The organism is Nostoc sp. CmiVER01 (genome assembly GCF_034531135.2).
GTDB lineage: Bacteria > Cyanobacteriota > Cyanobacteriia > Cyanobacteriales > Nostocaceae > Nostoc.
The window spans coordinates 57,672-115,342 of the sequence record NZ_JAVRBU020000019.1 but is presented as its reverse complement, the minus strand read 5'-3'; the positions used below and the strand labels follow the sequence as shown (position 1 = coordinate 115,342).

At 42.2% G+C, this 57,671-nt stretch carries 50 protein-coding genes and 1 tRNA gene (2 of these 51 cut by a window edge); 26 read left to right on the top strand and 25 right to left on the bottom strand.

Features of this window, described 5'->3' with window-relative positions; translation table 11 throughout:
* Together RMZ43_RS29070 and RMZ43_RS29065 are read left to right on the top strand one after the other, a co-directional pair.
* Positions 1 to 806 carry the 3' portion of an Rne/Rng family ribonuclease gene (locus tag RMZ43_RS29070; protein ID WP_322653686.1) on the top strand. Its footprint begins 1,339 nt before the window's first position, so only the last 806 of its 2,145 coding nucleotides appear in the window; the start codon falls outside the window, past its left edge; its stop codon occupies positions 804 to 806.
* Between the two features lie 8 nt (positions 807 to 814).
* The gene (locus tag RMZ43_RS29065; protein WP_322653687.1) at positions 815 to 1,471 is read left to right on the top strand and encodes a ribonuclease HII; all 657 of its coding nucleotides are present in this window, start codon (positions 815 to 817) and stop codon (positions 1,469 to 1,471) included.
* Positions 1,472 to 1,479: 8 nt separating this feature from the next.
* On the opposite strand, the gene RMZ43_RS29060 is transcribed toward RMZ43_RS29065, so the two are convergent.
* On the bottom strand, positions 1,480 to 2,067 hold the full coding sequence (locus RMZ43_RS29060; RefSeq protein WP_322648587.1) for a DUF1997 domain-containing protein: 588 nt from the start codon (positions 2,065 to 2,067) through the stop codon (positions 1,480 to 1,482).
* A 569-nt stretch (positions 2,068 to 2,636) separates the two neighbouring features.
* Here RMZ43_RS29060 and pheA point away from each other — a divergent pair.
* Positions 2,637 to 3,515: a prephenate dehydratase gene (gene pheA, locus RMZ43_RS29055; RefSeq protein WP_322648586.1), complete on the top strand. Its 879-nt coding sequence runs from the start codon at positions 2,637 to 2,639 to the stop codon at positions 3,513 to 3,515.
* A 176-nt stretch (positions 3,516 to 3,691) separates the two neighbouring features.
* Here pheA and RMZ43_RS29050 read toward each other — a convergent pair whose 3' ends face one another.
* The 9 genes from RMZ43_RS29050 to RMZ43_RS29010 all read right to left on the bottom strand — a co-directional run bounded on the left by RMZ43_RS29050 (position 3,692) and on the right by RMZ43_RS29010 (position 13,394).
* Entirely contained in the window at positions 3,692 to 4,339 is a 648-nt protein-coding gene (locus tag RMZ43_RS29050) for an LON peptidase substrate-binding domain-containing protein (protein WP_322648585.1), read from the bottom strand.
* Between the two features lie 206 nt (positions 4,340 to 4,545).
* Entirely contained in the window at positions 4,546 to 4,863 is a 318-nt protein-coding gene (rpsJ, locus tag RMZ43_RS29045; RefSeq protein WP_017320518.1) for a 30S ribosomal protein S10, read from the bottom strand.
* 215 nt (positions 4,864 to 5,078) lie between these two features.
* On the bottom strand, positions 5,079 to 6,308 hold the full coding sequence (tuf, locus tag RMZ43_RS29040) for an elongation factor Tu (RefSeq protein WP_109011175.1): 1,230 nt from the start codon (positions 6,306 to 6,308) through the stop codon (positions 5,079 to 5,081).
* 23 nt (positions 6,309 to 6,331) lie between these two features.
* On the bottom strand, positions 6,332 to 8,410 hold the full coding sequence (gene fusA, locus RMZ43_RS29035; protein WP_322648584.1) for an elongation factor G: 2,079 nt from the start codon (positions 8,408 to 8,410) through the stop codon (positions 6,332 to 6,334).
* Positions 8,411 to 8,549: 139 nt separating this feature from the next.
* Complete coding sequence (gene rpsG, locus RMZ43_RS29030) at positions 8,550 to 9,020, bottom strand: 30S ribosomal protein S7 (protein WP_069070112.1); 471 nt, start codon at positions 9,018 to 9,020, stop codon at positions 8,550 to 8,552.
* Positions 9,021 to 9,550: 530 nt separating this feature from the next.
* Entirely contained in the window at positions 9,551 to 9,934 is a 384-nt protein-coding gene (gene rpsL, locus RMZ43_RS29025) for a 30S ribosomal protein S12 (protein ID WP_012410236.1), read from the bottom strand.
* Positions 9,935 to 10,082: 148 nt separating this feature from the next.
* On the bottom strand, positions 10,083 to 10,412 hold the full coding sequence (locus RMZ43_RS29020; RefSeq protein ID WP_322653688.1) for a HesB/IscA family protein: 330 nt from the start codon (positions 10,410 to 10,412) through the stop codon (positions 10,083 to 10,085).
* Between the two features lie 228 nt (positions 10,413 to 10,640).
* The gene (locus tag RMZ43_RS29015) at positions 10,641 to 11,060 is read right to left on the bottom strand and encodes a cupin domain-containing protein (protein WP_322648582.1); all 420 of its coding nucleotides are present in this window, start codon (positions 11,058 to 11,060) and stop codon (positions 10,641 to 10,643) included.
* 285 nt (positions 11,061 to 11,345) lie between these two features.
* Entirely contained in the window at positions 11,346 to 13,394 is a 2,049-nt protein-coding gene (locus RMZ43_RS29010) for a phosphodiester glycosidase family protein (protein ID WP_322653689.1), read from the bottom strand.
* 1,012 nt (positions 13,395 to 14,406) lie between these two features.
* Here RMZ43_RS29010 and RMZ43_RS29005 point away from each other — a divergent pair.
* The gene (locus RMZ43_RS29005; RefSeq protein WP_322648580.1) at positions 14,407 to 19,071 is read left to right on the top strand and encodes a glutamate synthase-related protein; all 4,665 of its coding nucleotides are present in this window, start codon (positions 14,407 to 14,409) and stop codon (positions 19,069 to 19,071) included.
* Positions 19,072 to 19,794: 723 nt separating this feature from the next.
* On the opposite strand, the gene RMZ43_RS29000 is transcribed toward RMZ43_RS29005, so the two are convergent.
* Positions 19,795 to 20,703 carry a polysaccharide deacetylase family protein gene (locus RMZ43_RS29000; RefSeq protein WP_322648579.1) on the bottom strand — a complete coding sequence of 303 codons (909 nt, stop codon included), beginning with the start codon at positions 20,701 to 20,703 and terminating at the stop codon, positions 19,795 to 19,797.
* A gap of 1,762 nt (positions 20,704 to 22,465) precedes the next feature.
* Here RMZ43_RS29000 and lepB point away from each other — a divergent pair.
* Entirely contained in the window at positions 22,466 to 23,038 is a 573-nt protein-coding gene (gene lepB / locus RMZ43_RS28995) for a signal peptidase I (protein ID WP_322648578.1), read from the top strand.
* A 183-nt stretch (positions 23,039 to 23,221) separates the two neighbouring features.
* On the opposite strand, the gene RMZ43_RS28990 is transcribed toward lepB, so the two are convergent.
* Both RMZ43_RS28990 and RMZ43_RS28985 read right to left on the bottom strand, forming a co-directional pair.
* Complete coding sequence (locus RMZ43_RS28990; protein WP_322653690.1) at positions 23,222 to 23,755, bottom strand: ComEA family DNA-binding protein; 534 nt, start codon at positions 23,753 to 23,755, stop codon at positions 23,222 to 23,224.
* Positions 23,756 to 23,769: 14 nt separating this feature from the next.
* Positions 23,770 to 24,147 (bottom strand): SHOCT domain-containing protein, encoded by a 378-nt coding sequence (locus RMZ43_RS28985; RefSeq protein WP_322653691.1) that lies wholly within the window; start codon positions 24,145 to 24,147, stop codon positions 23,770 to 23,772.
* Between the two features lie 188 nt (positions 24,148 to 24,335).
* On the opposite strand from RMZ43_RS28985, the gene RMZ43_RS28980 reads away from it, so the two are divergent.
* Together RMZ43_RS28980 and RMZ43_RS28975 are read left to right on the top strand one after the other, a co-directional pair.
* Positions 24,336 to 25,265, top strand: a complete 930-nt coding sequence (locus tag RMZ43_RS28980) for a J domain-containing protein (protein ID WP_322653692.1) — start codon at positions 24,336 to 24,338, stop codon at positions 25,263 to 25,265.
* A 125-nt stretch (positions 25,266 to 25,390) separates the two neighbouring features.
* On the top strand, positions 25,391 to 25,714 hold the full coding sequence (locus RMZ43_RS28975) for a DUF1825 family protein (RefSeq protein ID WP_109011164.1): 324 nt from the start codon (positions 25,391 to 25,393) through the stop codon (positions 25,712 to 25,714).
* A 68-nt stretch (positions 25,715 to 25,782) separates the two neighbouring features.
* On the opposite strand, the gene RMZ43_RS28970 is transcribed toward RMZ43_RS28975, so the two are convergent.
* Positions 25,783 to 27,708, bottom strand: a complete 1,926-nt coding sequence (locus tag RMZ43_RS28970; protein WP_322648574.1) for a transglycosylase domain-containing protein — start codon at positions 27,706 to 27,708, stop codon at positions 25,783 to 25,785.
* 180 nt (positions 27,709 to 27,888) lie between these two features.
* On the opposite strand from RMZ43_RS28970, the gene tyrS reads away from it, so the two are divergent.
* The 5 genes from tyrS (at position 27,889) to gmk (ending at position 32,176) form a co-directional block, all read left to right on the top strand.
* On the top strand, positions 27,889 to 29,079 hold the full coding sequence (tyrS, locus tag RMZ43_RS28965; protein ID WP_322653730.1) for a tyrosine--tRNA ligase: 1,191 nt from the start codon (positions 27,889 to 27,891) through the stop codon (positions 29,077 to 29,079).
* Between the two features lie 21 nt (positions 29,080 to 29,100).
* Positions 29,101 to 29,832, top strand: coding sequence for an orotidine-5'-phosphate decarboxylase (pyrF, locus tag RMZ43_RS28960; RefSeq protein ID WP_322653693.1), 732 nt, complete (start codon positions 29,101 to 29,103; stop codon positions 29,830 to 29,832).
* Entirely contained in the window at positions 29,829 to 30,515 is a 687-nt protein-coding gene (locus RMZ43_RS28955; protein ID WP_322653694.1) for a hypothetical protein, read from the top strand. Before pyrF ends, RMZ43_RS28955 begins: the two co-directional genes overlap by 4 nt.
* A gap of 553 nt (positions 30,516 to 31,068) precedes the next feature.
* The gene (gene remA / locus RMZ43_RS28950; protein WP_109011161.1) at positions 31,069 to 31,335 is read left to right on the top strand and encodes an extracellular matrix/biofilm regulator RemA; all 267 of its coding nucleotides are present in this window, start codon (positions 31,069 to 31,071) and stop codon (positions 31,333 to 31,335) included.
* A gap of 241 nt (positions 31,336 to 31,576) precedes the next feature.
* Positions 31,577 to 32,176, top strand: a complete 600-nt coding sequence (gmk, locus tag RMZ43_RS28945; RefSeq protein ID WP_322653731.1) for a guanylate kinase — start codon at positions 31,577 to 31,579, stop codon at positions 32,174 to 32,176.
* Positions 32,177 to 32,248: 72 nt separating this feature from the next.
* Here the strand turns inward: gmk and RMZ43_RS28940 are convergent, their stop codons facing one another.
* The 3 genes from RMZ43_RS28940 to RMZ43_RS28930 all read right to left on the bottom strand — a co-directional run bounded on the left by RMZ43_RS28940 (position 32,249) and on the right by RMZ43_RS28930 (position 33,732).
* Positions 32,249 to 32,770 (bottom strand): photosystem I reaction center protein subunit XI, encoded by a 522-nt coding sequence (locus RMZ43_RS28940; protein WP_322648571.1) that lies wholly within the window; start codon positions 32,768 to 32,770, stop codon positions 32,249 to 32,251.
* Between the two features lie 278 nt (positions 32,771 to 33,048).
* Positions 33,049 to 33,198, bottom strand: a complete 150-nt coding sequence (psaJ, locus tag RMZ43_RS28935) for a photosystem I reaction center subunit IX (RefSeq protein WP_322648570.1) — start codon at positions 33,196 to 33,198, stop codon at positions 33,049 to 33,051.
* Positions 33,199 to 33,237: 39 nt separating this feature from the next.
* Positions 33,238 to 33,732, bottom strand: a complete 495-nt coding sequence (locus RMZ43_RS28930; protein ID WP_322648569.1) for a Photosystem I reaction center subunit III — start codon at positions 33,730 to 33,732, stop codon at positions 33,238 to 33,240.
* Between the two features lie 354 nt (positions 33,733 to 34,086).
* Between RMZ43_RS28930 and tsaD the strand changes: the two genes are divergently transcribed.
* Complete coding sequence (tsaD, locus tag RMZ43_RS28925) at positions 34,087 to 35,136, top strand: tRNA (adenosine(37)-N6)-threonylcarbamoyltransferase complex transferase subunit TsaD (RefSeq protein ID WP_322653695.1); 1,050 nt, start codon at positions 34,087 to 34,089, stop codon at positions 35,134 to 35,136.
* A gap of 72 nt (positions 35,137 to 35,208) precedes the next feature.
* Here tsaD and RMZ43_RS28920 read toward each other — a convergent pair whose 3' ends face one another.
* Both RMZ43_RS28920 and RMZ43_RS28915 read right to left on the bottom strand, forming a co-directional pair.
* A complete protein-coding gene (locus RMZ43_RS28920; RefSeq protein WP_322648567.1) occupies positions 35,209 to 36,126 on the bottom strand; it encodes an alpha/beta fold hydrolase in 918 nt (305 codons plus the stop codon).
* A 152-nt stretch (positions 36,127 to 36,278) separates the two neighbouring features.
* The gene (locus RMZ43_RS28915; RefSeq protein WP_100899857.1) at positions 36,279 to 36,998 is read right to left on the bottom strand and encodes a hypothetical protein; all 720 of its coding nucleotides are present in this window, start codon (positions 36,996 to 36,998) and stop codon (positions 36,279 to 36,281) included.
* A gap of 529 nt (positions 36,999 to 37,527) precedes the next feature.
* On the opposite strand from RMZ43_RS28915, the gene RMZ43_RS28910 reads away from it, so the two are divergent.
* The 6 genes from RMZ43_RS28910 (at position 37,528) to RMZ43_RS28885 (ending at position 43,058) form a co-directional block, all read left to right on the top strand.
* Positions 37,528 to 38,079, top strand: coding sequence for a GNAT family N-acetyltransferase (locus RMZ43_RS28910; RefSeq protein WP_322653696.1), 552 nt, complete (start codon positions 37,528 to 37,530; stop codon positions 38,077 to 38,079).
* Positions 38,080 to 38,375: 296 nt separating this feature from the next.
* Positions 38,376 to 38,449, top strand: a tRNA-Pro gene (locus RMZ43_RS28905).
* A gap of 609 nt (positions 38,450 to 39,058) precedes the next feature.
* The gene (locus RMZ43_RS28900) at positions 39,059 to 39,862 is read left to right on the top strand and encodes a Tic22 family protein (RefSeq protein ID WP_322653697.1); all 804 of its coding nucleotides are present in this window, start codon (positions 39,059 to 39,061) and stop codon (positions 39,860 to 39,862) included.
* 25 nt (positions 39,863 to 39,887) lie between these two features.
* A complete protein-coding gene (prmC, locus tag RMZ43_RS28895; RefSeq protein ID WP_322653698.1) occupies positions 39,888 to 40,772 on the top strand; it encodes a peptide chain release factor N(5)-glutamine methyltransferase in 885 nt (294 codons plus the stop codon).
* Positions 40,773 to 41,418: 646 nt separating this feature from the next.
* Positions 41,419 to 42,018 (top strand): L-threonylcarbamoyladenylate synthase, encoded by a 600-nt coding sequence (locus RMZ43_RS28890; protein ID WP_322648564.1) that lies wholly within the window; start codon positions 41,419 to 41,421, stop codon positions 42,016 to 42,018.
* A gap of 98 nt (positions 42,019 to 42,116) precedes the next feature.
* Positions 42,117 to 43,058, top strand: a complete 942-nt coding sequence (locus RMZ43_RS28885) for a sensor histidine kinase (RefSeq protein ID WP_322653699.1) — start codon at positions 42,117 to 42,119, stop codon at positions 43,056 to 43,058.
* Here the strand turns inward: RMZ43_RS28885 and RMZ43_RS28880 are convergent.
* The 6 genes from RMZ43_RS28880 to cimA form a co-directional block, all read right to left on the bottom strand.
* Positions 43,021 to 43,491, bottom strand: a complete 471-nt coding sequence (locus tag RMZ43_RS28880) for a GNAT family N-acetyltransferase (RefSeq protein ID WP_322653700.1) — start codon at positions 43,489 to 43,491, stop codon at positions 43,021 to 43,023. The two genes, RMZ43_RS28885 and RMZ43_RS28880, sit on opposite strands and share 38 nt — an antisense overlap.
* Before the next feature lie 213 nt (positions 43,492 to 43,704).
* Complete coding sequence (locus RMZ43_RS28875; protein ID WP_322653701.1) at positions 43,705 to 44,118, bottom strand: hypothetical protein; 414 nt, start codon at positions 44,116 to 44,118, stop codon at positions 43,705 to 43,707.
* A 71-nt stretch (positions 44,119 to 44,189) separates the two neighbouring features.
* Positions 44,190 to 45,176 (bottom strand): protein translocase subunit SecF, encoded by a 987-nt coding sequence (gene secF, locus RMZ43_RS28870; RefSeq protein ID WP_322648560.1) that lies wholly within the window; start codon positions 45,174 to 45,176, stop codon positions 44,190 to 44,192.
* Positions 45,173 to 46,585: a protein translocase subunit SecD gene (gene secD, locus RMZ43_RS28865; protein WP_322653732.1), complete on the bottom strand. Its 1,413-nt coding sequence runs from the start codon at positions 46,583 to 46,585 to the stop codon at positions 45,173 to 45,175. The genes secF and secD overlap by 4 nt, the downstream gene beginning before the upstream one ends.
* Before the next feature lie 177 nt (positions 46,586 to 46,762).
* Positions 46,763 to 47,746, bottom strand: a complete 984-nt coding sequence (locus RMZ43_RS28860; RefSeq protein ID WP_190892814.1) for an alpha-ketoacid dehydrogenase subunit beta — start codon at positions 47,744 to 47,746, stop codon at positions 46,763 to 46,765.
* Positions 47,747 to 47,968: 222 nt separating this feature from the next.
* Positions 47,969 to 49,630 carry a citramalate synthase gene (gene cimA / locus RMZ43_RS28855; RefSeq protein WP_322648559.1) on the bottom strand — a complete coding sequence of 554 codons (1,662 nt, stop codon included), beginning with the start codon at positions 49,628 to 49,630 and terminating at the stop codon, positions 47,969 to 47,971.
* 75 nt (positions 49,631 to 49,705) lie between these two features.
* Between cimA and RMZ43_RS28850 the strand changes: the two genes are divergently transcribed.
* From RMZ43_RS28850 to RMZ43_RS28820, 7 genes are all read left to right on the top strand, one after another.
* Complete coding sequence (locus RMZ43_RS28850) at positions 49,706 to 50,044, top strand: 2Fe-2S iron-sulfur cluster-binding protein (RefSeq protein ID WP_322648558.1); 339 nt, start codon at positions 49,706 to 49,708, stop codon at positions 50,042 to 50,044.
* Positions 50,045 to 50,060: 16 nt separating this feature from the next.
* Positions 50,061 to 50,459 carry a hypothetical protein gene (locus tag RMZ43_RS28845; RefSeq protein ID WP_322648557.1) on the top strand — a complete coding sequence of 133 codons (399 nt, stop codon included), beginning with the start codon at positions 50,061 to 50,063 and terminating at the stop codon, positions 50,457 to 50,459.
* A 103-nt stretch (positions 50,460 to 50,562) separates the two neighbouring features.
* Positions 50,563 to 52,611: a glycine oxidase ThiO gene (gene thiO, locus RMZ43_RS28840; RefSeq protein ID WP_322653702.1), complete on the top strand. Its 2,049-nt coding sequence runs from the start codon at positions 50,563 to 50,565 to the stop codon at positions 52,609 to 52,611.
* A gap of 266 nt (positions 52,612 to 52,877) precedes the next feature.
* Positions 52,878 to 53,057, top strand: a complete 180-nt coding sequence (gene psb34 / locus RMZ43_RS28835; protein ID WP_109011140.1) for a photosystem II assembly protein Psb34 — start codon at positions 52,878 to 52,880, stop codon at positions 53,055 to 53,057.
* 265 nt (positions 53,058 to 53,322) lie between these two features.
* Positions 53,323 to 55,533, top strand: coding sequence for a tetratricopeptide repeat protein (locus tag RMZ43_RS28830; RefSeq protein WP_322653703.1), 2,211 nt, complete (start codon positions 53,323 to 53,325; stop codon positions 55,531 to 55,533).
* A 446-nt stretch (positions 55,534 to 55,979) separates the two neighbouring features.
* Positions 55,980 to 56,723 (top strand): choice-of-anchor K domain-containing protein, encoded by a 744-nt coding sequence (locus RMZ43_RS28825; protein ID WP_322648554.1) that lies wholly within the window; start codon positions 55,980 to 55,982, stop codon positions 56,721 to 56,723.
* Positions 56,724 to 57,270: 547 nt separating this feature from the next.
* Positions 57,271 to 57,671: the 5' portion of a conjugal transfer protein TrbI gene (locus RMZ43_RS28820; protein ID WP_322653704.1), read on the top strand. The gene runs 316 nt beyond the window's last position; 401 of the gene's 717 nt are visible here — the first part of the coding sequence; the start codon lies at positions 57,271 to 57,273; its stop codon lies off the right edge, out of view.

Below are 57,671 nucleotides of genomic sequence, written 5' to 3'. Positions count from 1 at the left end.
CAGAACCACGAGAAACTTATGATGGATTTGGGGAAGCATTTGACAGCGATCTAGAATCGGGTAACTTAAATCTGATCAATCATCCTAGTTATCAAGACCTTAATGATAATAAGCGTCGTACCCGCACTCGCCGTAGTCGAATTGCTATTAATGGATTAAACGGAAAAGATGAAGCTAGGGTTGTAGCCAATCCACTGGCTTTTGTTAACGAGCCAGACTTAGACCTTGATATTGAACCAGAACTAGGAGTTGCACCAGAGATTTCCTCACCTACCCTTGGTAAACCAGGTTGGAGTGAAAGAGTAGAGCGCACTGTAGTAGATCGCACTATAGACCGGACTGTAGAACGCGCTAAAATTATCAAAGCAGAGCCAGTCAAACCAGTGGTAGAACCACCGGAGATTAGAACTGTAGAAATGAGCCTCCAGGAACAGGATATCTTTGCTTTGATGGGAATATCTCCCTTGGTGAAGTTAGAGCAAGAGGTTAAAAATCCCAAGTCTGTGATTATTAACGTGATTCAACCTGGCCAACAGCCAACGACTCCAACTGAATCAACCTCAGAATCAACTATTGTCCAAAAAGCAACACCTGAAATAATCCCAAGCAAGATACCAATACCAAAAGTTATTGAGCCAGAACCAAAACCTTTGATAGAAGAGACAACTGAACCATCTGAGACTGCTAGCCCAACGAGTAGCTTGTCTGCGAAAGCTTCTGCTAACGAAGATGAAAGTGATGCTAACAGCGCCGCCACTGCTAGCCGTCGCCGTCGCCGTCGTTCCTCAGCTATCGAGGATAATTAGTTTGCTTTATGGTAGAAATGTCGCCAACGTCCTTGGAACAATCCAATTGGCTGGAGTTTTCTACCTTGTCAGGGCTGCCAGGGTTGGTTGCAGGTGTAGATGAAGTAGGGCGAGGCGCTCTATTTGGGCCTGTGGTGGCGGCAGCAGTGATCCTACCAGATCATGCTTTGCCAATACTAATGGCAGCTAAAATCAAAGATAGTAAAAAGTTATCTAGTTCTCGTAGAACTCAGCTAGCACACCAAATTTGTGAGCTGGCTATAGACTGGAAAATTGGGTTTGCTTCTACTGCCGAAATTGACAAGATAAATATTTTGCAAGCAACGCTCTTAGCAATGAAGCGGGCTGTACTGAAGTTAAAGGTACAGCCTGCACTTTGCCTGGTTGATGGTAATCAGTCAATCAAAGATTTCCTATTGCCGCAACAAACAATAATTAGGGGGGACGAGCGATCGCTCGCCATTGCCTCTGCTAGTATTGTTGCCAAGGTTTGGCGTGACAATTTGGTACTGCGTCTAGCATTAAAATACCCTATGTACAGCCTGGAGTGTAACAAGGGTTATGGTAGCCAGCAGCATTTGCTGGCTCTGCAACAATATGGGCCCTCGCCTCTACATCGTCAGTCTTTTCGTCCTTGCCAAATCAAAATACTAAACGCTGAGTGATTAAATAATTACTCAGCATTCAGGATTGGCAATTCAGTATTGTTACCGCTAAGTCCTCTATCTTTGGTTTGTGATATCACCCAATAGCGATAATCCGCCAAAAGTTGATTTAATAACCGTTGTTTGACTGATAACAACACGCTTTTGAGCAAAGCATTACCAGTAGTTTCTAAAATCGGCTTGGGAGTGAAAGAAAATGGCGGTGGCAAATCGACCAGCACTTCTAAATCAGCCCTTCCTTGCAGGCGAGTACCACTGCTTGACTCTTTGGGAGACAAATGTCCTTTTAAATTCAGAGCAAAACGCTGGTTAATATACTCGAAGCCCAGGATTTCACAGCCTAGCGATCGCAAATTAATTATTCCATTTGATTCTGCCCAAACTCTCATGTCTACAGTAGGTTGAATACTCAATGACATAAAACTTAACGGACGCATTTTCAAACGAAATACTTCCTCAGAAAGCTGCTCAATTCTACTATTGTCAGCCAAAGCCTTAACTAGACGTTGAGGCTGGCGTAAGTAGTGCTGAATGGGAATAGGCTGCTCTGGAACAGCGATTTCAACCGATTGGGAGGCAGTAAACCGGGTAGCCATGAGCGGATAAAAATATATGTTTCTTAATTTTAATATTTTTTAATAAATTAAATCTGATTATTAGAAAACTACAAAATTTATTGACTATAAAAATGATTGTTGCTTATCAGCTATACATTATTAGCAAAAAGTTGGTACGCTCATTACTATCTTTAGTTCAAAAAATATATATTCTAATTTAACTATTGACAGGAAAACAATAATATGCATACTTATAATATCAGAAACCAATATAATAATTGCTTTTAAATCTTTAGAGGAATCTAGCAAAAAAAACTACTAGGAAATCTATCTGATAGAAGTGCTGTTTTCCATAAATTGTTTTCTTAGATACATATTTCGCTCTATTCGCTTAGTGCGTAAATTTTAGAGATAACAGTGTTTAGTAAGAGTAGATTTGGATATATTAGCTAAGACCAAAACCTTATAATTTCTTAGGACTTACGCAAAAATTTCTAAAAAGCTTAATTTATCGAACCGCCAAGACGCCAAGAGCACCGAGAATTCGTAGAGTGTGCGTAAGTCCTATTTCTGTTTACCGATTAAACTCGCAAATCAAGGCTAAAAGCATGACTTTATTGATCGCACATTTAGGGCCTCCCGGCACTTATACAGAACAAGCAACTGTTTTTTATGCCAACTGGCTAACTAAAAATACGGCAGTTGAAGCTAGTCTATGTCCCTATCCCAGCATCTCCCAGTCACTGCACGCCGTTGCTGATGGTCAAGCCCACTTGGCTGTTGTGCCAGTAGAAAATTCTATTGAAGGGAGTGTGACTATGACACTAGATACACTATGGCAGTTGGACAGTTTGCAAATTCAGTTAGCCTTAGTATTACCTATTGTCCATACGTTAATTTCTTGCGCTTCTAGCTTAGATAAAATTAAAACTGTTTACTCTCACCCGCAAGCTTTGGCACAATGTCAGGGATGGTTAGAGAGGTTTCTCCCGACTGTACAGATTATTCCTAGCAATTCTACAACCGAAGCATTACAGCGATTGGAGCATGAGACAACAACAGCAGCGATCGCTTCTAGTAGAGCAGCTCAACTATACAACCTGCCCATACTTGCTAGTGGCATCAACGACTATCCAGAAAACTGTACTCGTTTTTGGGTAGTAAGTCAGGGTGAAGCAGATATTGGATATCAGGCATCAACAACAAGCGCCAGTCACACATCGCTAGCTTTTAGTATGCCTGCCAATACACCCGGAGCATTGCTCAAACCCTTGCAAATATTTGCTCAACGAGGAATTAACCTCAGCCGGATTGAATCTCGTCCGACGAAGCGATCATTAGGCGAATACTTGTTTTTCATGGATTTAGAAGCGGATACCAAAGAAGCACAAATGCAATCTGCTTTAGCAGAATTAACTATGCACACAGAAATTTTAAAAGTTCTTGGCGCTTACAATGTTTTGCCGATCAGCGCTGTTACTTCATAAGTTAGGAGTTAGGATTTTGGAGTTATCAGTTATTAATTATCAGGTAGGGAATATAAATTATAAGTTGCCAATCTTTTATTTTTTGTTATTTATTCCTAACTCCTCACTCCTCTACAGACGCGATTAATCGCGTCTTTACTCCTCACCCCTGTACAGACGCGATTAATCGCGTCTTTTCACTTTTGATTAAACGTGTCTTTAAGAACAGAGCGAGCGGCCAAGTGATTCCGAGTAGAGGTTAAAATTTCCGCTTCTCGCTCAAGACGAGTTGCAGTATCTTGCATTTCTAGCAATAACTGCTGCTCTGCGGCAACACCATAAAGATTACTCGCTACCCAATAAGATAACTCTGTTGGTAGGTCAGGCAAATCTTCTGGCAGTTCGATATTTTGTTCGGTTAATTTGGCTGATAGACGCACAACATCTCGCAGTAGTTGTTCTACCTCAGTTGATAAAGGTCGCAAATCTTTAGCAGGTGGTTGGTCTTCAATCCACTCAACTAAGCCAACGCGGTATGGTTTTTCACGAACATACTCTAATACCCGAAATCTTTGCTGCCCTAAAGTTAACATCTTGATGCGATCATCTGGCAGCCGTTGATGATGAACAATTTCCGCACAGCAACCAGTGTTTGCAATTGTACCTTTAACAGGATCGACCATCAAAACACCGAACCTGCGATCGCTCTCCAAAATCGTGTTCATCATGATTCGGTAGCGAAATTCAAAGATGTGCAGAGGCAATGGTCTGGTAGGAAACAGAACTACTTCGGGTAACGGGAACAGAGGTAGTTCACGAACTGCAATTTTAGAAGATGATGTCATTGTTATCTTGGTATAAACTTAATCTTTAAAATTTGTTTTTCTCTGCTTTTCCCGTACTTTATCTACATTCTATCATTTGTTTCCTAGCTAAATAAAAGCCCTGAGATATATTTCTTCAGGGCAATGTAAAAATTCATACTAATGTCATTTGTCTTTTGTACTTTGTTTGAGTACTTATGACTAATGACCACTGATTAATCACTAAATTAAAGTTTGACTTCGATATCTACACCCGATGGTAGATCCAATTTCATCAGGGCATCAATAGTCTTAGAAGAGGGCTGGTAAATATCAATAATCCGGCGATGAGTACGGGTTTCAAAGTGTTCCCGTGAATCTTTATCTACGTGAGGTGATCGCAGCACACAATAGATCCGGCGTTTTGTTGGTAAAGGAATTGGGCCTACGGCTGTAGCATTGGTGCGGTTAGCTGTGTCTACAATCTTCTCGCAAGATGTGTCTAATAAACGTCGGTCAAAAGCTTGTAAGCGAATTCTAATTTTCTGCTGCTGTAGAGTTGCCATCTTTAATTTTCCAGGTTCTGCGTAATTAGGGGTATGGTGAATGAAGGAGAGACGCGATTAATCGCGTCTGTACAAGAGTGGTAAGTGGGGTTAAAGGAGACAAAATTGCTTGGCTTGTTCCTACTTACTCCCTACTCCCTTTAATTAAAAAGGAAGAGAAAGGAGCAGAGAGGCACAATAAAGACCATCTCTGCTCCTTTGTTATGAGCGAAATGCTACTTGATAATTTTGGAGACGACACCAGCACCAATGGTACGGCCACCTTCGCGGATAGCGAAGCGCATTCCTTGTTCAATAGCGATCGCGTTGATCAATTCTACTGTCATCTTGATGCGATCGCCTGGCATCACCATTTCTACTTCTTTGCCTTCATCGGAGGTGTAAGCTTTGATGGTACCAGTTACATCAGTTGTCCGCACATAGAATTGGGGACGGTAGCCAGCGAAAAATGGAGTCTTACGACCACCTTCTTTTTCTGTTAGGACATAAACCTCACCTTCAAATTCATTGTGAGGTTTAATCGAACCAGGTTTAGCGATGACCATACCCCGTTCAATATCAGCCTTTTGGATACCCCGGAGTAGTACCCCAGCGTTATCCCCAGCCATACCTTGGTCGAGACTCTTCTTGAACATCTCAATACCAGTTACGGTAGTGGCGCGAGTATCTCTGATACCCACTAGTTCAACGTTATCGCCAACTTTGACTACACCCCGCTCAATCCGACCGGTGGCAACAGTACCACGACCTGTAATTGAGAAAACGTCTTCTACAGCCATCAAGAAGGGTTTATCAACATCCCGCTCAGGAGTGGGGATGTAAGAATCTACAGCATCCATCAATTCGTAGATTTTGTCTACCCAAGGATTTTCACCGCGTTGGGTTTTAGGATTCTTGGTCATTGCTTCCAGAGCTTGCAGACCAGAGCCTTTGATAATGGGGATATCATCGCCAGGGAAATCGTAGCTTGAAAGCAGTTCTCTAAGTTCTAGTTCTACTAGTTCCAAGAGTTCTGGGTCATCCATTAAATCTTCTTTGTTCAAGAAGACAACCAGACTGGGAACGCCTACCTGTTTTGCTAACAGGATGTGTTCGCGGGTTTGGGGCATAGGGCCATCGGTAGCAGCAACTACGAGGATACCTCCGTCCATCTGAGCAGCACCGGTGATCATGTTCTTCACATAGTCAGCGTGGCCTGGACAGTCTACGTGAGCATAGTGCCGATTTGCAGTTTCATACTCTACGTGAGCGGTATTGATGGTAATACCCCGTGCTTTTTCTTCTGGAGCATTATCAATTTGGTCGTAGCCCTTAGCTACAGCCTGACCCATAGCTGCCAAGGTCATGGTGATGGCTGCTGTCAAGGTAGTTTTACCGTGGTCAACGTGGCCAACTGTACCGATATTAATGTGGGGTTTATTCCTTTCAAACTTTGCGCGTGCCATGAATGCTCATTTCCTTATTTTAACTAAGCGTTCCCTTTGCTTTTTGCAATGATAGTTTCAGCTACGCTGCGAGGCACCTCTTCGTAGTGGCTGAACTCCATCGTGAAGGTACCCCGACCTTGCGTTTTTGACCGGATATCAGTGGCGTAGCCAAACATGCTCGCCAGTGGAACTTTAGATGTTACCTTAGCGAGTCCCTTTTCGGTGCTTTGGCTTTCAATCTGCCCTCGACGGGTGTTGAGGTCGCCAATGACGTTCCCCATATAGTCTTCAGGAACTTCAACTTCAACTTTCATCATAGGCTCTAAGATGACAGGTGAAGCTTTCAGCACAGCCTCTTTCATCGCCATTGAGCCGGCGATTTTGAAAGCCATTTCTGAAGAGTCTACATCGTGGTATGACCCATCAATTAAGGTCGCTTTAACGTCAATCAAAGGATATCCAGCTAGAACACCGGATTCGCAGCTTTCTTTCATCCCTTGTTCTGCGGGGCCAACGTACTCTTTAGGTACTGAACCACCAGCAATTTTGGAAACGAATTCAAAGCCAGTACCGGGTTCTCCAGGCTCCAAATTGATCACAACGTGACCGTATTGACCTTTACCACCACTTTGGCGGATGAATTTGCCTTCAACTTTGTTCACAGCTTTCCGAATTGTTTCTCGGTAAGCTACTTGTGGCGCACCTACATTCGCTTCCACCTTGAATTCTCGTAACATCCGGTCTACTAGAATTTCTAGGTGTAGCTCTCCCATTCCCGCGATTACGGTCTGGTTTGTTTCCGGATCGACGCGGACTCGGAAGGTGGGGTCTTCTTCTGAGAGAGATTGTAGAGCTTTGGACAGTTTGTCCATGTCGTTCTTGGTTTTGGGTTCAACCGCCACCGAGATCACAGGCTCAGGAATGAATAGGGATTCCAGAATTACTGGTGATCCATCATCACAGAGTGTGTCACCTGTCAAGGTGTCTTTCAATCCCAGAGCTGCTCCCAAATCACCCGCTCGCAGTTCATCGACATCTTGCCGATCGTCTGCCTTCATTAGAACTAAGCGGGAAATCCGTTCTTTTTTATTCTTACTAGCGTTGAGAACGTAGCTGCCCTTTTTCAGGACACCAGAATAAACGCGAACAAATGTCAGGCGACCGTAAGGGTCAGCCATAATCTTGAATGCCAGAGCAGCTAGAGGTTCGTCGTCATCAGCCCGCCGCTCAACAGTATCGCCATTGGGCAGTAAGCCTTGAATTGGCGGTACTTCACTGGGCGCTGGCAGGTAATCTACAACGGCATCCAGCATCAACTGTACGCCTTTGTTTTTGAATGCTGAACCGCAAAGTACTGGTACAATTGTCCCGTCAATTGTGCCTTTACGCAGGGCTGTCCGAATTTCCTCTTCTGTAAGTTCTTCGCCATCGAAGTACTTAGTCATCAGAGCATCATCGGTTTCTGCTGCGGCTTCTACTAGCTTGGTGCGGTATTCTTCTACCTGCGCTTGCAATCCTTCCGGGATATCGGTTTCCTGGATATCAGTACCTTGGTCATTTGCGTAAATATACGCACGTTGCCGTACTAAGTCAACGATACCTTGGAAGTCGTTTTCACTACCAATCGGTAGTTGAATAGCGATCGCATTCGCCCGTAGGCGATCGCGAATTTGTTCATGAACTTTATAAAAGTTCGCTCCGGTGCGATCCATCTTGTTGATAAAGGCGATCCGAGGAACTTTGTAGCGTTCTGCTTGCCGCCACACTGTCTCAGACTGCGGTTGCACGCCGCCCACAGAACAAAATACTGCGATTACACCATCCAACACGCGCATGGAACGCTCAACTTCAATTGTGAAGTCTACGTGACCCGGAGTATCGATAATGTTTATTTGATGATCTTTCCAACTGGTACTGATAGCAGCAGCTGTAATGGTGATTCCCCGCTCCCGCTCTTGCTCCATCCAGTCTGTGACGGCAGTTCCTTCATGAACTTCGCCAATTTTATGAATTATCCCAGAGTAAAATAATATTCTCTCTGTTGTTGTTGTTTTGCCCGCATCTATATGCGCCGCAATACCAATGTTGCGTACTTTCTCTAGCGGGATCGTGCGTGCCACAGCTACCTCCTATAGTTTTTGCCTCATGATATCTTGTATATTACTCTTTGTTAAGATTCTATACTTTTAGGGAAAACCGTCTTCTTTTTGTAAATCATACGATATACCGCTTCTGAAGGGCGATATATCGCTTTTCTACTTAGTAACGATAGTGGGCGAATGCTTTGTTAGCTTCTGCCATCCGGTGCGTTTCTTCACGTTTCCGAATCGCATTGCCAGTTTCGTTGGCAGCATCCATTAATTCATTTGCCAGTTTGCTTGCCATTGTCCGGCCTGGTCTGGAGCGAGAATATTGCACTAACCAACGCAGTGCTAGGGTAGTACCCCGTTCTGTACGCACTTCCATTGGTACTTGGTAGGTTGCTCCACCAACTCGCCGAGCTTTTACTTCTACTAAAGGCGTGGCATTTCGCACTGCTCTTTCAAAGGTTTCCAAAGCACCAGCACCAGTGCGTTCTTCAATAGTTTTTAATGCATCATAAACAATCCGTGCGGCAAGTGATTTCTTGCCATGACGCATGATCCGCCTGATAATCATGCTCACAAGGCGACTGTTATATACAGAGTCAGACGGAACTGGGCGCCTTTGAATAACACCACGACGAGACATACTTCACCTTTAATTCGGAATTGGCAACGAAATTATATGCTATCAGACACCGGAAACTAAAAGCTGTGGAACTAAACCCTCAGACTTTCTCAATTTTGTTTTCGACTGTTACAGCAAGGCTGACTTAAATTGACTGCTAATTTTGGATTAGAGTTTTTGGTAGATGTTCCGACCACAAGGATTGGAAAAAATCAAAAGTCTGTAAGCCTCATCCCCCTGTGGGTTCGACCAATCCAAAAGTGCAAATCTAAAATTTAAAATTCATTGAATTACTAGCTGCAACTAAATACTCAAGGCGACAAGACTCTAAACTTTAATGTCCAGATTAGAATTCTGCTGTGGGTTACAGCATTCTCCTCAGAACTTCTACACTTGCTCGCTTAGTGTAGGTGTAGCCTGCTTGATTTTTTTAACAGACTTGAGCAGCTTTCGTAACTGCTCTTAGTACACAGACCTTGATAGTTATTTTTGTCTTTGAGCGCTTGTAAGCTAGACGATTAATCGTGTTGGATGCGATTAATCGCCCGATCCTATTTTTTCGCTTCTTTCGGACGCTTGGTTCCATACTTGGAACGCCCTTGTTTACGGTCTTTGACTCCGGCTGTATCTAGGGTGCCACGGATAATGTGGTATCTCACACCTGGTAGATCCTTAACCCGACCACCACGAATCATTACAACTGAGTGTTCTTGTAAGTTGTGACCAATACCTGGAATATAAGCTGTGACTTCAAATCCAGAGGTAAGTCTGACTCTTGCTACTTTACGTAGAGCTGAGTTAGGTTTTTTTGGTGTAGTCGTGTATACTCTGGTACAAACTCCCCGACGTTGGGGGCATTGTTTCAGAGCTGGGGACTTGGTTTTCTGACGCGCTTGTTCGCGCTCGTTACGTATTAGCTGCTGTATTGTTGGCATGAGTTACAGCGCGTAAAGCTGCTTATATGTCTAAGTTTTAACAAATCCTAATTATATCGTTTTTTACGGTTTTATGTCAATTGTAATTTTTCCTTAATTAGTTAGTCATTTTTCCTTTATTATTGGCAAACGATCGCTAAATTTTGGACTATTGACTAGTTATGGAGAATGAATTACCACAGCCACAGGTTGCGATCGCCTGAGGGTTTTGGAAGCGAAAACCACCACCCATTAAGTCTTCTGAATAATCCATCCTCAAACCATTGAGGTAACTTAAGCTTGTGGCATCTATGACTACTTGAATCTCATCCAAGTTGAAAACCTGGTCGTCAACTTTTATTGCTTTATCGAAGGACATATCATAAAATAACCCAGAACAACCACCTGGTTTTACTGCCAATCGAAATAAGACATTTGGTTGCTGCTTGGACTTTATTCGCCCAATCTCACTCGCGGCTGCTTGACTCAGATGAATCATGGAACTCGTTTTTTATAATTGAAAACCCTATCTTGATTTTACAGACGGATGGATTAATCCTAGCTTCTTGAAAATTCCAAATCATCGAAGCTATGAGGGTGATCACTACTACTACATTTATAGCACAAAATATTTCAGTCCCCACCTAGTTAAGGTGGGGACTTCTGGGGTGTAGTGGTTCCCAAAGACAGTTTGCACAAAAATGTATTCAGTTTTTAGATTAGAGCTTTAATCTTTGGTACGAGCATAGTCATCTTGGTAGCGAATAATATCATCTTCTCCTAAATATTCGCCATTTTGCACTTCAATCAACACCAAAGGGATCACGCCAGGATTCTCTAAACGATGAGATGTACATTGGGGTACATAAGTTGACTCATTATTACTCAGTAGTACTTCTCTCTCGCCACAAGTTACCCTAGCTGTGCCAGATACGACAATCCAATGTTCGCTGCGGTGGTGGTGCATTTGCAGACTGAGGCGGTGTCCGGGCTTAACTTCAATGCGCTTGATTTTGTATCCGCGCCCTTCTTCCAAAACTGTAAAAGCACCCCAAGGACGTAGCTCTGTTGCAGCAATGCCTCTGGAAGTGATATTTGAAGGTAGATGTAGAGTTTCAGTCTGTGTAGTTTCTTGATATCGAGCCATAGTTACCTCATTTGAAGACATAACAAACCGTTAGTACTCTTACTATTGATAAAAAATCTGGCGCTATCTTGCAACGTTGGAAACCAGCAATTTTGTCGCACCTTGATAAAGATAGCAAAATCAAACGTGACGGTGTAAATCATCACTCCTAAAACTCTTGCATCTACACTAAGTCTTCATCAAGCAAAATGGCAGCTTGTTCTAATCTTTAAAAAAATAGGAAGTGAGGAGTGGGGAGTTGGAGCGAAGGATTATCTCCCTTATCCCCCATTCCCTACTCCCTGATTATCGTGGTTTTAGGAAAATACCAATTCCATTATGAACACGAGCAGTTGTACTAGGGGAGCGATCAAGTAGTTGTCCTCCTAAATAAAGGCTGGTAGAACTACCGCCGTCCAAATTTAGGGCATCCACACAGCCCATCTGTTGCAGCAATTGGGCATGTTCTCCCAAATTAGGGCCATAACCGCCCGGACGATTATGTGTGGCAGTAATCATCAATGTACCTGTTGCTGTTGTGCAAATACCGCTACGAATAGCCTTTTCGGCAATAAAAGCATTGCTGAATTTTTCGCCTTTGGCATCGAGGACAATTTGACGGTTTTGGACTAATAGCGGCCCGGCTCCGATTATGTGGGGATAACGACTAAAATCAGCCGGGGTAGTGGTGCTGGAAATGCTTACTGCGGTTCCAATAGGTAGCTGTGAGGCAGCACTAGCTGCGTTGGCACGTAAGGTTAGTAGGTAGCCATCCTGAGGAATGGGAACGGCTGTCTCACCAACTTTGCCGCCTGGTAATTGTTGAGTAATTTGGTTTTTCTCTACCACTAGGATAATTTCGTTATCCGTCAAGGGCGTATAAGTTGATCCCCAAGCTGGCGTGTAACGAGCAATACCACTCTGGATGTAGCCGCTATTGAGAAACAGAATTGGTAGGCGCTGGTCATTTGCCGTGATTAAAGTTTCTTCTAAGGTGAGACGACCGAAGTAAAATTGACCAGAATCATTCCAAGCGATCGCACCTCGGTTGAGAATGGGGCTTGATAACCACTGACCATCCCGACGAATCGCACCCAAGGGGAATCTGTTATTGCGGTTAAAATAACCACCATTAATTCCAGCTACTGCTAAGTAACGTTGTGCTGTTTGAATTAAGGGAGCAGTACCCGCAAGTCCATCAGAACTAGCCCACATAGGTTTTAGAGTTAGCCCAAATTTACGAGGATTAACTTCTAACCAGACTACTGGAAAGCGTTCTGTACCTAAGCTGACATAATGCTGTCGCCAGCGCAATCCTGGGGCCCAAGTAATATCTCTTTCTTCTAAGGGATCGGGTCGAATATTGATAATCAGGCGATTGGGGTTATCTACAGTACTAACTTGAGGCGATAGACCGAAGGGAACGCTCAGACTAATTATGGTTTGGTTTTTCACGACCTCCACTTGTTGAATTAGTGGTTCAGGTACTGGTGCAGGTGCTGGTGCTGGTGGTATTGGTTGTGTTGGTGTAACTGGTAATAATTGTTTGAGCAAGTTTGGCAGCAATGTTGGTGGTACTGCTGGTGCTGGTGGTGGCTGGGGGGTATAGCGTTCTATCAAAAGGGGATCGGCTATTCCATCCAGCGTAATTGTCCACTCTCGATTTGGAGGTGTAGTGGGTTTTAGGGTTGGTGTATCTGGATCGAGGGATGGAGTTTCAATTTTTTTAATAATTGACCCTTGTGCAACTTGCCAGGGAGTTGGATGATCTAAATTGACAAGAATCCGAGTCTGTTGCAAAGGGGTACTCGCTTCTGGAGGTTCCTGGCTTTGAACAATGTTTGTAATTTGCACTTTTGGGGTAGCAATCACCAAAATGTTGCCATTGGTTCGGATTTCCCATCCAGATGTTTGAGCAAAATTAGTAATATCAAGATAGCGATATGCGCCTAGTAGCTTAGTGGATAAAATCAGTGGCTTTGTCACCGATGAAAACCACTGTATTGGTTGCGTTGCTGAGTTACTACTGTTTAAGAAATTTACTCCAATTAACTGCCTAAATGCCCCATCACTGAGATGAGTTGTAATCCGACCAGCTTTTCCAGATTGCTGTAACCAAGTTCCTGGTAGAGTACGACCATTGAGGGAAATTTGATTACCAGAGGATACTACGCCTGTTAAAGCAGGTGTAGGTGACTGGGAGATAAGCCTGGGTCTTGATTGGGCGTTTTTTGAGGACTCTTGGGCGATCGCAGCACATGTAGTAGTTAAGCATAGTGTTATTAAAAATATTGATGACACAGTAGCCCGGAAAAATCTGCGTTCGCCATTCTCTGATTGGCAATAATTCGGCATTTTTACCATAATTTACTAGGTTTTTTGAAAACTATCAGCCAAGGTATAAACTAACTAATTATTTGGAAATATAAAAAAAACATGAGTTTATTTTTGAAAAAACATGCTATTGTATATATTGGCTAGTTATCTCTTTTAAAAGCCAAGAAGTTTATTTAGACGCTAAAGCAACTGCAATGAAGTGTTTTAACTGGCACTAATTCTAACCACACTATACACGGTAGTTTTGATTATCAAAACTGGATTAAGATATTTAATCCTGACTGAACGTTGCTAATTCAGTAGGGTCTAGTTAATAGTAATACATGCGCTAACTAGTAAGCGGAAAAACTCTAGATAACAAAGATATTTGGGAATTGTCAAATGGGTATATATTGTAATACGCTGATTTTATTGCTGGATCGGGATAACTAAATAATTACTAATTCGTAATTAATAAGGGTACAGCAGCCCACACTAAATTAAAGATTTAGTGGTTAACAAGACAATGGAGGGTGCGACCCCCCACTGATTACAACTACGAATTAAGGTAGCGTAACTTAAAGCCTTCTCTCTGCCTTGGCGCTAGCCTCTCCCTTTGGGAGAAGGAGAGAGGCTAGCGCCAACGTTTAAAGCAAGTCCTTGATTGTCACGATCAATTATGAATTATTTCGACTTTGGCTTTAAAAAATACTACAGCGTTTAGTTTTGTTTCAGGTGAGCCGAAATAGGCTCTATGAGTAGCTAGCGTGCATCTGGAAAAAGAGAATTGAGAAAATATTTAGCTTCACAATATAAAAAAGAAACTGTCAGGGCAAAAATAATGTCTTGGCGGAGGTAAGTTGTCTAACACCGCATAAATACATAAAAAGTACGCATAAATTTTAACACGGGTGAACTAAGAAAGTAAAACCGAAGTTAAAATTTTTTTTCCCTAAATTTCGGTGCTTTTATATTTTTCCATCGCTGAATTTAGAAATTTTTTCCATAACGTAGTGGCAAAATTGGTAACTCAATACTTCAGGAACAGGGTATGAATAATAAACCGATGAATCAAAACCAACAAATCACAGCGAATATCAACTCAAGAGATACCTATCAGGGGCAAAAGTGGTTAGTAGAGGAACGAGATGCCTGTGGTGTGGGTTTTATTGCTCATCGCCAAAATCATACCAGCCACGAAATTGTCGAAAAAGCCTTAGCTGCTTTAACTTGCTTAGAACACCGGGGAGGTTGTAGCGCCGATCAAGATTCTGGTGATGGTGCTGGAGTATTGACAGCTATCCCTTGGGAGTTGTTCCAACAAGACTTTGCCGAAAGTGGAAAGGAACTTCCATCCATCAATAATATAGCTGTTGGGATGATCTTTCTACCACAAGACCAGGAAGCAGCACAAAAAGCTAGGGCGGCAGTTGAGCAAGTGGCTGCTGAAGAAAAATTCACTGTACTGGGTTGGCGAGTTGTGCCAGTGCAACCTGATTTGCTTGGGGTACAAGCAAGAGAAAATCAACCCCAGATTGAACAAGTTTTATTAGCTTCTGTTGACAAAAGCGGCGATGAATTAGAACGGCAATTGTACATTACCCGCCGCCGAATTAGTAAAGTTGCAACTAATATCTCAGAAGAATTTTATATCTGCTCGTTGTCAAGCCGCACAATTGTCTATAAAGGCATGGTGCGTTCTGCCGTATTGGGCAGCTTTTATGACGATTTAAAAAATCCAGCTTACAAAAGCGCCTTTGCTGTCTATCACCGCCGCTTTAGTACCAACACAATGCCCAAGTGGCCCCTAGCTCAACCAATGCGGCTTTTGGGCCACAACGGCGAAATCAATACTTTGTTGGGTAACATCAACTGGATGATGGCACGAGAAGCTAGCCTAAACCATCCTGTATGGGGCGATCGCATCAAGGAACTCAAGCCATTAGTTCATATTGATAACAGCGACTCAGCTACCCTAGACAATGTGCTGGAATTGCTGGTTTGCTCTGGACGCAGCCCTTTGGAAGCTTTAATGATTATGGTTCCAGAGGCTTACCAAAATCAGCCTTCTTTAGCTAACTCTCCAGAAATTGTTGATTTCTACGAATATTACAGTGGTCTGCAAGAAGCGTGGGACGGGCCAGCACTTTTAGTATTCAGCGATGGCAAAAAAGTTGGTGCAACACTAGATCGTAATGGCTTAAGACCAGCTCGCTACCTGATCACCAAAGACGACTACATTGTGGTAGCTTCGGAAGCTGGTGTAGTAGACTTTCCAGAAGCTGATATTGTCGAGAAAGGTAGGCTCGGCCCAGGACAAATGATTGCCGTGGATTTAGTAAATCATGAAGTCCTGAAAAATTGGGAGATTAAGCAGCGCATTGCCAAGCAGCACCCTTATGGTGAATGGCTGCAACAGTACCGTCAAGAACTAAAGTCATTAGTTGGTCATCCGTCATTAGCAAATGGCAATGGCAAAGGACAAGTGACAATTGACAAGCAAACATTGCTTCAGCTGCAAACTGCCTTTGGCTACACCACAGAAGATGTAGAAATGGTGATTCATCCAATGGCGATCGCAGGTTCAGAGCCAACTTTCTGCATGGGGGATGATATTCCTTTAGCAGTGCTGTCAACAAAACCCCACCTGCTGTATGACTATTTCAAACAGCGTTTTGCTCAGGTGACTAACCCAGCGATTGATCCCCTGCGGGAAAAGCTAGTGATGTCTTTGAAAGTCGAACTGGGTGAACGGGGTAATTTATTAGAACCTAAAGCCGAATATGCTCGGAGATTGAAACTTGAATCGCCAGTATTAACAGATGGTGAGTTAGAGGCAATTAAGCTGTCAGGATTTGCCACGGCTGAGTTGTCAACCCGATTTGCGATCGCTACCGGCCCTGAAGGATTAAAGGCCGCAGTCCAATCTTTACAAGCACAAGCAGCCCAATCAGTCCGCGCAGGTGCAAAAATTTTAATCTTAAGCGATAAGGCAAATGACGGTATCAGCCCAGAAGATACATACATTCCTCCCCTGTTAGCAGTGGGTGCTGTACATCATCACCTGATTCGGGAAGGGTTGCGAATGAAAACATCCCTAATTGTCAATACTGCTCAATGCTGGAGTACTCATCACTTTGCTTGTCTCATTGGCTACGGTGCTGGTGCAGTTTGTCCGTATATGGCTTTGGATACAGTGCGTGATTGGTGGTCTGATCCCAAAACTCAAAAGTTAATGGGTGTAGAAAAAATTCCCACCCTCACCCTAGAACAAGCTTTAGGAAACTATCGCAAAGCAGTAGAGTCAGGTTTGCTAAAAATTCTCTCCAAAATGGGAATTTCTCTGCTCTCCAGCTATCAAGCAGCCCAAATCTTTGAAGCTATTGGCATTGGTGGAGATTTAATCAAACTGGGATTCCGGGGTACGACTTCCCGTATCGGTGGTTTGAGTGTTAACGAACTAGCTGATGAAGTGCTTTCCTTCCACTGCAAAGCTTTCCCAGAAGTGACGGCCAATAAGTTACAAAACCTCGGCTTTGTGCAGTATCGCCCTGGCGGCGAGTACCACATGAATAGCCCAGAAATGGTTAAGGCGCTGCATAAGGCTTTAGATGGCAAAAACTACGACCACTACGAAGTTTACAAGAAGCATCTTCAAGGTAGGCCAGTAACAGCCTTGCGCGACTTGCTAGACTTCCAAGGCGATCGCACCCCAATTTCTATAGAAGAAGTTGAGTCGGTAACTGAAATTGTTAAGCGCTTCTGCACCGGTGGCATGTCTTTGGGTGCTTTGTCAAGAGAAGCCCATGAAACTTTAGCGATCGCCATGAACCGCATTGGCGGTAAATCTAACTCTGGAGAAGGCGGCGAAGATCCAGTGCGCTATACGGTTTTAGATGATGTAGACGAGTCTGGTCACTCGCCAACCTTACCTCATTTAAAAGGATTGCGGAATGGCGATCAAGCCTATAGTGCCATCAAGCAAGTTGCATCAGGACGCTTTGGTGTCACGCCAGCGTACCTAGTCAACGCCAAACAAATTGAAATCAAAATTGCCCAAGGTGCTAAACCTGGGGAAGGTGGACAGCTACCAGGGCCCAAGGTGAGCCAATACATAGCGATGTTAAGGCGCTCGAAGCCAGGTGTCACGCTGATTTCACCACCACCGCACCACGATATCTATTCCATTGAAGACTTAGCACAACTGATTTTTGATCTGCACCAAATTAATCCCAAAGCCAAGGTGTCGGTGAAGTTAGTTGCAGAAGTTGGCATTGGCACGATCGCAGCTGGTGTAGCCAAGGCAAACGCTGATATTATCCAGATTTCTGGACATGATGGTGGTACAGGTGCATCGCCACTAAGTTCGATTAAACATGCTGGTTCACCGTGGGAACTGGGTTTAAGTGAAGTGCATCGCGTCTTGATGGAAAATAGCCTGCGCGATCGCGTGATTTTGCGCGTAGATGGCGGACTCAAGAGTGGCTGGGATGTGGTAATAGGTGCATTGATGGGCGGTGAAGAATTCGGTTTCGGCTCCATCGCCATGATTGCTGAAGGCTGTATCATGGCGCGAGTTTGCCACATGAATACCTGCCCTGTGGGTGTTGCTACGCAAAAAGAAGAACTCCGCAAGCGGTTTACCGGAATGCCGGAACAGGTTGTCAACTTCTTCTACTTCATCGCCGAAGAAGTGCGTAGTTTGTTAGCACGACTTGGCTACCGTTCTTTGTCAGAAATTATTGGACGTGCAGATTTGTTGAAACTGCGCCCAGAGGCAAAACTCACCAAAACGCAGTCATTGAACCTAGATTGTTTACTGAAGCTACCAGATACCAGAGACAATCGTGATTGGTTACTGCATGAAGAAGTCCACAGCAACGGCGTGGTTTTGGATGACAAGATGCTTGCCGATTCCGACATTCAGACTGCCATTAGGGATCAGTCCACTGTTACCAAGACTTACCCAATTATCAATACTGACAGAACAGTAGGTACAAGATTAGCGGGAGCGATCGCTTCTCAATACGGTGACAGCGACTTTGAAGGACAAATTAATCTCAATTTTACAGGTAGTGTTGGGCAAAGCTTTGGTGCGTTCAACCTCCCCGGTATAATTTTGACCCTGACAGGAGAGGCAAACGACTACGTAGGTAAAGGAATGCATGGTGGTCAAATCATCATCAAACCTTCACCCGATGCTACCTATAACGCATCACAAAACGTCATAGTTGGCAATACGTGCCTCTATGGTGCTACTGGTGGCATGTTATTTGCCAACGGTTTAGCAGGAGAGCGCTTTGCTGTGAGAAACTCCAAAGCCATAGCAGTGATTGAAGGCGCTGGAGATCACTGCTGTGAATACATGACTGGTGGTGTGATTGTCGTCCTCGGCAAAGTAGGACGTAACGTAGCAGCTGGAATGACTGGTGGATTGGCGTACTTCTTAGATGAAAACGACTCATTTCGTGAGTTAGTCAACCCGGAAATTGTCAAAATCCAACGGGTGATTACAGAAGCAGGTGCAAAACAACTGCAAGAGTTAATCAAAACTCATGCTGAACGCACTGGTTCACCAAAGGCGAAGAAAATTCTGCAAAACTGGCAAGAATTTTTGCCGAAATTCTGGCAGTTAGTTCCGCCTTCTGAAGCTGATAGTCCAGAAGCCGATCCTGAGCAAAAAACAACTAAGTTTAGTTTAGTAAGCAGTCATTAAGAGACTTCCAACAAATAAATTATCCAATCTTATGAGGCAGGCCGGAAAGCCTGCCTTTTGATAAAACAAGGTTCTCATACCCCAAATAAGTAAAATACCTCAAGAGAAATACCCTTGAGGTATAAGCATAATTGTTTAAGAATAAAGTTTAGATTCTTAGACAATCATTCACTCCCCAGCAAAATCTATAAAAACCTTGATTTCTTGTTGAGAGGTGGAGAGGAGTGTGAACGGTTACATTTTTTCAGAAAATAGCTCTACTGTTATACAGGCTCTACTCTCACAGTGCGCCATCTCCTCGCTTGCTTATCTATTACTTGAATATTTCTCAACATTTGTAATAGCGATCGCTCTCGTTTTTTCTAAACTTTATTCGTTCGTTATTCATTCTCAATAAAAATCTAACTTTAGCGATAAAACTAAGAGCTGGTCAAGTGTATCTGAAACTTAAGTGTTCAACATACTTATCAAACAAGCTTTCCAATATTAAGAAAAATGTGGTTAACAGATAGCTTGATTGCTCTTAGGCAAGGATATTTCATACAACGAGATAAAAATAATAATGATATCTAGAGGTGGAAAAAAATCGGTAACTAACAAGTGTGAATCTTGTTGAATAATCGCAGGAAGTAGCAGACTATCGACAAATCTGGGAACGAAGATATGAATTATGGTTAGTATTTAGCCAATTACTATTAACTAATTACCTATAATTAATAATTATTACTTTTTTTTAGCAATGAACTTTTGGTCTGCATCTTCCATTTCTAAAAGTTCTGGAATAGTAACAAAGCGATAGCCTTGCTTTCTAAAGTTGCTAATAATTTCTGGTAAAGCTTGCACAGTTCTAGAACGGTTACCGCCACCATCATGCATTAGGACAATACCACCAGGTTTTGAATCTCTAATCACATTATTTATCAACTTTGGTACAGCCGGCAACTTGTAATCTGTGGAGTCAGCTGACCACATCACCACAGCATATTTTTCGCCTTTCGCATAAGCAGCTAATCCATTGTGCAGAATGCCACCAGGCGGTCGGAAGAGGTTTGTTTTAGCACCTGTAACTTGATAAATGAGGTCTGCTGTGCGATCTATTTCAAAAGCAGCAGCTTGTGGATTCATGAAGTGATACCAGTGATGCCAAGTATGATTGGCAATGACGTGACCTTGAGCTACAATTTGCTTTCCTAACTCTGGATAATTTTTTAGGTTCTGCCCGACGACAAAAAACGTCCCTTTGATATTATTTGATTTTAGAATATCTAGCACTTGTTCTGTGGTCTTGGGCCAAGGGCCATCATCAAAGGTGAGAGCAATTACTTTTTCCCCCTTAGTAAGTTTTGCAGCGTTAATTATTGCCCCTTGAAAACGTGATGGTACAGAGTAGGCTAGTCCCTTTACTTGTGCTTCTTGCTGCCAAATTGTAAGCATCGCCGCCTTTAATTTCTCAATGCGCTGCTGAGTTCCTGCGTTTGCAGCTACCTCCTTGAAATTTATACTCTGTCTACTCTGAGCCTCCGAAAGATTTGGCCTTAGAAGCATCATGAAAGCAAGGCTAAAAACACCACATAAGGCAAGCAGTGCAACTAATATTCCTTCTGGCCACAGAAACGACTTATTGTTTTCCACCTCATAGCTCCTTCAAATATCGAACCATCAGCCACGTTATGACGGTACGTTATAGCACACTTTTTTTAGATATTTTAGATACCATTTGCTTTTTGGTAATCCTGAAAACTGGAATTGGGAATAATGAAAATTCACAATTTAGAAGACAGACTATACAGCTTTAACTGAAATCTAGATGCTCTAGATTTGGGCCATCGCTTATACAATACCTAATACTGTTTAATGTCAACCCATTTATAACAAACAAGATTCTTACCCCTAGCTTTAATAAAAAGCGCAATCGAATAATTAATGACATCCCAAAATCTTCTTTATCACAGTTCTGAATTAGTTTCTGTCTTTCTCTTCACCGCTAAGGTAGGATTATCCTTTCAAATTTTATAGCTTTCCAAATAAGATGTAGCTTAACTATCAATGCCTACAATTAGCATTTTTTGTGGGCTGAAGTTTTTAGAGCAATACTTTCTGACAGTAAAGCTGTATAAGTTGTAGCTGAGTAAATTATTTAATTAACATACAAAACTACTTATAAAGGCTGGAGTATCTTTCAGAAAAGAGTCTAATAAACTATTAGCTCTATTCTTGATAAGATATATCTTACTGCCTACTAGCATTCCTTCCTTTTTAAGAAAAAGTTAAATTTTTAACTTTTAGAATGTTGCCTTGAACTTTCTATGAAATAGACAGACGAAAATCCATTAAATATAGTTTCTCATTGCCAAGGGGCATTTATTCGTTAATTTAGATGCTTTTAAAGCATTCAGCAAAAATGATTCTATTCAACAGCTTAACTCTGTTTTTGATGCTGGTACTTAAGCCTAAATTCCTAGTAGCTTTTTGTCTGTTAATTTTCTTCTTGATAGTAAGGGAGATTTATATATTATTAATAGTACAATCTAGTATATACTGTCACAGTAAAATTACGCAATTTATTCAAATCTTGATAGCCCTACTGTTAAAGCAGTACCTAATTGGTATAAAACATACTAATGTTGAAACTCAGTAGAATTAGTTGACGTAAAATTCAGAATATGTAAAATTTTTGAAATACACGTAATCGCGTGATACAGATAAAATTATGAAACGCAAAACCCAACATTTATCGGAGTTGCATCTCATACTTCGCTGTGCAAAGCTGACGCAAACGACCCAGCCGACAAAATTTATTGCACTAATTTTAGGTGGCTCACGTCACTAGATATACTTAGATTTTTTCACCCAATCAAATTAGATCACTATATTTAAGTAAAGCATTCGCTAAGGGACTTTCAAAAAAAAATACTCGGCTATTTGTTGTAGGGTGAGCTGAAAATACCGCCTTGTCCTATCGGCAGGCGAGACAACCACCTTACAAAATTGGGTAATTTATTTGTTGGAAGTCCCTAAACTGTATTTGCCATTCAATGAGCAATTTTCTGCTCAAAGAAAAAACCGACTGGCTGTATCGCTCTACCAATCGGTAACTACTTTTTTAGCAGTAAGAAGCAAAATTGAAAATCATCTCATAACTTGCCTTATAATTGCAGCAATTAGAATTAAAATTTTTAATTATCTATTTAAAAATCCTAATTATTACCTTATGTTGCCTTAAACAGGTCATAGTTGATTTACAGTAGTTTTGCTTATCTTTGGTAGATGCGATAATTGTATTATTTAATATCTAGTATGGATTTATGCAGAATCCAGCTTGTTTATTAGTATACCTTTTGAGTCAAAATAATCAAGGTATTTGTTCCACTTCTTAAACTGGCTAGAAACTTTTATGATTCCTCACGAAAGTGATGCAAAAGAAGATCGTCCGTCGTTAAAAGTATGGCGTAGTTGGCAAGAAAATCTGATTTTAATTGTGATCGCATTGTGTTTGGCATTTTTTATCAGGACTTTTATCGCCGAACCCCGCTATATACCTTCTGATTCGATGCTGCCTACCTTACATACAGGCGATCGCTTGGTAGTTGAAAAAATATCCTACCATTTTCACCCTCCCATAACTGGGGATATTATTGTTTTTCAGCCACCCGCAGAACTACAACGTCGAGGATATCCCAAAGACCAAGCCTTCATCAAGCGGGTTATTGGCCAGCCTGGTGAGGTAGTTAGTGTTGCTTCTGGCAAAGTCTATCTCAACGGTCAACCTTTGACAGAAGACTACATCGCTGAACCCCCAAATCAGCCATATCGGCCAGTGAAAGTTCCAGAGGATGAGTTTTTTGTTATGGGAGATAACCGCAACGATAGTAATGACTCTCGTTATTGGGGCTTTTTACCCAGAGAAAATGTCATTGGTCGAGCAGCGTTTCGCTTTTGGCCTCTTAATCGCATTGGGTTTATTTAAATAGTTAGGAGTTAAGAATTTGGAGTTAGGAGTTAGGAGTTATATAGACTTAACCCCCAACCCCAACGCTACAAGGGTTGGGGAGTAAGATTCAAAACCTCTCTTCTGTAAGGAGAGAGGTTTGGAGAAAGGTCAAAATATATTGCATACAAACGAAAAGCCCTATATTTTAAAACTTCTAACTTAAAACCTTAAATAATACATCAGTTGAGCGATCGCATCACCAGTTAACTCCAAACGTCGTTGGAAATCAGCCAGGTTACGGTAAGGCCCGGCTGATTGCCGATTTTGAATCACTGCTTGCGCTAGAGACAAATCTATAAATGGAATTTGGGCTAAATTTTCAACTGTTGCTGTATTTGGGTTGATTAAATGGGCTGGACTTTCTAAAGATTCGTGGTCATAGTAAATAAAATTCAGCAGAGGCTTTAATGGTTCCAAACGCGGCGCTGGTACAGCCAAAGCCGCAGCAATATCTTCAATACAGTAAAATTTAACACCCGAACGCGAAAGTTCTACAAGCGATCGCGCTTGGTGAATTGACAAACCTGGTAAGCGTAACCAATCATCTACAGTCGCTTGATTAGCATCAATGCGGATACCTAATTTAGCCGCTAGCTGAATTTCTTCTCCAGATTGTAGGCGATAGTAAGGATCGTTGAGGAGCTTGGCCCGAAGTTTTTGCAGTCTGGGATTCAAAGGTAGCCAATTATTCATGATTGTCGCTTACCTCAAGAAATCTGGTCTAGCAATTGGCGGCGCTTTTGCTCAAATTCATACTCTGAAATTAACCCATCCTGGCGCAGAGCATCTAATTCCCGCATTGCGTCAGCGATCGCTCCTACCTGATTACTCACTTTTTGTGAGTTTCTTGTTGCTGACTTGCCTAGATTAAAATTACGATCAAAAATTTCTTCATCTTGAGCTAAATACCAAACTCCCTCAATGGCACTAGCTACCTTGGGGATCGGTGTCCATGAAAGCAACACATACAAAACGCCCCATAACCTCTGTCCCAGATAGAATTTATGTAATCCTGAAATTGGTGCAAGTGTGCCAGAAAAAGCTAAAACAGCAGCAACACTTCGACTTTTGCGCTTAGTCAACATATTTTTAATAAATATACCAATACCATAGTTCCTACAATCAGCAGTCAACTACCCTGTCTTGTCCTTGAGACTTTTAGATAGGAAGTCCCAGACATAATTTAGTATTTGCAGAAATTTGAGTAAGTTTCACATGACTGTGCATTGAGCTTTGATGCTAATTTTAAGTTTTTAACAGCTTAATTACTACTATGTCACAGACCTTCCTACCGCCAAAATGGCTTGAACAGCTTTGTGATCCTTACGCTGTGCTAGGAATTTCTGTAATTGCTAACGATCGCCAGGTTTTAAAACGCTATCACACTTTAGCGAAACTACTACATCCCGATCGCCATACCAAAAACTGCAATCCAGACCAAGAATTAGCAACGGCAATATTTAGCCATTTAATCAATCCAGCTTATGAACAACTGAAACATCCACAGAAGCGCTTGATGGCGATCGCTATGCTGCGATCGCTTGCATTTGATTTAGAACAGAAGCCTTTGTCTTCTCAAAGTGCCGTAGCTCAGAAAATTATGGAAATGTCTACACCCCAAGCAGAATTGTTTTACGAAGAAGCGATCGCCACCTATGCAGAAGATCAATACAAATCATTAGATCAGTTTTATCGGGTGACGCAACAAATTAATACACTAAATTTAGTATACTTACGGTTACATAAACCAGACCTACAATCAACACAAAAACCTCTTAGCATCGTTTCTGAGGTAGAAGTTAAGCCAGTTGAATTGACATTAAATGAAAAAACTAGTGTCAAACCAGTTGTGACATACGCTCAACGTCACTACCAGCGAGCTATTGAGTACGTCAAGCTAGCCAAGTGGCCCTTAGCCGTGCAAGAATTGCGCGATGCCATCAAATTAGAGCCAAATAACAGCGACTATTATGCCTTATTAGGTTTGGTACATTTCAAACAAAAATTTCTCGGCATGGCCAGGGTTTACATCCATCAAGCATTAAAACTGAACCCGCAAAATTCACTAGCTTTGAAATACGCTCCCGAAATGAAAATTCAATCTGGTAAAAACACCAATCCCAAATCAATGGCTACAGCTATAAGTATTGCGGCTTTATTAAATCGGTTTAGTCAAAAGAAAGGTTCTCAAGTCAAGTGGTGAAATTTCGGTAACAAACCGTACTAAAACCGAAGCATTGTTACTAGATTACTCTCCTAGACTAAAATAATAATAGAAGTAAAACTATTAAGCTCCTGAGTCTGGACACTCAGTTTAATATAAGCAATATGGGATTCTTCGATTCTGAGATAATTCAGCAAGAAGCAAAACAGCTGTTTGAGGATTATCAAGCACTAATCAAGCTTGGTAATAACTACGGCAAATTTGACCGCGATGGCAAAAAGCTATTTATTGAGCAAATGGAAGCCATGATGGATCGGTATCGCATCTTTATGAAGCGCTTCGAGCTATCAGAAGATTTCATGGCACAAATGACAGTAGAACAACTGAAAACACAATTAGGTCAGTTTGGTGTCACCCCACAACAAATGTTTGACCAAATGCACCTCACTTTAGAACGGATGAAAGCCGAGCTAGAAAAACAAGCCTAAAAAAAGTTAGTAGTTAAGAGTTAGGAGTTCTCGATAAACTCATAACTCATAACTTATCACTCTTAACTTTAATTTGACTTGGGACGAGGAAACTGGGAAGGTGGCTTAAAGTTTTCTACTGGTGTGTTCTTCAGTGCCTTCTCCATAAAATCTTTCCAGATGGGAGCAACCATAACACCACCTGTTGCATGGTCAGCTAATTGTCTGTTGTCATCTCTCCCCACCCAAACAGCAGTTGTTAGTTGTGGTACAGTGCCAACAAACCAAATATCTTTTTCTGATGATGTTGTTCCCGTCTTACCTGCGGCTGGGCGACCGATAGCAGCCCCTTTACCTGTACCTTCAGAAATTACCGATCGCATCACATCGATAATTGCTGCTGAAGCCCAAGGATCGAGAACTAGCTGTGGTTTAGGGGTATTGTCTAGCAACACGTTACCACTACTATCGGTGACACGGGCAATTACAGTTGGTGGAGATTGCCAACCATAATTAGCAAAGGTAGCGTAAGCACTAGCCATTTCCAAAGGTGTGACACCAATTGCACCGAGAGGCAAAGAAGACACAGGTTCCATTGGACTCATAATGCCCAAGGTACGGCAGGTTTCTATGACTCTATTCATGCCCACAGCCTTACCAATCTTGATCACGGGAATGTTACGCGATTGGGCTAAAGCTGTGCGGATTGGCATCGCTCCCCTAAAACTATTATCATAATTTCTGGGAAAGTACCAACCGTTACCATCTCGATAACTAACTGGAGCATCTACTACTGTTGTGTCTGGCCCATATTTACCAGTAGCAAAAGCAGTATAATATACAAACGGTTTAAAAGAAGATCCTGGCTGGCGTTGAGCTTGAGTTGCACGATTGAATTCACTGGTTTTAGGATCTATCCCACCCACCAATGCTTTAATAAAATGTGTGCGCGGATCTATTGACACCAGAGCCATTTGATTTTTAGATAATCCTTGCTCCAGAAGGGTTTTATGCCACTTACTAACGGTTTCTTCTGCCATAATTTGGAAGTTGGCGTCAACCGTAGTTTGTACCCGCATCCCGCCTTTAAGTAGTGTCTCACGCCCAAACTTTTTAGCCAACTCCTGCGCTACAGTATTGGTTACATAAGGTAGGGCACTACCTTGAAAGGATTTGATTTTACCAAGTTTGATTTCTTGTTTGAGGGCATTGTCATACTCTGACTGGTTGATCCAGTTCAACTCCAGCATCCGTCCTAGCACTTCTTTTTGTTTCTGTTTGGCCAGCTTCATGCTCACAAACGGACTGAATTCTTCTGGTGCTTGGATCAAACCCGCCATCATTGCTGATTCACCCAAGGTTAAATATTCTGCTGACTTATTAAAGTAACTGCGAGCTGCCGTTTGTACACCATAATTGTTATGACCCCAATAAACTTGATTGAGGTACATTTCTAAAATTTGGTCTTTGGTAAGAATTTGTTCTAACCGAATTGCCAGCACCGCCTCGGCTAACTTGCGGGTAAAGGCACGCTTTTGAGACAAAAATAGGTTTTTTACCAATTGCATAGTAACAGTAGAGCCACCCTCTTTGACTCCACCTGCTACAGCGTTAACTACTATAGCCCGACCAACACCAGTGGGGTTAATACCGTGGTGATCGTAGAAGTGACTATCTTCACTTGCTAATACTGCCCGTTTTAAGTTCGGGGAAATTCTATCCAGGGGCACGACTTCCCGGTTGGCTTCTCCGTGGATACTGGTTAAAAGTTTACCTTTAACGTCATAGATGTAAGTTGTTTCTGAGGGAAAAAAGTTACGTAGCTGTCTCACATCTGGCAAATTGCGGAAACTAATGGCTAAGCCAACCAGTCCTCCGGCTACAATGGAACTTGCCAGCATGGTCATTGAGAGGAGAGTACCGCCAGCTACCTGACCGACTCCTTTCAAAAACTCAAAACCTGATGAAGCCTGACGTTGTGGCTGCTTATCTTCAAAAGTTCTAGAAGACGACACGGCGATTTCACTTCCTCACTTGTAAATTTAACTGTAATTGATAATTGATTGGACGAAGCAAGGCGGTTAATTTTTTGCAATTATAGTAGTTTGGCAGATGAGAAAGCGGATAAATTGCAAGTGTTTATAACCAACTTAACTTCTGGTGTGCAAAACATAGCTAACAGTGGATTTTCTAGTATGACGCAAGATTTAGCTTGGCTGCGTCGTGGTGTGGTAGAAGTTTTCCCACAACCAACTGATGTTAACAGTGAAACTCTAGAAAAGCGCTTGGTAACTACAAACCAACCTTTGAGGATCAAATTGGGCATTGATCCCACAGGTACCGATATTCATCTTGGTCATAGCATACCAGTACGGAAACTGCGAGCGTTTCAAGATGCAGGACATATAGCAGTTCTGATTATTGGCGATTTTACCGCACGTATTGGCGATCCGACAGGTAAATCTGAAGTGCGCCGTCAGCTTACAGAAGCAGATGTAGCCCAAAATGCTCAGACTTATCTTGACCAAGTACGTCCTATCTTGGATTTTGACACACCAGGAAGGTTAGAAGTGCGCTATAACTCCGAATGGCTCTCTAAACTCAACTTAGAGAAAATTTTGGAGTTACTCTCCACGATGACGGTAGGGCAGATGTTAGCTAAGGAAGGATTTGCCGATCGCTATAAAAAAGAGAATCCAATTTTTATCCATGAGTTCCTGTACCCGTTAATGCAAGGTTTTGATTCCGTTGCTGTTGAGGCAGATGTGGAATTGGGAGGTACTGATCAAAAATTTAACATTGCTGTGGGCAGAGATTTGCAACGCCACTTTGGTCAAAAGCCACAGTTTGGGATGCTGCTGCCGATTTTGATTGGCACGGATGGGGTGCAAAAAATGTCTAAGTCTTTAGGCAATTATATTGGCTTATCAGAACATCCGGGGCAAAAATATCAGAAGTTACAAGGAGTTCCCGATCATCTGCTAGAACAATATTTTGAACTGCTGACAGATTTACCTTTGGATAATCTGCCAGAAAATCCCCGCGATCGCCAAACACTTTTAGCTTATGAAGTTGTCAAACAGTACCACGGCAAACAAGCAGCTAAAGAGGCGCAAGAAGCTGCCCAAAGTGGCGGAAAGGAAGGTGCTGTTCCAGAATTCTCTCTAGCTGAGGTATCGCAGTTCCCCGCTAAGTTAGCCTATATTCTCAATGTCACTGGCTTATGCAAAAGTACGGGTGAAGGAAAGCGGAAAATTCAAGAAGGTGGAGTGCGTTTAGATGGCGATCGCATTACCGATGTTGATACTACTTTTGCTGAACCCGCTCAGTTACAAGGTAAGGTTTTACAAGTTGGGAAAAATAAGTTTGTGCGTTTAGTGCCTTAAATGGGCAGTGGGGAGTAGGGAATGGGGAATAGGGAACAGGTAGAACAACGAGTTATTGTGGCTTTGGATGTGCCGGATGAACAAAGTGCGATCGCTCTTATAGATCAGCTACCGCAAGTCGGTTTTTGGAAAGTCGGTTTAGAATTATTTACCAGTACTGGCCCGAGAATTCTGGAAGTGTTAAAGTCTCGGCAAAAGCGCATTTTCTTGGATTTAAAGTTTGATGATATCCCCAATACCGTTGCTGGTGCTTGCCGGAGTGCAGCTACATACGGAGTGGATTTACTGACAATTCATGCTACTGCTGGTAGAGATGCCCTGAAAGCTGCAACTGAGGCGGCACAGGAAGGGGCTGTAAAAGCAGGTATACAACCACCAAAATTAATTGCGATTACCCTGCTAACGAGCATTTCTGCTAGGCAGTTGGCATTTGATTTAAAAATACCCCTAGAATTGCCAGAATATGCTCTAGAAATGGCCCTGCTGGCTCAGGAATCTGGTTTGGATGGGGTAGTTTGCTCGCCTCAAGAGGTGGCACAGCTACGACAAACTTGTGGAAATGACTTTTTGCTTGTTTGTCCGGGGGTTAGACCAACTTGGGCTGATATTGGCGATCAAAAGCGATCGCTCACTCCAGCACAAGCAATTATTGCTGGTGCAGATTATCTCGTGATTGGGCGTCCCATTACTACTGCTACCGAGCCGCAGTTAGCCTGGAAAAGGATTTCTGAGGAGTTAACCACGGTGGCATGAAGCTAAAAGTTAGTAAGAAGCCGGGGAATAAGGTGCAGGGTGGAGGGGAGAAGAATTTTATCTCTTCGCTCAAAAAGAAAAATTATAGTTTGCTTTTAGCTTGTGGCTTCTGGGTTTTAGTATCAAATAGCCTTGCTTACCCAGCCTTCTCGATAAACCTCACCCTTAAACCTTCTGCGCTAGCAGAAAAGGAAAATGTCAACGGTAGGGTGAAGTCTTTATGTTCTGAGCAAAATTTAGAAACATTAACTATACAGCTACTGCAAGATTTACCTAGTTATACTAATCGTGCTAGTCAACGCGCCCGCCGTCTCAGCAGAAGCAGTGATGTTTACAGTTATATGCTAGTAGCAGGAAGACCTGAGTTTATTCCTTTGCCCCTTAACCTTGAAGAATATAGTGCAGACGCTTCTAAAAGTTCAGCATCAGGAATTGAGCAAGTTTTCTTTACTACCTTAGAACGGCAGTACATAGGAAAGAAAGCGGTAGAATTGCAGGAATTCCACTGGCTATTGTTGACTAAAACTAAAATTGGTTGGCGTTTAGTAATGATGTTTTCTCAAACTGGTTCCTATTCAGCACAGCAGCCACTATCTCCGCCACGCGATAGTAGTAACGGCAATATTGCCCAAGGAATAAAAACTTGGTTACGCGATTGTCAAGCTGGAAGTGTACGTCATTGAAGAAGAAAAGGGGCAGGGAGCAGGGGAAAGAACCCCATAAATCAATACGCTTGGGTTAAAGATTTTTGGTATTGATTTTAGGTATGTAGAGACTAGCAATTGCAACGTCTCTTGCATTGGATTTGGTATTTAACTGAACTTTATTGCCCTAAAACCTAATTCCAAATCTTCGTAAATTAGGAGAATATTAAATAATGTCTAAAATACTCGCTCAAATTATTTCTGAATAGGATTATCACAAAAAGAAAAGTGGATTGAATTGTTTTCCACAAACTTGCCTTTATAGCATTGAGCAAATTTTAGATGTGGATTATTTACCACCATTTATTTATTGATAAAGTACACCACCCAACTAGCTTGTATCAGTGTAATTACGCCTGTATCTATGGGAGGATTTTGAGGAAAAATAGCTGATAAATAGTGAAAAAAAAGCAGACATTATTTAAAAACGAAGGCTGGCTTGAATTTAATCGTTGTGACTCCTGTTTTTTGGCGATAACATGTAAATAAGTTTACTTTAAGCTTCTCAAACCGCGTTTGGCGTCAGTTTTTTATGGAGATTCAGTTAATTAATATCGGTTTTGGTAACATCGTGTCTGCCAATCGAGTAGTTGCCATTGTCAGTCCAGAGTCTGCCCCGATTAAGCGGATTATTACCGATGCACGGGACAGGGGTCAACTGGTTGATGCAACTTACGGTCGGCGGACTAGGGCTGTAATTATTACCGATTCCAGCCACGTAATTCTGTCGGCAATTCAGCCGGAAACGGTAGCAAATCGCTTTGTGATTTCCCGCGAGCATCAAACTGTAGATAATTGATTAAGTGTGGATTAACAATCTCACTTTTATTTGCACCGTATCGGTAGTACCATGTGAATTAGACAAGTTTTATGTCACCCTTGCTACAAATTCTTTAGTCACTAGTACAGTGCGGCGCAAATAAACCACCCGCTTGAAATGTCTAAAACCTTTACGAATTACGCAAAGCGTTAGTAGTGGACTTGGCCAGGAACATAAAACTAATGAATAATATCTATTGATTGATTCACAGATTGAGGGGATGATGCCAGTTTTACCCATCCAGAGTATTGCTACTACCGAAGAACGCTTACATTTAGGCAGGTTGATTGTCTTAACTGGCCCCAGTGGGGTCGGTAAAGGCACTTTAATGCGATCGCTTCTAAAACGTCATCCAGAACTTTATTATTCTGTATCCGTAACTACTCGTTCTCCTCGTCCAGGAGAAATCGATGGCAAAGATTATTACTTTATCAGCCGCAGTAAGTTTGAACAATTACTTGCTGAAGGTGAATTTTTGGAATGGGCAGAATTTGCTGGGAACTATTATGGCACTCCCCGTGAAGCTGTACTTAACCAAATTCATTTTGGCAAGTTTGTAGTGCTAGAAATTGAGCTAAAAGGAGCAAGACAAATTCGTGCTTCCTTCCCCAGTGCCCTGAGCATTTTTATTTTACCGCCTTCTTTTGATGAATTAGAAAAACGGATACGCGATCGCGCCCACGACTCTGAAGAAGCGATCGCCCGTCGCCTACTCCGCGCCCAAGAAGAAATTCAAGCCGCAGATGAATTTGATATTCAAGTCGTTAATGACGATTTTGAAACTGCTTTAAATGACATTGAAACGGTTTTGTTTAAATAAGTTAGGAGAGACGCGATTAATCGCGTCTGTAGAGGAGTTAGGAATTTAAACCCCTAACTCCTCATTTCTAAATTAACCAAATAAACCTTGAATTACTCCCAAATTGCTAGTCAAAAAGTAAGCAACTACTGCACCACCAATACCACCAATTAAGAAAGAACTGGCAAAATTGTTCCAGCTTTCTTTAGAGTTAAAAGCATCTACTGGAGGATTGGGTACAGTAACACTAGCAAGTGCTTTCGGAGGATTGCTATTCGCATACAGGGATAGTCCCGCAGTTAGAAGAACAATCAAGCCAATAGCTGCCAATAATCCAGCTAAGTTTGCATTAGCTGTATCCCGCAGTGGGCCCAATTTGGCAAAGGGGCCAAATATCCAGTAACCATGAGCCATACCAACTTCTAGCCCACGTCTGGAAGGAGTTATACCAGGACGATAAGCTGGCAAGTTATTAATGAACCACTTGCTTAAGGGAGAAGAATTAATCGGGGTTTCTAGATTACCGATTTGTTGATTGCGGAATGCAGGAAAAACAACTTCCCGATTTCTCGGATCGCTGGGGGAATTCTTTGATGCATCTACTGCTTGTGCCATATTTTATGTTCGCCTCTAAATTTAAAATGGTGGCATTTTTATATTAATAATAATTGTCGCTAAAGATGTTTTTTGCGTAATAAGTTTAGAAAAATTAATTTAGCTACTTTAAAAACAGTGAAACTCGTTATCTGTAAACAGAATCACGAGTTTCAAAAAACTATTTTTGCTGCGTATCTTCGTGATAATTCCGGCTATTTAGGCAGAATACATCCACTACATAATATTAGGCAAAAAATTAAGACATTCATTCAACTGTCCCAAATCCAATTCTCCACTTATGGCAGTGGGTGGAAAAGTAGATCGGGGAAAAAGCGATTGAACTCAATCAAGATACCGGCTGTGATGAACAGCCATATCGTAGCTGCCACTGGCGCTGTAGTAATAAACTTAACCAAATAAGATGATTGGTTGTTATTGTCTGCCATGAATTTAGTCTCCAAAACAAATGAATTAGTTAAGATGATTTAGCGTGGAGAAATGGGGATTTCTGTATCCTTAGCTGCCAATTTGTTAGATAACAACTCTTGGATTGCTGCTACTGGCCAAGTAAAGCCTGACGCTATTATCGGTAGTGCCAAACCAATATCGATTTGGATTTCTTTTTGTTCAGGGTTCGGGTCTTTTTTGACCGCTTGCAGATAGGCACGACCTACCCAGCCAATCCAACCAGCAATATATAGAAACAGAATGCTGGGGATCAAAAAGTCACCAGCATGATCTAGACGGCCATCAACGATCAAGTGAGGATAACCCTCAGGCCCACATAGCTCTTGAGAATAACGCTCAAACCGCTTTCTCCCAGATTGGGGATCGGCAGTGGTATTACGGGCATTAGCAGCTAGCTGTTGAAAAGCGGGATTGTCACTACACGGTGTCAAATTAGCCCCTAAAGCTTTTGCTGGGGAGGCAAAATTGAACCAAAGACAAATCGCTAAAATCAAAGCAAACAATCGTCGCATAGAGTTGTTTCCTTTTACTACAAAACAAAAAGTTTTATGTACAAAACGAAGCGGCTTGTACAGTGTTTATTTGCATAACTAGGAAGTCATCATACTCTTGGGTGGGAACCGAGTAAAGTTTAAGTAAATAAAAGTTAAAGCTTCTCAACCAAAATGAGTGGCGAATGGGGAGCAGGGAGTGGAAAATGGAGAGTCTGAGGATAATAATTGATTGTAGTAGGGTAGTTATGGAGTCTTGAGTATAAGAATTTTCCTTGTACGGTAGTAAACAAGTAAGATTTTGTTTGTGCTACTCAAAACTCATAACTCATAACTTGGAACTCCCTACTCCCCACTCCCTACTCCCCACTCCCAATGACAACCGTTTTAGCAATAGAAACCAGTTGTGATGAAACAGCAGTCGCAATTGTTAACAATCGTAAAGTTTGCAGCAGTATTGTAGCCTCGCAAATACTAGTCCATCAGCAGTATGGCGGGGTAGTGCCAGAAGTAGCGTCTCGTGAACACTTGGAAACGATAAATGTTGCGATCGCTCAAGCCTTAGAGCAAGCCCAACTAGACTGGGAAAAAATTGACGCAATTGCTGCCACTTCTGCCCCTGGACTCGTAGGAGCGTTGTTGGTAGGGTTAACTGCTGCCAAAACCCTGGCAATGGTACACAACAAACCATTTTTGGGAGTTCATCACCTTGAAGGTCACATTTACGCAACTTATTTGAGCGAACCAAGTTTAAACCCCCCTTTCTTGAGTTTATTAGTTTCTGGCGGACATACAAGCTTGATTTTTGTCAAAGATTGTGGTATTTACGAAATGCTAGGACAAACTCGTGATGATGCTGCGGGTGAAGCTTTTGATAAAGTGGCCCGATTATTAAAGCTGGGTTATCCGGGTGGCCCAATAATTGACAAGTTGGCACAACAGGGGAATCCCCAAGCCTTTGCTCTACCAGAAGGAAAAGTTTCTTTACCTGGTGGGGGATTCCATCGTTATGATGCGAGTTTTAGTGGATTAAAAACGGCTGTATTGCGTTTAGTGCAACAGTTAGAGAAAGATGGTGGACAAGTACCAGTGGCAGATGTAGCAGCTAGCTTTCAGGAAACCGTAGCGCGATCGCTAACCAAAAGAGCGATCGCCTGTGCCCTAGACTATGGTCTAGACACAATTGCAATTGGTGGCGGTGTTGCAGCCAATAGCGGCTTAAGAAAAAACCTCCAAGCCGCCGCCGTTGAACATAACCTACGCGTCCTATTCCCACCTCTAAAATTCTGTACCGATAACGCCGCCATGATTGGCTGTGCCGCCGCCGAACATCTATCTCGTGGTCATACATCCTCTCTCACACTAGGTGTTGAGTCTAGGTTAGCCCTTACCCAGGTGATGAAGTTATATCAACCTATTAAGTAGTCATTAGTCATTAGTCATTGGTCATTAGTCATTTGGAGGAAGAACTTTCTGTTTGCTCTAATGCCCCATGCCCTATACCCTATAACTATTGACTATCGCTCGAATATGTTCAGCTACAGCATCCGGCTGTTCCAACATAGCTAGGTGTCCACAATCAGGAATTTCTAGAACATTGTCACCACAATATTGGAACAGTCTGTGAAAGCTAGCTAAATGGCGTACATACTTAGGTTCCATAACCTTATCTTCAGCACCAGCCAAAAAATAAACTGGCTGCTTCAATTGGGATACTAGTTCAGGTAAACGATTGATTTCTTCTTCGGTTGTAGAGTCTAACAGACTTCCCAGAGCCGCTTCTGGGTCAGCCACAACAAAATCTATTACCCGTTGACGTGCCCAATGGCGACCCAAAGGACGAGCGACACTGGCTCTGGTAAACAGCAAATCAATCAAAGGCACTTGGGATAGCCAGCGCGGGCGAACTTGCAAAAATTTCTGACCCGCCGAGCGAAACTGCTCAAAGGCTTCTTTGAGGTAAATACCACCGCCAGCGTTGATACAGATCACTCCCTTAACACACTCAGGTATTTGATCTGCTCCCCAAAGAGCGATCGTACCTCCCAAAGAGTGACCAATGAGCCAAGCACTCTTAATATTCAGCTGTTTCAGGAGAATTGCTAAATCCTGAGCATAGGCAACAGGAGTATAAAGAGAATCGATTGTTGAGCCAAGCGCATTACTGGAGATGGGCGTTAGGCTCAAAGACATTTCTGCCCGACTAAAATCAGTTTTCACCTGAGATTGGGATTCACCAAAACCCCGCAAATCATAGGAAAGGCACTGCAAATCATCTGATAGGCGGGAAATCACAGGTTGCCAATATCCACGGCTATTGAGCCAACCGTGGATAAATACTAAAGCATCGGGACAGGAAGTGGGAGCCGTTAGCTCGTATGCGTGTGGAACGCCCAAGATTTCGATAGTTGCCATACTTATATCGTAACCTTAAGGGCGGGTGCGACTAAATACGGAGTGTGAAAATTTAGAAATAGAGACACGATTAATCGCGTCTGTACAGGAGTTGTTAATTTTTAACTCATAACTCATAACTCCTAATTCCTAACTCTTAACTCATAACTTTTTCATTTATCCAGCAACCTCTGTCGCACCCCTTCAGCAATTTTATGACCTAGATATTCAGGAATAAGACTTTCATTCGGCCCCAACAAGTAAAGAATTAGCCGTGTACGTCCGCGCCAAACTAGTAAATTTGCATTGACTACCAGCAAATCTTCTTGCCAGATGGCGTACATCACTTTGTAGAATAATCCTGGTTGATTATCGGCTTCAATCATTAGGGCAGGGAGATGAAAGACCGGATCAACATAGAACTCAGTTTGTACCTGCTCTAAGCCAGTATCAAGATTAAATTCTACTGCCAGCATCTCTTCTACCTCAAACCGACCTCCTAAAGCTTCACGAATAGCACGACAGACATTTTCTGCGGTTTTCTCGGTTAAGGCTTTACTACCACGAGATACCAACAATTTAATAAAAACTAACATTGGCGGCCGGATCTGACCGTATAGACTCAGACCGTGAATAGTCAACCCATAAGCTGCTAGTACACCAAAAATATCGCTGAGAAGAAAAGACTGGTTACGATAGGCAAAATGCAGGGCGCTTTTGCTACCTTCAGGTTTCAGTTCAATAACAGCGCGTCTAGTTTTATAGAGACGGTAGGCTAGCCGCAAATTTTGCAGTTGAATCTCACTGCTGACGAATTGCTCATAAAACTGAGGAAACGCTCGGTTGAAGCGTTTTAGGAGTTCCAGTGTCGAAGATTTTAAACCAGAAGCCATTGTTAAGGGTAAGACTCGCTTGCTTTCATCACTTGGGGACTAGGGGCTGTTGGGGACTGGGGACTGGGGAAGAATTTTTTTAAATACTCAATTTTTTGTATGCAATTCACTCCTAAGCTAACGTGCATTTAAACTCTATACGAGCAATTGCCAGGATTAGGTTTTTCCATTTTGAATTTTGAATTACAGCAGTTTGCTTTTTAAGCTAGGTACAAAATGCAAGGCTTACGCATCACATATTCAGACCTCCTGCCTCAAAACCCGCAGCTTCGTACTTCATGCAAAAGAAAACTGCTGTATTTATATCCTTACCCTTTTGGTGAATTTCTCCTAGCCTCTACAACAAAATGCTAAAGTTGAAAATGATTGGTGTGAAACACGTCCTAACTGGCTCTTACCATTGCAAATCCCGAAAACAACCGAAAAAATTTGAGTGTAAAAGGTAGTAAATGGGGTAGCTATGTTAGACGTGAATCAACGCTCCTGAGAGTGGAAACCAATTCAGTTATACTACCCGAACCACGTTGGCATGGGTTTTTGGAAAACTTGGTTTAGTACTCCTGAATCTGTAGCACCTAGTAGGACAAACCCCTTTGAAGAATATAAAGCCGATGCTGCGGGCAACTCCAACTCCAGCAGCCTTAGCGAAGCTTCTTCAAAGGAAACTCGCATCGTCTTCAGTACGGAGCGAGACATTGACCTTTACGAGCTAGAAGAACTCTGTGATGCAGTTGGTTGGTCGCGTCGTCCTCTAAGAAAAGTGAAAAAAGCTATTGAGCATAGTTTTCTCGTCGCCTCAATGTGGCAGGTGAGAGGAAACCAAAAGCGGCTCATTGGTTTTGCCCGTGCTACCTCAGATCACGCATTTAATGCAACTATTTGGGATGTCGTGGTTCACCCAGACTTTCAAAGTCAAGGACTGGGCAAGGCACTGATGAAATACGTTCTCAAAAAACTTAGGAGTGAAGAAATTAGTAATGTCACTCTCTTTGCTGATCCCCATGTTGTAGATTTCTACCGAACTATGGGGTTTATGGCTGATCCGGAAGGCATTAAAGGCATGTTCTGGTATCCTCACTAGCGCTTAATCAAAATCAAACCCGATTTACACAAAAAAATCAGGTAAAATAGCGAAAATCTATTATTTTGATGTGGTTTTGCTTTTTTCTGCCGACGAAGGCGCAAGTATATATCTTGTAAAACTAAGTCGGCAAAAAACCTTTATCAGTAAAAAATGTAATTTATCTTGTCTTTGGCAAATGATAAAAAAGATTAGGCATAAGCGGTCTGATGTGATATATTCATCTTAGTGCTTTTGGTAAAGCGCGATCGCTTTGATCAAATAAAAGCAAACCAGAAAAAGCAGATAAGTTTAAACGGGATGTAGCGCAGCTTGGTAGCGCGCCTGCTTTGGGAGCAGGATGCCGCAGGTTCAAATCCTGTCATCCCGATTTTTGAAATAATTAAATTGTTTAACAGTTCAGATGGATTGTCTAAAGCTGTCTTCTTAAGATATGCAATTAAATTATAAATTTTTTTCGATAAAAACAAATTGGCTGTTATAGTGTTGAGTTAGGTGTTGAAGCCTAACAAGCAAATTTCGCTTTTAAGCAGTAAGATATTCCTAACACTAAGCTTTGTATAGATTTGAGAAGATATTAAAGTAAGCGGTATGGAACGATTGATTAAGTAATAGCGTCACCCCATATTAGCGAAAGCCAGATAAAATGGCATTTATTAGATTCAAGATCGAATACAGAGAGACTTTTGACTGTTTGAAAATACATAATAATAGGCATCTACAGCATTTCGTGGTGAATAACAAAACGAAATCGAGAAAAACACAACTTTCGCATAGTCGATTTTTCAAAACGCCAGTATAGCAACCCTAAATAGTTGCGGAATATTGGATTTTGACCGTTGAGGTTAATGCTCAATCTCAACGCGCACAATGAATTTTTCACAATTGAAATAGATTGCTATATAACTAAAGCTAGTTGATGCTGTGCAACATCCAACCGTTTGTTTAATTAATTGGACTATTAATACGAGGAGCAATCATGAAATCATTTATTCGCTTAGGCGCAACATTGGGTATAGCTGGGACTGTATTTTTAACAGGGCTTTCAGGAATAGGCAATCAAGAGGCGATCGCATTACCACAAGATCAGGTAGTGAAAAAGCTCCAAGAAGTACCTGTATTTACGCTCACCAATCCCAAAGGCGAATTCGTAGTACTTTCGAGGAAGAACGAATCTAAGCCAATCTCGCAAGTGGGATTTTTTATTAGCAAGCAAGATGCTCAAAAATTCCTTGACAATCGGCTCAAAAAAGAAAACCCCCAGTTGGCAAGCACCCTACAGGTAAGACCTTTGTCCTTGGCAGACTACTATAAAATAGTCCAAGAAAGCAAAAAGAAATCAGACTCTGTAATTTATACTTTAGTACCGTCGCAAGCACAGGTAGCTTCGGCAACAAGTATGCTGAATCAAAATGGTAAAAAAGGGGAGCAATTTAATGGTATTCCCCTATTTGTACCCAAATTTAAGAAAGATAATAGCTATTTGACGATTCCCCTCCCCAACGGCAAAGAGCGGTATATCCCTTTCTTTTTTGAGAAAGAGCAAGCAACGGCTCTGTTAGACGAATTCAAAAAAGCGGTTCCAAAGGAAGGAGCTAACACTGAAATTCAGGTGGTGGATTTGTACGGTGTTATGGAAGCTCTAAATAGCAGTACCGACCCTAGTATCAATAAAATTGTTCTCTATCCATCGCGGGAGTCGATCAATTTTATTCGCTCGCTTGCACCGAATCAATCTCCAGCTGCCAAGCCTGCTGCTGCACCCGCTACTCCAAAAAAATAACGGTTATGCACTCCAAGGTTGAGGCATGGGGGAGAAATATCTGATATCTGGTTTACAACTTTGGCAGTGGCGCAATACTGCTCTCCAAGCAGCAGGAGCCACTGATGTCTCACCTACCGAGGTAGATTGGCTGCTCTTAGAAGTTGCTGGGTTAGACCGCTTGGCACTGCGTTTGGAATCCTTTAAAAACTGGCCGCAAATTCAGCTGCAATTACCTCTACAAGAGTTAGATCGTTTGTGGCAGAGGCGATTAAATGACCGCCTACCAGTGCAGTATATTGCCGGAGTTACACCTTGGCGTAACTTTCAAATTGCAGTGTCAAGTGCGGTTTTGATTCCTAGACCAGAGACAGAATTATTAATTGATTTAGCTTTAGCATCTGCCAGTAATGCTTCAGGAAACTGGGCTGATTTAGGCACTGGGAGTGGAGCGATCGCACTAGGATTAGCAGATGTCTTGCCAGCAACAATTCATGCTGTTGATTACAGTTTAGAAGCTCTGGCGATCGCGCAAACCAACGCCCGTAATTTAGGTTTTGCTGACCGGATTAAATTTTATCAAGGTTCCTGGTGGGAGCCACTGACATTTCTCAAAGGTCAGTTCAGTGGTATAGTGTCGAATCCCCCTTACATCCCCACTAATACCTTACCTACTCTGCAACCAGAAGTAGTTAACCATGAACCACATCTAGCTTTGGATGGTGGTAGTGATGGCTTAGATTGCATTCGCCATTTAATAGAAATCTCCCCTAGCTATTTGCAACCTGGTGGCGTGTGGCTGATTGAGATGATGGCTGGACAGGCAGATACAGTGCGAGAGCTTTTACAAAATCAAGGGAGCTATTGCAATATTCAAATTCACGCGGACTTAGCTGGAATTGAACGCTTTGCCCTAGCTTATAGAAGTTAGGGTTTCCCTTGCTCAAGAAGAAATTTACTTTCTCTTGTTTTATGATGCTCAAACTTCAAATAAGATTGCTTTACATAATAAAAATAATTGACGGTGTTTTTTATTAATCTTCAAAGTCAAAATAACACTATTTTTTAGCAAAATTAGTTTTAGCAGGTTTCTTGGTATGCAAGTAATTTTTAAGCTACCGCATAGGGAAAAGTGCTATTAGTAGAAAGAACCTTTGTTCAAATCAAAATTGCTTGCTATTCTCAATGGTAGCGGCAGTTTTAACAAGAGAGTTAGGGAATTTGCTCAAAAAAGAGTTAGATTTAACAGTAATTTGGAATTACCCCACATCGCATCTCTCTGGCAACATTTAAGCGAGTAATTGAATACTGTGCTACTGGTTGATAAATATTAGACATCTTGCATAAATATATTTATGCAAAAATGGGGGAAAAGATTTTGAGTCCTTTCCTTTCCCCTTTTCCCTAACTTATGCAAGAAGTATAGGACTAATGTTTGATTTCTGAAAAAGCTCTGTACAAATTAAAAGCCTAATTCCCTACTCCCTACTCCCCACTCCCCGCCCACGGAGATAATTTCAAAAATCAAATACGATTCCTATATATATTGAATTGTTCTCGCTGACTTACTTAGTAAAATGACGCAAGTTTCCCTCTCAGACATAATAACTGGCGCACGCGCTGGCTTTTTGGTGAGTTTTCCCACTGATACAGTACCTGCACTTGCAGCTATACCAGAAAAAGCCGGATTAATTTTTACGGCTAAACAACGCAGTCAGGATAAACCTTTGATTTTGATGGCGGCTAGTGCTGAGGATTTGTGGTTATATGTCAAAGGTAGTGAGAATGAGTGTAAGATTTGGCAAGAATTGGCAGAGAAATATTGGCCAGGAGGGCTGACGTTAGTTTTACCAGCAAGCGATCGCGTGCCAAAAGTCATGAACCCTACTGATCCAACTACAATTGGTATTCGAGTCCCAAATAGTGCGATCACTAAAAATATTTTGGCGCAAACAGGCCCGCTTGCTACTACTAGCGCTAATTTTTCAGGCCAGCCGCCTTTGCAAACGATGGCAGAAATTGAGGTTCAGTTTCCCAAGGTTCTGACTCTAGAATACGAGGGTGAAATATCAGGCGCGGGTGTACCTTCCACCGTTGCTAAATGGACAGGAATAAATTGGCAGATTTTGCGACAAGGTGCAATAAAGTTAGATATTTCCAGTGATAACCAAATATAGGTCGTTATAATGTTGTCTTCCTGGTTTTAACAACAGAGAAATCTGGAACTTTAGTTTGCGCTGTTGTGGTCAATTAACAAGTTAATAATTGCCAAATTATGAATTGGAGCAACTGGATATATCTAGGAGCAGGAATAGCACTAAGTATGATTTTCCGTCAGTTATTTGCGCGATGGCTACGCCCAAAGCAGGCATCGCTTAATGTTTTATCTAGCTCATCTCCAGTAGCGCCATTAGATCAACAAGATATGCCACCAATATCGCAACAGCTACAGCAAACGCAACTGGCATACCTTATGGCAAGGGAAATGAGCCAGTTTAAAGGTGGTTTTCTGGCGCGGACTACCCATGAATTGCGATCGCCTGTTAGTGGTTTGATAGGTTTACACCAGTTAATTTTGTCGGATCTGTGTGAAGATCCGGCTGAAGAGCGAGAATTTATTGCCCAAGCTTACGAGCGAACGCTGAAGCTACTCAAGTTGATGGATGAAATTCTCAGCGTTGCTAGAACTGAACACGGTACTAATAAATTAGATATTCAGCCTAGACCATTAGCCCAATTTTTGGAGGAAGTTTATGAATTAACTTATATGCTGGCGGCCAATCGCAATCTTTCCTTGCAATTTTTACCCACCGACCCAGAAATTTATGTTTTGGCAGATTACCTCTGGCTCCGCCAAATATTGATAAGTTTAATAGACACTGCCATTACTCAAATGGAGGAAGGCAGCATCTGTATTTCTAGCAGCACAGTGCCTACAAGTAATTTTGTAAACATTTGGTTGGATGTACCAACCCATGCCATACCCTGGAGCGAACCGATTGATTTAATTAAATCTGAAGATCAGCTACCCGGTATTGACCAAGAAAACGCTGCTCTTTCCCCAGGAATGAGGCTATTAATCAATCAAACTCTAGTGAAAGTTATGGGAGGTAAGTTAGAAATTCTGCCCTCGACTATTACGAAGGAACCACATCAGGAGATTAGCAGACTACAAATCTCTATCCCCCTAGTGACTCCTGAAAGTGAACTTCTGTAGCAGGAACGAAAGCAAGGTTAGGTTGGTTGTGTAACACCATCGTAGTAGTGGTATTAGGTTGAAAACCAATCTTTTTGTAGAAACCTTGCTGGTAAGTAGTCATCAAGTAAACGCGCTCAACCGACCTCATGCGCGGATGACTCAAAACGGTTTCTACTAACTTGCTTCCCAGCCCACTACTTTGATACTCTGGATGAATCACAACATCCCAAATTGTGGCGCGATAGATGCCATCAGATGTTGCTCTAGCAAAGCCAATGAGTTGATCGCGATCGCAGACAAAAATCACTGGCTCACTGTTAGCAATGGCTATACCTAAATCTTCAATACTGCGGCCTTTTGCCCAGAAAGCTGAAACATTTAACAGTTCTTGGAGTTGGTAAAGGTCAATTTCTGACTTGCAATCGCTAAATTGAATCTGAGACTCGTTCATTATGGCATCCACTTTTGGCAGTATCTTTGTATATTTAAGCCATATTTTGCTAGAAAATGCTGTACGTGTATATGTATAGCAAAAGTCTTGGTGATTAGGACATCAATAAGATGATAAAACTTAGACACAAAAAGACTTTTCACTCAGTCCCCAGTCCCCAGTCCCTTGCTATATATGCAACGAGAAAGAAAGTTTAATCATCTATCCCAATATTTAATGACAAACCCACTTCCATAAAGGATGAGTTGGCCCCTGCTGACGTATCCGATAAACTTGTTTTTCTAAACGTTGTTTTTCCTGTTCTGGTAGTCCGAATAAGATATTTCGACTTTGCCAAACTAAAACAGCAGCAGTCATTCCAATACAAAAGGTTAAGCCAAAGGTAGACAGTGGATGATAGAAAAGTCCATATCGCACCGCTACCCAGGTAAAATATTGTTGCCACAGAGAAATTTCTGTACGTAGACCCCACAAGCTAACAGGTGCAATGGTGAGCCAGAAAAAACCCACAAACAGCCACCTGCCATATATTGTCAATTGGTGTAGCCTTTGTACTTGTTGACTAAAAGATGGGTCAGATTTTTCCAAGTCTGGGCCAGTAATTAATGGTTCTTCCTGTTGATCCATAGGGGAATAAAATTCCAAAGCATAGGTAAGCAATTCAAAATCAGTAAACCGATTGTGAAATGCACAGAAGTTTAACTATCCTGGGAACTGGTAGATGTATCAATCGATTCTAAGCTTTCTACCACTTGAGATTGACCCCTTTCTCGCCACCAAGTAAGGAGAGTACTGGCGATGAAAATACTTGAATAAGCTCCCATCGTGAAGCCAACAATCAAAGCTAAAGAGAAGTTTCTCAGTGTTTCTCCGCCAAATAGAAAGATCGCAGATAATGTTAGCAACACGGTTAAGGTCGTGTTGATTGATCTTGTCAAGGTTTGGTTAACCGCATCATCTACAATTTCGGCAATCGGGTGTTCAGGATTGATTTTAATGGTTTCCCGAATGCGATCGTAAATTACCACTGTATCGTTGACAGAGAAACCTGTAATGGTAAGTAAGGCGACGATAAAAAGGCTATCTACTTCAATACCCGCTACCAAACCTAAAATCGAGAATGCCCCTACCGTAATCAAAATATCGTGAAATAGGGCAACGATCGCAAACACCGCATAATCTAACTGGAAGCGGAAGCTCATATAGATAGTAATACCGATAAAGGAAACTATCAGAGCTAATAGCCCAGACCTCAACAGTTCTTTTCCTAAGGTAGGGCCAACGGAGTCAATTTGGTTTTTTTGCGGATCAAAAGCACCAATCTGTTGGCTTAAAGAATTTTGTAACTTAGTGCGCTGATCGACACTTAAATCTTTTGACCGAATTAATACACCATTTTCTGCCCCATTTTCGGAGATAAGTTGGATGCTGCTATCACCTAGCCCCTGCGCTTTTGCTACTTCCCGGACAGCGTTGATATCAATTGGTTTGTCGCAATTACCTGGTTTGCTGCAATCTCGAACAAATTGTAACCGTGTACCACCGATAAAGTCTAAACCGGGGCGTAAGGGTGCGTGAATATTGGGCTGTTGCCAAGAAATCACCATTGAGATGATACCAGCAAGAATGATAACAGCAGAAATAATCCACCAGAGCGATCGCGATTTGTTTATACTCAGTTTCATCGAGCCACCTCTGCCTTATTTGACGCTGGCAGGTTTGGACAGAAAAGTTCTGTCTTCCGTAAAGAAGGAATTGAAATTGCCAAAAACAGCAATGTCCGACTACAGGTAATTGCAGTAAACATACTCACAGCTACCCCCAAAGCTAAGGTCAGTGCAAAGCCTTTGACTAAACCAGACCCCAACCAAAATAGTGCTGCACAAGCAATCCATGTAGTGACGTTGCTATCTAAAATACTAGAAAAGGCTCGGTAAAAACCAGATTCCACAGAACGATATAGGGATTTACCAGCCCGCAATTCTTCCCGCGTCCGTTCAAAAATTAGCACATTGGCATCAACTGCCATCCCAATACTAAGAATAAAACCGGCAATTCCTGGCAAAGTTAGGGTGACGCCCAATAAAGCAAAGGTTGACCAAGTTAACAGGGAGTAAATTACTAATGACACATCCGCAATCAGTCCAGGTAATCGATAATAAAACACCATGAATATTAATACTAAAGTTAGACCACCAACTCCAGCATAAATACTGCTTTGAATACTATCTTTACCTAAAGTTGCCCCTACTGTCCGCCTTTCTGCAATTTCTACTGGTACGGGTAATGCACCACCACGTAGCTGCACGCCTAAGTCGTTGGCTTGTTGTGCGGTAAAGCGTCCTGTAATGATGGCAGAACCACCAGTAATACCAGTGGCGGCAAATTCTATACCCACAGTAGGAGCGCTGATTAGTTCATTGTCGAGAAAAACACCAATGCTACGCCCAGTACCGGCAAGATTTTTGGTCAAATCGGCAAACAGTTGACCACCCTCTTGGTCGAAGCGAATGGCAACATGCCAGTTATTACCTTGACTGGGTTCACCATAGGCATCCTTGAGGTATTTGCCAATTAGGGGTGGTTTGGTGCTTTCAAACAATTCTGCGATCGCTTGATTATTTTTTTGTAAATCTTCTTGATTCTTGACAATTGCTGCTTTGTCTGTACTCTTTCTCAACTCTTCTTGCTTGGCTTTCAATTCGCCTCTAGATGCTTGAAAAGCAAGCAATTGAGTTTCTGTATTCGGCTTTTGGGTGCGAAATTCTAACTGCGCCGTACCGCCTAGTACCCGTTCGGCTTGCTCTGGATCATTGACTCCTGGTAGTTGCACCAGTATTTTATCTGCACCGACTGTTTGGATCAATGGCTCAGAAACACCCAGACCATTAATCCGACCTTCGACAACTTTCTTCACACCTTCCAATTCTCGTTCGGTGATTTGGGGAATATCTGCTGATGGTTTCACCTGAATTGTGAGCTGTGAGCCTCCGCGCAAGTCCAGCCCAAGAGGTATCGGAATTGTGGCAATCACCGTAATTGCGGCGATTATCAGGACTAAAATCAAAATTAATAGCGATCGCTGTCTTTGCATACCATAACTCGCAACTGACAAAGGCTATAATAGCGCTCTTTTGTAGAGTTAGGGCATTGGGCATTGGGCATTGAAAAGAGGCAGAGGTGCGGAGGGGCAGAGGGGCAGAGGAGAAAGACTTACTGCAACTGCTCCCCTGCTCCCCTGCTCCTCTGCCTTCTTCCCAATCCCTAATCCCTAGACTCGCAACGCTACCATTTTTTCTACAGCTTCTACGATTTGCTCTGGTTGGATGATTGTTAGTCGTTCCAGGTTGCCGTTGTAAGGTGTGGGGATATCTTGGGAAGACAGGCGCAGTACTGGCGCATCTAATTCATCGAATAAGCGATCGTTTATTGAGGCAATAACTTCTGCTCCAATACCCGCAGTTCGCATGGATTCTTCTACAACAATGACTTTATGGGTTTTACGTACTGAGGCACCAATCGTATCAAAATCTAATGGTTTGAGAGATATTAAATCGATAACTTCTGGATCATATCCTTGTTTCTCAAGAGTTTTTACTGCTTGTAGCACATGATGCCGCATCCGCGAGTAAGTAATAATGGTTACATCTTTACCCTCACGCACCATTTCTGCTTTATCTAGGGGTAGCAAATATTCTTCTTCTGGTAAATCTTCTTTCAAGTTGTAGAGCAAAACGTGTTCAAAGAACAACACGGGGTTATCATCGCGGATAGCGGATTTCAGTAGTCCTTTAGCGTTTCTTGGTGTGGAGCAGGCAACAATTTTCAACCCTGGCACAGCTTGGAAGTAAGTTTCTAGTCGCTGGGAATGTTCTGCGCCTAGCTGTCGTCCGACACCGCCAGGGCCACGAATCACCATCGGAATTTTAAAGTTACCGCCAGAAGTATAGCGCAGCATCCCAGCGTTGTTGGATATTTGGTTGAAGGCGAGCAGTAAAAAGCCCATATTCATGCCTTCAATGATAGGACGTAACCCTGTCATTGCTGCTCCCACTGCCATGCCAGTAAAGCTATTTTCGGCAATGGGGGTGTCTAAAATGCGGAGTTCGCCATATTTTTGGTACAGGTCTTTGGTAACTTTATAGGAACCGCCGTAGTGTCCGACATCTTCACCGAGAACGAATACGCTGGAATCACGCGCCATTTCTTCATCAATGGCTTCGCGTAAGGCGTTGAAAAATAGTGTTTCTGCCATTTAGACCTTTTATTACGATTATAGTTTTAGAATTTTATCGTGCTGCTGTCGCAAATAAGGTGAGCGATCGCACTAGTTAGAGTTTAGGTTGTTTAAACAAACCGCCTAAGCATAATATCAAAGCTCTTTTGCCGTTAGCTAGAGGTAATTTAGAACCTGGAATTACCTCTAGCTAGAGCTAGGTTCTCATTTAACCTCCGTTACACTAAATAGTAACTTTAATCAAGTAGGAGCTTTCACGGCCGCTTCTGCTTGGGAGTGCAACAACAAACCATATTCCAAGCCTTCCACCACCGCTTGATAAGAAGCCTCCAAAATATTGGTGGAAACCCCTACTGTAGTCCAGCGTTGACGACCATTGCCTGACTCTACCAACACACGGGTTTTCGCCGCAGTACCCGTATGTCCGTTAAGAATCCGCACTTTGTAATCTGTCAAATCAAAGGTCGCTATTTGGGGATAAAAATTCACCAAAGCCTTGCGTAAAGCCGCATCCAAAGCTGCCACGGGGCCGTTACCTTCCGCCGCCTCCAGGATATTTTTGCCATCAACAGCGAGTTTAACCGTGGCTAAGGCATTGCTAGTTTCTTTCCCCTCAATCAAGTCACAGTGGACTTGAAAACCTTTGACTTCAAAAAACTTCTGGCGACCTCCTAAAGCTTCGTGCATCAACAGCGCAAAACTAGCCTCTGCTGCTTCAAATTGAAATCCTTCGCTTTCCAAATCTTTGAGGCGCTGGAGAATTTGCTTGGCTTCAGCTTTCAGTTGATCGAGGTCAATGCCAAAACTGCGGGCTTTGGCTAAAACATTGCTAAGTCCAGACTGTTCAGAAATCACAATGCGGCGATGATTCCCCACTTGTTCCGGCTGAATATGCTCGTAAGTTAGAGGATTACGTTCCACGGCTGATACATGAATACCGCCCTTATGGGCAAAAGCCGAAAGTCCGACAAAGGGAGCGTGTTCATCTGGCGCAAGGTTGACCACCTCACTCACAAAACGACTAGCTTCTGTAAGTTGTGTTAGCTGGTCTTCTGTGATACAACTGTAACCCAGCTTCAATTGTAAATTAGGAATTAACGAACAGAGGTTAGCATTACCGCAACGTTCACCGTAACCATTAATTGTCCCCTGTACCATCTTTGCCCCTGCCATCACGGCGGCTAGAGCGTTAGCAACCGCCATTTCCGAATCGTTATGAGTGTGAATTCCAATTTTAGGAATTGTCCTTTGTCCATCGTCCTTGGTCATTGGTTCTTGACAAATGACTAATGACAAATGACTACTGACATCTTGAACAATTTGGCTAATTTCATGAGGTAAAGTACCACCATTAGTATCACAAAGGACTAACCATTCAGCACCAGATGCGATCGCAGCCTCTAATGTCTGTAAAGCATAATCTCGATTGTGCTTGTAGCCATCAAACCAATGTTCGGCATCGTAGATAATGCGACGCCCTTGAGAACGGAGGTACTCAATCGTATCGCGGATCATCGCCAAATTTTCTTCTAATGTCGTCTTGAGGCTTGTTGTAACGTGTAAATCCCAAGACTTACCAAAAATCGTTACCCAGCGAGTCCCCGCAGCCAAAATATCCTGTAGCATCGGTTCGGTTGCGGCAGTGGAATTGGGGCGGCGAGTCGAACAAAAAGCTACAATTTCAGCTTGTTTTAGCGGATCTTCTTGGAGTTGCCAGAAAAATTGTACATCCTTGGGATTGGCACCAGGCCAACCGCCTTCAATAAAGGGAATTCCCAGTTGATCGAGTCTACGAGCAATGCGTAACTTATCTTCTATCGATACTGATAGCCCCTCGCGCTGAGTGCCATCTCGTAATGTAGTGTCATAAAGCCAAAGTTGAGGTGAAGAATTTGTGGTCATAAAGCTGGGACCGACGAGACAACTTTCAAGGCAATGTGTCAATATACAACAAAACGCCAGTTTGGCAATTTAAAAATGCCTAAGGTACTAGCTCAAGGTAAAACAATTGAGTGCGTAAGCAAAAGCAATCTCCGAACAATTTTGCTGCAAAATGGAATAGAACTCTACAATGACGGTGCTAAGTTAATAAACTGTCGGGGCATTGGCAGTTGCGGAACTTGCGCGGTTAAGGTAGAGGGCGAAGTATCAGCAGCGAATTGGCGTGATCGAGCACGGCGTTCGCTTCCTCCCCATTCTCCTACAACAGACTTGCGTTTAGCCTGTCAAACTCTGGTTTTAGGCGATGTGAAAGTGACAAAGTTTGATGGATTTTGGGGACAAAATTCTCGAATAGTGTGGACACCAAAAGGTTAAAAAGGAGTAAGACAAGATGGGTAGATGGACACCATTAATTTTAATGGCTGGAGGTTTGGCCATTCTGCTTGGTACATTACTGGGCATCAACTTTCCTATGGGAGTACAAACCGCTAACGCTCCCAGTGACAAAAAATCACAAGTCCTGCCAGCTAATATCAATGTTAATAGCAGTGCTGGCAGCAATAATCAAGAAACTGCAACTGAAGGAAACGAAACAACCGAAACAAACGCAAACAGGCGCAGTATTGTAGCTCCAAGACCTGAGAACAGGAGTAACGTTGCTCAGAATCCTTCTGATGATTCAACATCACCTGCTGACACTACAACAGACAACAATACAGATTCTTCACAAACAAATACGCCATCTAACGAGACAAATCAAGGCAACGAACCAATTCGCGCCTTGTGGTAACAGATCCGTCTATAGTTACGAGTTATAAGTTATAAGTTATGAGTTATGAGTTATTAGTTATGTACTAATGACTAATGACTAATGACTAGTGACTAATTGACTAATGACTAGTGAGACTGTAATTATTGGTGGCGGCGTTATTGGTTTAGCGATCGCCATTGAGCTAAAACTGCGCGGGGCAAGTGTCACCGTGCTTTGTCGTGACTTTCAGGCTGCCGCTACCCATGCTGCTGCTGGGATGTTAGCACCAGATGCGGAAAACCTCCCTAATGGGGCAATGCATTCCTTGTGTTGGCGATCGCGTGCATTATATCCCGACTGGACGCGCAAACTAGAAGAACTAACTGGCTTAAATACTGGCTACCGTTCCTGTGGTATCCTTGCACCCGTCTTTGAAGAGGCAGGGGGGCAGGGGGCAGGGGGAGCAGGGGGAGCAGAGGAGCAGAGGAGCAGGGGAGCAGAGGAGCAGAGGAGCAGAGGAGAAAGTTTTTCCTCCTCATCTCCCTCATCCTTTTCATCCCCGGCTTACTGGTTAAACAGAGAGACAATTCATCAATATCAGCCAGGATTGGGAGCCGAGGTAGTTGGTGGCTGGTGGTATCCTGAAGACGCGCAAGTTGATAATAAAGCTCTCGCTCAGGTATTGTGGACGGCAGCTGAGTCTGTTGGTGTTGAACTCAAAGACGGGATTACAGTAGAAGCATTTTTACAGCAGCAAGGGCAAGTGGTTGGCGTGCAAACCAATGCGGGAATAATTCGCGCCACGCACTATGTTTTAGCTTCAGGTGCTTGGTCAAATGAGTTATTACCAGTTCCCGTGCGTCCCAGAAAAGGGCAAATGCTGAGTGTGCGGATACCAGAAATTACGTCGGAATTGCCCTTGAAGCGGGTTTTGTTTGGACAGGATATTTACATCGTACCAAGACGCGATCGCCTCGTTATTGGCGCAACCAGCGAAGACGTTGGCTTCATTCCCAACAACACTCCAGAAGGCATTCAAACATTACTACAAGCTACCATCCGTCTGTATCCCCAACTCAAGCATTATCCCATCCAAGAATTCTGGTGGGGATTTCGCCCAGCCACCCCCGATGAGTTGCCCATCCTTGGCACTAGCCATTGTCAAAATTTAACCCTTGCTACAGGTCATTACCGTAACGGGATTCTACTTGCACCCATAACAGCCACCTTAATTGCCGATCTCATCTTGGAACAAAAGTCTGACCCTCTACTTGCTGATTTCCACTATTCACGCTTCCAGTCCCAGCCATCTACCTCCACCCCAATGCTGACTCACTCTGCCAATTTCTCCAACGGGAATCGCCCTGCCATATCCCCCCACTCCCTACTCGCCACTCCCCACTCCCCACTAATTATTGCTGGCAAAACTTTCCAATCCCGTTTGATGACTGGAACTGGGAAGTATCGCAGCATTGAAGAAATGCAGCAAAGTATCGTCGCCAGTGATTGCCAGATTGTCACCGTAGCAGTACGACGGGTACAAACCAAGGCTCCCGGACATGAAGGTTTAGCTGAAGCCTTAGATTGGACAAAAATCTGGATGTTACCTAATACCGCAGGTTGCCAAACTGCTGAAGAGGCGATTCGGGTAGCGCGTTTAGGGCGAGAAATGGCGAAACTGTTAGGGCAGGAAGATAATAACTTTATAAAGTTAGAAGTAATACCTGACCTTAAGTATTTACTCCCAGATCCAATTGGGACGTTGCAAGCCGCAGAACAATTAGTTAAAGAAGGTTTTGCAGTATTGCCCTATATTAATGCTGACCCCATGTTAGCCAAACGTCTAGAAGAAGTAGGCTGTGCTACAGTCATGCCTTTAGCATCGCCAATTGGTTCTGGACAAGGGCTAAAAACAACCGCCAACATCCAAATCATCATCGAAAATGCAGGTGTGCCAGTGGTGGTAGATGCCGGAATTGGTTCACCCTCAGAAGCTGCCCAAGCAATGGAATTGGGAGCAGATGCTTTGTTGATTAATAGTGCGATCGCACTTTCTCCAAACCCGGCAGCAATGGCTCGTGCCATGAATTTAGCAACAGTTGCCGGTCGTTTGGCATACCTTGCTGGCAGAATGCCTATCAAAGATTACGCCAGTCCTAGTTCACCTTTGACTGGGACGATTACTAGTTAGGGAATGGGGAGTTAGGCAGAGAGGAGAAGTTGCAGAAAGTTTTTCCCCTCTACTCCTAATCTTGACTGATATTGATGAATAGCTTCTTTGTTTAACCAGTAAGCCGGGGATGAGGAGGATGAGGAAGAATTTAATTGCCTATCTCCCCCTGCTCCCTGCCCCATGCCCCTCTACATCTTCTAATGTAACGATTTGTCTAGCAGTTTAAGGGCGGATTTCCCATTTATGTAACATTAAATGAACGATAAAGATAAAGGAATTAATTCATGCCCTATACAAACGAAGAAGGCGGCCTTCTAAATAATTTCGCCAAGGAACCAAAGATTTATCAAGCAGAACCCCCCACAGAAGGGCAAAAGCGAACTTATCTTTTACTAGGAATAGTCGCTACAGTTTTGGTTGGCGGCTTGATTCTAGTTGCCTTCTTTGTTTCTAAGAGCAGCTGATCGTAAAATATTTTAATAAAACTTCATTTTATTGATATTTTTTCAGGTTCCGATTTTAAAAGGAGCCTGCTTTTTTATTTTTTGTTAAAATTGAATTAGAAATTAGAGTATCATTATATACTAACTTAATTTAAACTATACCTGAAAAACTCAATTTATCCTAAACAGCACAGCGTTAGCTTAAAAATCATTTCTATTATGAGATTAGCCGACTTGGATATGCCGAGAAAGGCGATATGTACTGTGTTTTGGCTCTTTAGCCGTCATGAGCGTGAATGATACTGCACAAAATGATAATTCCACTTGGAATCGGCAAGTATACCAACGATTGAAGCTTGCCCTAAGTCTTGGCTTACGACGGCAACTTTTTTTAGCAGTATGTGATGATTTACACCTGAGAAATCAAGTAGCGACTCGTCTGCATTCTACATTGGCTTATCCTATTGGACAAGTGCTATCTCAGCCATCAAATGCCCAAGAAAATAGCACTCTAGCTTATCCGCGATTAGTCACGCTGCGTTTGAATTTAAATGACCCCAATCCCATACTTCAAATAAATCAATGGTTGGCAAACTATCCACCGCCAACTGTTGGGGCATCAAAGGATTCCCCTGGAAGACCTTTTCCAGTACCAGCATTTCAAATTGTCGGCGTGGAGCATCTCACTAAGCAACCAGTCGCTACACAACGGTTATTTTTGCACCATCTCCGCTTAAGCGAACAATATTTCTCTTTACAAGAATCCAGCCGATTCCTTGAATCTAACTTGTTGTTATGGATACCGCGTCCTTGGTTATCTGCTATCAAGCAATCAGCACCACAGTTTTGGCGTTGTCGGACTGGCGTATTTGTGTTTGCCGGAGAACCTACACCAGCGACTCAGAATTCAGGTTATCCAGAACGTTTTTCTAATCCCAGAAGCTTGGATTTAGGCTATATTGAGCAGTCGATTGTAGATGAATCAGTTACCCAAACCGAACTCAGAACCGCAGGTACTGAGTTAAAGTTGAAGAATAATTCTGATTTTCCGGCAGAAACACAAGGGAATAGCGTAGATAAAACCCAGGAATCGCCATCTACAGCAGATTTATTAAAGGCTGCGCCACAACAGCAAGAATCTACTAATAGGTCTGGTAGCGCAAGTAATAATCAATCTCTGTCGTCTTTATCTCATATTAGTAGCGAGTTAACAGAGCTAGTAATAGCAACAATAAATACAAATATTGCCCAGCATACAGAGGATTACTGGCAACCGCAGCAGATTTTGTTGGAAATTGAAGAATTACACCAAAAACAAGTTCCAGGGGAAGTACTGGCAGAAGCTTATCATCGCTTGGGCACTTTATACCGCCTTCGCATTGAGCAAGGAGAGTCAACCTTAGAAAATCTGATGGTGGCAATTATTGCTTATCAGGAGGCAATTAGCTATGACGAAACCTCACCACAACTCCCAGATATCTTAAATGATTTGGGTACACTCTACTGGATGCTATACCGTACACCGCCCAATTCTGAGGAAGGACAAACTTATATAGAACAGGCAATAGAATTTTATCAGTTGGCGTTAAAGATGATTTCGCCCCAGACACATTCAGAAACTTACGCTCGTGTGCAAAATAATTTGGGAACGGCTTATGGTGATTTAGCTCGTTTTTCTCACCCATCTGAAAATTGGCAGCAAGCAGTTTTAGCTTACAATGAAGCACTGAGCTACCGTACAGCTGAGATGGATTCATTAAAGTATGCGGCTTGCCAGAATAATTTGGGTACTGCTTACTGGCATTTAGGGCAATATAACCAACCGATTGTGCATTTAAAGAAGGCGATCGCAGCTTACAACGAAGCACTTATACACTACAACCCCGAACAGGAACCGCTCAAGTATGGCATGATTCAAAACAACATCGGCACCGCCTGTTGGAATCTAGCACAATACGAACAACCTGCCCAAAATCTCCAGCTAGCTATAGATGTCTACACCGAAGCTCTCAAGTATCGTACTCCAGCTAATGTTCCCAGCGCCTGTGCTGCTACACAAAATAATCTCGGTACTGCCTACTGGCATCTAGCAAACCTATCTCAAACAACTAAAGAGGTACGGCAAAAGTATCTGCAACTATGTATCAGCGCTTACGAAGAAGCTATAGCTTTGGCTCACTCACTTAGCAGTATTCCTTTAAGTTTTGATTTGCTTGCCTCTTATAATAACTTGGGACTAGCACATTATCAGCTAGTAATAGATAAGTCGTTTAATGATGACAAAGCAACACGTTCTCAACATCTAGAAGTAGCATTAGACAACCATTTACAAGCCTTAAACGGATTAAGCAAACAGCCAGAGGCTTATCAAACAACTTTTAATTATATAGTGAAAACTATTCGTGCTTTTCATAATGAATTAGGTATACAAGGACAAAACTTAGCTTTATCTAAAGTTCCTAGTCAGTTGTTACCAGAAATTTTGTCAAAGCTATAAAGCATATACCGAAAATCCTTGAAAGAAAGGCAAGGAAGACAGAGGGAGAAAAAATAGCAAGTGTCTTTAGGGCTATTTCGGTAGTAAAAAATACTAAAATTTTCTCTTATTTATCCTTGAATTCAACTAATAAATCACATTCGTCTCAATAGTGCAGAGAGTGTAAAAAAAAGTAACTTTATATTGACTTGACAATTGATCACAGAAGCAAGTAAGGTAACGATGTCTACAATGAGCTACGCTTACGCAATTACTGTTTTACGAATTTATAATTATTAAAACATTTTTTTGATATACATAAGGTTAAATTAATAAAATAATTTTTTAGATAATATTTAATAATATATAAATCTAATAAAATACTGGTGCATTTTAAAGAAATTTACTAATTTAGACTCGAAACATAGTTTAAAAAAGCTCCAAAATTATATTTGGATACTTAAGTTATGAAAATAAGTTTGGTTTTTGCGACTGCTATATCTAGTTTTTTTGTGGGTGCGACTGTAACACTTGGTTTCTCTAACCGAGCAGATGCTCTAACTTTTTCTGGTATCTCTACTGGTACATGGGGAGAACCTACTCCAGGAAGCATCGATATCAATCCCAATCCCATATACACAGGTGTGGGAAACAACATATTTACTTGGGGTGATGCTAATGTGTGTCTACCAAGTCCAAATCCTAGTGGGTGTACAATAACTGGCTCAAATAAACTTACCTTTAGTGGAAATTCGTTTTCAACTGACATTAACTCTGTATTCAAAATAGCTGATTTAACTTACTTTAATGGAACTGTAGTTAAGGGTACAAGCGTTGAAGAGGTGCCTTTAAATCTCAATGTATCCTTCATATCTCCCGTTGGAATCAGCCAAGTTTTTGACTTGAAATTGCATCTAGTAAATACATTTAATAGCGTAACAAATTCTGAAGAAGAGAATGCAGACCTTGTATTTATAGACGAAAACTTGAGTAATCCGAGTTTTGACTTTGAAGGCAATAAATACACGCTTGAACTAATTGGTTTTAATCCAGACGTTGAGCAGACAAGTATTAAGGCTTTTGAAGGAGGCACAACTAAAACAGCTATTTATGCCAAAATAAAAACCATACCTGAACCTGCAACAGTAGCGGGTCTATTCCTGCTAGGCATGTACCTGATATCTAATAAAAAATTGCTGGAGAAGAAATAAGTCAGAGCTTTAGCGCTCTTGTATTTTATGCAATTGAGAACCGCTACATACTCATATTCCATAATTAATAAATTTTAACCCAGCACAAGAATTGCTGCGATCGCATCAAAATTATATTCCCATAGAATAATTCAGGAGAAAAGCCAAAGACGCTCTCTATAAGACGCGTAAGGGATGCAGACTCGCTCTAAGCGGTAAGTGCGTCTTTGTACCACTCGCTTTGCGAACGTGGAAGCAAGCTACGCGCAGCAGCTACCATAGAAAAAGGAGAAGAAAAGGACATAAACAATAAAACAACTTTGGCAACAATTAGATTAATTTTGCGTCATGTTGAGAGTATCTCACCATCTATTTAGTAACGCACATTAATAAGATACAAATTCTAAGGAGCGATATCTCCGATAGAACTAGTTGCAACACAAACTCTCGGTTATGTAAGCACCTTCATATTCAGAATGCGCCTATAAACAGGTTTCATAAATTTTAGAAACAAACTAAGTGAATCAACGTCATTAAATACATCACATACACAAAGGTTTACCCACTTATGACTAGCCTACATCAATGGAAATCTGGAACTGCTGCACTTATGGCAATAGCAGTTACTGCAACCGTGACTGCCCCACTGTTAACTTTAGCTCCTGCTAATGCACAATACAGAATTGGGCAAGACAGAATTGGACAATATGGAAACGTTACCATTCCTTCTGGGGTTACTTTCCCTGTTACCTACGAGAAAGAGACAATCACTATTGCTCCTGGAGAAAGTAAATCTCTAACCTTGAGAATAGCCAATGACATTATTGACAGAAATAGAAATGTCTTGATTCCCGCCGGTACTAAAGTAAATGGACGATTAGAAGCTGTTGACCTAGATAGTTATTATTCAAGAACTACAGATGATAATCAAGCCAAAGGCGTGCGGTTTGTAGCTGAAGAATTAGAATT

Bases quoted from the DNA above. Each gene is read 5' to 3' on its own strand.
- RMZ43_RS29065 (WP_322653687.1), top strand. From the start codon at position 815: ATGGTAGAAATGTCGCCAACGTCCTTGGAACAATCCAATTGGCTGGAG.
- RMZ43_RS29060 (WP_322648587.1), bottom strand. From the start codon at position 2,067: ATGGCTACCCGGTTTACTGCCTCCCAATCGGTTGAAATCGCTGTTCCA.
- pheA (WP_322648586.1), top strand. From the start codon at position 2,637: ATGACTTTATTGATCGCACATTTAGGGCCTCCCGGCACTTATACAGAA.
- RMZ43_RS29050 (WP_322648585.1), bottom strand. From the start codon at position 4,339: ATGACATCATCTTCTAAAATTGCAGTTCGTGAACTACCTCTGTTCCCG.
- rpsJ (WP_017320518.1), bottom strand. From the start codon at position 4,863: ATGGCAACTCTACAGCAGCAGAAAATTAGAATTCGCTTACAAGCTTTT.
- tuf (WP_109011175.1), bottom strand. From the start codon at position 6,308: ATGGCACGCGCAAAGTTTGAAAGGAATAAACCCCACATTAATATCGGT.
- rpsG (WP_069070112.1), bottom strand. From the start codon at position 9,020: ATGTCTCGTCGTGGTGTTATTCAAAGGCGCCCAGTTCCGTCTGACTCT.
- rpsL (WP_012410236.1), bottom strand. From the start codon at position 9,934: ATGCCAACAATACAGCAGCTAATACGTAACGAGCGCGAACAAGCGCGT.
- RMZ43_RS29020 (WP_322653688.1), bottom strand. From the start codon at position 10,412: ATGATTCATCTGAGTCAAGCAGCCGCGAGTGAGATTGGGCGAATAAAG.
- RMZ43_RS29015 (WP_322648582.1), bottom strand. From the start codon at position 11,060: ATGGCTCGATATCAAGAAACTACACAGACTGAAACTCTACATCTACCT.
- RMZ43_RS29010 (WP_322653689.1), bottom strand. From the start codon at position 13,394: ATGCCGAATTATTGCCAATCAGAGAATGGCGAACGCAGATTTTTCCGG.
- RMZ43_RS29005 (WP_322648580.1), top strand. From the start codon at position 14,407: ATGAATAATAAACCGATGAATCAAAACCAACAAATCACAGCGAATATC.
- lepB (WP_322648578.1), top strand. From the start codon at position 22,466: ATGATTCCTCACGAAAGTGATGCAAAAGAAGATCGTCCGTCGTTAAAA.
- RMZ43_RS28990 (WP_322653690.1), bottom strand. From the start codon at position 23,755: ATGAATAATTGGCTACCTTTGAATCCCAGACTGCAAAAACTTCGGGCC.
- RMZ43_RS28985 (WP_322653691.1), bottom strand. From the start codon at position 24,147: ATGTTGACTAAGCGCAAAAGTCGAAGTGTTGCTGCTGTTTTAGCTTTT.
- RMZ43_RS28980 (WP_322653692.1), top strand. From the start codon at position 24,336: ATGTCACAGACCTTCCTACCGCCAAAATGGCTTGAACAGCTTTGTGAT.
- RMZ43_RS28975 (WP_109011164.1), top strand. From the start codon at position 25,391: ATGGGATTCTTCGATTCTGAGATAATTCAGCAAGAAGCAAAACAGCTG.
- tyrS (WP_322653730.1), top strand. From the start codon at position 27,889: ATGACGCAAGATTTAGCTTGGCTGCGTCGTGGTGTGGTAGAAGTTTTC.
- pyrF (WP_322653693.1), top strand. From the start codon at position 29,101: ATGGGGAATAGGGAACAGGTAGAACAACGAGTTATTGTGGCTTTGGAT.
- RMZ43_RS28955 (WP_322653694.1), top strand. From the start codon at position 29,829: ATGAAGCTAAAAGTTAGTAAGAAGCCGGGGAATAAGGTGCAGGGTGGA.
- remA (WP_109011161.1), top strand. From the start codon at position 31,069: ATGGAGATTCAGTTAATTAATATCGGTTTTGGTAACATCGTGTCTGCC.
- gmk (WP_322653731.1), top strand. From the start codon at position 31,577: ATGATGCCAGTTTTACCCATCCAGAGTATTGCTACTACCGAAGAACGC.
- RMZ43_RS28940 (WP_322648571.1), bottom strand. From the start codon at position 32,770: ATGGCACAAGCAGTAGATGCATCAAAGAATTCCCCCAGCGATCCGAGA.
- psaJ (WP_322648570.1), bottom strand. From the start codon at position 33,198: ATGGCAGACAATAACAACCAATCATCTTATTTGGTTAAGTTTATTACT.
- RMZ43_RS28930 (WP_322648569.1), bottom strand. From the start codon at position 33,732: ATGCGACGATTGTTTGCTTTGATTTTAGCGATTTGTCTTTGGTTCAAT.
- tsaD (WP_322653695.1), top strand. From the start codon at position 34,087: ATGACAACCGTTTTAGCAATAGAAACCAGTTGTGATGAAACAGCAGTC.
- RMZ43_RS28920 (WP_322648567.1), bottom strand. From the start codon at position 36,126: ATGGCAACTATCGAAATCTTGGGCGTTCCACACGCATACGAGCTAACG.
- RMZ43_RS28915 (WP_100899857.1), bottom strand. From the start codon at position 36,998: ATGGCTTCTGGTTTAAAATCTTCGACACTGGAACTCCTAAAACGCTTC.
- RMZ43_RS28910 (WP_322653696.1), top strand. From the start codon at position 37,528: ATGGGTTTTTGGAAAACTTGGTTTAGTACTCCTGAATCTGTAGCACCT.
- RMZ43_RS28900 (WP_322653697.1), top strand. From the start codon at position 39,059: ATGAAATCATTTATTCGCTTAGGCGCAACATTGGGTATAGCTGGGACT.
- prmC (WP_322653698.1), top strand. From the start codon at position 39,888: ATGGGGGAGAAATATCTGATATCTGGTTTACAACTTTGGCAGTGGCGC.
- RMZ43_RS28890 (WP_322648564.1), top strand. From the start codon at position 41,419: ATGACGCAAGTTTCCCTCTCAGACATAATAACTGGCGCACGCGCTGGC.
- RMZ43_RS28885 (WP_322653699.1), top strand. From the start codon at position 42,117: ATGAATTGGAGCAACTGGATATATCTAGGAGCAGGAATAGCACTAAGT.
- RMZ43_RS28880 (WP_322653700.1), bottom strand. From the start codon at position 43,491: ATGAACGAGTCTCAGATTCAATTTAGCGATTGCAAGTCAGAAATTGAC.
- RMZ43_RS28875 (WP_322653701.1), bottom strand. From the start codon at position 44,118: ATGGATCAACAGGAAGAACCATTAATTACTGGCCCAGACTTGGAAAAA.
- secF (WP_322648560.1), bottom strand. From the start codon at position 45,176: ATGAAACTGAGTATAAACAAATCGCGATCGCTCTGGTGGATTATTTCT.
- secD (WP_322653732.1), bottom strand. From the start codon at position 46,585: ATGCAAAGACAGCGATCGCTATTAATTTTGATTTTAGTCCTGATAATC.
- RMZ43_RS28860 (WP_190892814.1), bottom strand. From the start codon at position 47,746: ATGGCAGAAACACTATTTTTCAACGCCTTACGCGAAGCCATTGATGAA.
- cimA (WP_322648559.1), bottom strand. From the start codon at position 49,630: ATGACCACAAATTCTTCACCTCAACTTTGGCTTTATGACACTACATTA.
- RMZ43_RS28850 (WP_322648558.1), top strand. From the start codon at position 49,706: ATGCCTAAGGTACTAGCTCAAGGTAAAACAATTGAGTGCGTAAGCAAA.
- RMZ43_RS28845 (WP_322648557.1), top strand. From the start codon at position 50,061: ATGGGTAGATGGACACCATTAATTTTAATGGCTGGAGGTTTGGCCATT.
- thiO (WP_322653702.1), top strand. From the start codon at position 50,563: ATGACTAGTGAGACTGTAATTATTGGTGGCGGCGTTATTGGTTTAGCG.
- psb34 (WP_109011140.1), top strand. From the start codon at position 52,878: ATGCCCTATACAAACGAAGAAGGCGGCCTTCTAAATAATTTCGCCAAG.
- RMZ43_RS28830 (WP_322653703.1), top strand. From the start codon at position 53,323: ATGAGCGTGAATGATACTGCACAAAATGATAATTCCACTTGGAATCGG.
- RMZ43_RS28825 (WP_322648554.1), top strand. From the start codon at position 55,980: ATGAAAATAAGTTTGGTTTTTGCGACTGCTATATCTAGTTTTTTTGTG.